Here is a 43,120-nt window from a genome sequence, read left to right on the forward strand (position 1 = left end):
CTCGTCCTTGAACTCAGGCGAAAACTTCCGCCGACGCTGAGACACTCAATTCTCCGATCCAGTCTCTCCCACCTTAGTGGGCCGACTGTCCGGAAGGCGCGGGGCACCTCACTTGCCCGAGGTGGTCGGGAATGTGTGGCCGGCGGCGATCGTGCAGACGTGTGTGGTGCATTTGCTGCGGAATACGTTCCGGCTCGCGTCGAAGCGGGACTGGGATGCGTTGAAGAGGGATGTGAAACCGATCTACACGGCACCGAACGCGGCTGCCGCGGCGGCCGCGTTGGATGAACTGGAGGAGGAGTGGGGCGGTGAGTATGGTGCGATGATTCGGCTGTGGCGCAACGTGTGGGAGGAGTTCATCCCGTTTTTGGACTATGATGTGGGGATCAGGCGTGTGTTGTGCTCCACGAACGCGATCGAGTCGTTGAATTCGCGGTATCGTCGTGCGGTGCGGGCACGTCGTCATGTCCCGACGGAACAAGCTGCGCTAAAGTGCTTGTATCTGGTGACCCGGAGTCTGGACCCGACCGGCACCGGGCAGGCCCGGTGGACGATGCGCTGGAAGCCCGCCTTGAACGCTTTCTCGATCACCTTCAGTGACCGCTGGTCGGGCGCTGAGACCTACTGACAACCACGGTCGGAAACACCGTTCGCGTTACAGTCCCGACGCGCAGTCTGTTGAGGTGAGGCTCAGACCCTCGCTTCGGCGATCTCTGCGGGCAGCGATGTCGTCCTGATCGGTAGTCGCCCGTAACACTTCGAGTCGTTCTGCGACTTGTTGAGGCGTTCGGCCGATTCGAGGGTGGGGTAGTGCGTGAGCGACGTTAGCGAGATGGAAAACGCGGTCGTGGAGGTTCCGGTCGCGCTGGCGGCTCCTGCGAGTGCCGTGATGGTGGTCGGTCCTGGCGTGGACGGGGAGGAGTCTGTTGCGGTCTGGCATGTGAGTCCTGAGGGGATGCCGGTCGGGGCGTGGATCTACTCATTGGAGAACCTGCTCGGCTCTCAGGTCGAAGCTCGGCGCCTCCTGACTTTGGTGGAGCGCAGGTCGATCACCGGGATCGTTCCGGGAGATGTGGACGAGGTTCTCGACCGAGTCACCAAGGTTGCTGGAATCGATGTGCAGAAGTGGTGGGCCGCGCAGCGCTTCTCGCCGCTTCAGTGTTTCGCGGACATCGTCGATCGACGGGCGGCGTATGACGAGGCGGTGTCGGTGGCGAAGCGTGAGCTCAAGAATGTGGCTGACGTGGAGTGGAGCCGTGACTTTGTAGCCGTGCGACCGATCGACTTTGATGATTTGCGGTCTCTGTCGAAAGTTCGTCCCGTGGTCGGGTCGACGGCGGTTGGTTCGGGTGCGTTGACCGTGGTCGGGGTGCTGCGATGGCTGGTTCGGCAGTGGTCTGAGACCGAAGGCATTAAGAGACGTCGCTATGTTCGAGAGGCTCACGGGGATGCCGAGCCGTTGCCGCCGTCCTGGCTCGCGTCGGTGCGGGCCGGCATGACGACCAGGCTCCCGCTGTGAGGTCGCTTCGTGGGTTTGCCGTTGTTGATACCGAGACGACGGGGATTCTGCCTGGCTTCCGTCATCGTGTGGCTGAGATCGCGGTCGTCCATGTCGATCTCGCCGGGGAGATCACTCACGAGTGGTCGACTTTGGTGAATCCGGACCGTGATCTTGGTCCGCAGGCTATTCACGGTATCCGCGCTGCTGAGGTGCGTCGTGCTCCGAAGTTCGAGCAGGTCGCCGGCGACCTGCTCGAACTCTTCCGTGGTCGTGTCGTGGTCGCGCACAACTTGCCATTCGATGCCATGCACCTGCACGCTGAATTCGCGCGTCTGGCGGTGGATCTGTCCGGGTATCTGTCAGGCGGTGTGTGCACGATGAGGCTCGCAGGTGCCGTGTTGCCTGGAATGCGACGGTCGCTTGTTGAGTGCTGCAAGGCGGTCGGCATCAATGGCGTGCGATTCCACACTGCGCTTGGGGACGCTGTCGCAGCCGCGCGGTTGTTCGGCTACTTGGTGGAAAGCGGCCCGGAGATGGCTTCGTCTCGGCTGCAGGGCCTGCCGAACGTCCATTGGGATCTACCCGACATGCCACACGGTCTAGTCAAGCCGGTGCGTCGCCAGGCGGCCGCTGCTGCTGAATCGCACTTTCTCGCCCGGCTGGTGGACCGCGTGCCACGGGAGGGTGAGCCCGCAGTCGACGCTTACCTTGCCGTGCTGGATGGAGCCTTACTCGACCGGCAGATCTCGGTATCGGAGGCTGACGCGCTGATCGAAGTCGCCCACGACTTCGGTCTGCACAAAGCGGAGGTCATCGAGGTGCACCATGCGTACCTGCGCGATCTCGCGCGAGTCGCATGGTCGGATGGGCACGTGTCCGTGGAAGAGCGACGAGACCTGGAGGCGGTAGCTGGCCTTCTCGGCCTCGATGCCGACGAGGTTGAGCTTGTTCTCCGTGAAGAACGGGCTGGGTCGGATGCGTGGCATCAGACCCAGGTCGCGGAAGTCAGTATCGGGGGGCTTGTCCTGCACGCTGGTGATCGGATCGTCCTGACAGGAGCCATGCGACGTCAGCGCAGCGAGCTCAAAGCGGAAGCGGAAGACCTCGGCCTCCAGGTGAACAGCTCCGTGAGCAGGAAGACCCGAGTCGTTGCCGCCGCGGATCCCGATTCGTTGTCCGGCAAGGCGAAAGACGCACGCCTTCTGGGAGTTCCCGTCGTGACCGAAGACGCTTTCGTTCGCGCTCTTGAAGCAATGAAGGTGTAACTGAGCTGCCCGTCAGCCGGATATCAACATTTTGTTGAAGGTTGTCGGATACTTCAATCAGTTAAACACTGATCGATCCAGTGGGCGACAGTTGGTAGAATGGCGAAATGCCAACTGCGGACCTGCGTATATTTCGTTGCGAAAGTGGATACGATGCCAATGGGGAACTTGTAGTAGTTCGTGCGAACCTGGACGCGCGCCGGTCGATCGGTGTGTGGGTTCCTAGTCTTCTGAAAGTCAACGCTTTGGCCGCACCACTGCGACGCAGGATGACTTACAGGGTCAAGCAACACGAACTCAACCTTGTCCTCAGCTTCTTAAGCATGTCCAACAGCAAAAGCAGTCGAGTGGGGGCGCGGGTCGCGGACCTGAAATCCGCCGCACGCCACATCGGGGCCTTTGTGACCGAATCGGTGGGAATGGGCATGCTGACCGCGACCGTGAGCGACCACTTCCGATGGTCGGGCAACCATGACGACCTTGAGCATTTCGACGCTCTGCCCGCGAGACTGGCAGGAGACTATCGTCGGCGGGGAGTGCGTCCAGACCTCTTGTTCCTCGACCCGACAACTGGCGTATCCAGGATGGCTGGAGAGGCGCGGGGGCGATCTACTCGACCCCCGAAGAAAATGCGACCGACTGCTGAGCAGCGGCGCCGGCTGAATCAGATGCTCGACTGGTCAGAGCGTCACAGCTACCATCCGGTGACGATGGCATGGACGTGCCTTGGCGGTCCGGCACTGGCGGTCGACCTGTTTGATATGACATTGCCTCCCCACGATCAGCGAAGGGCGCCCTCGGCGCCCGTACCTGAGCCGCCACTTGGCTCCCGAGCGCCCGAAGCAAGGGTGGAGGAACCCCCTCCTATCGCGACGGCTGGTGACGCCTCAGACGATGAGGCAGTTGCTACTCAGGGGGAGCAAATGAATGAGATGCTGTTTGACCGCTCGTCTCCTATGGTTGACGGAACCGACGAGTTAGGTTTCGCAGAGATGGACTTCAGGATGGGAATGCGCGCCTATGTTCCAAATTTTGTAGATTATCTATACGAAACCGCGCCAAAAGACGAGCGTCAAGTCCTCGACGATGAACCCGTTCGAGGTGGTTGGGTGAAGACCGACTTAGTCGGATCGTCGGAAACGCATCTGTTTCTCGGAGTTCTTCGCAGAGAACAGCTGGAGGAGCGCCAAGACATGCTGCGTCGACGCCGCCTGGAAAACGGATGGGCAGACGACATTCAGGTGGACGTCTTCGGTCGGCTTATCGTGGCTGTGGCGTTAGACAGTGCAACGACCCCATCTTGGGAGGAAGTGTCAACTCGATTGGAGTGACGCGCGGACCGTCCAGCGGAGCCTGGGAGTCACTCACAAGCTGAGTGCGCGCGCTACGGCTGGGCTAGAGGGTGGGGTTGTCCGGTCATTGCGGCGAGTGCGGTGGCGACGGTTTGGAGGTCGGCTTTGATGTAGGTGGTGGTGGCGGGGCCGGTGTTGTCGGTGTGGCCTGCGTAGGCGCGTGCGATGCCGTAGCCGTAGTGGCGTTCGACCCAGGTGAGGGTGGTGTGGCGGAGCCAGTGTGTGGAGATGCCTTGGTTGGTGATCCAGGGGAGTTGCTGGCCGAGTCGTTTCCAGAGGTGGTCGTCGCGGCGGGTGGTGAGTGCCCGGCCGTCGCGGTAGCGCAGGAGTTGCTCGCCTGGTTCGAGTGTGCCGCGGGCGGTGGCGTGGTCGGCGAGGCGGCTGGCGAGTAGTGGGCTGATGGGTTGCCAGCGGAGTGTGCCGCCTTCTTCTTTGAGGCGGACGAGGCATTGGGTGTCGAGGTCCGCTAGGCGGAGGCGAGGGCTCCGCCGCGGCGGCAGGCGGTTTCGGTGTGGAGGCGGAGCAGGAGTGCGTCGAGGACGGGGTCGTTGCCACTACAACGGGCGGCGGTGTTGATGTGGTCGAGTTCGGTGGCGGTGAGCGCGCGGCGTGGGCTGGGGAGTCGGCGGGGTTTGGCGACGCGGTGGGCGGGGCTTGCCGCGGCGGGGATGAGGTCGTCGGCGATGGCCCTGTTGAAGATCGCGCGGGCAGCGGCGACGACGTGTTCGCTGGCGTGGCGGCCGTTGCGGGTGTTGCGTCGGGTGCGGGCGTGGGTGGCGGCGTCGTGTTGCATTGCCTCGATGTCGGTGGCGGTGATCTGGTCGAGGCGCCGGTCGCCCCAGGCTGTGGCCATGCGTGTCCAGTAGTTGCCGTAGGTGCGGCTTGCTCCGGGGCCTGCGGCGGCGATGACCTGGGGGAGGTAGTCGGCGAGTGTGGGGATGCCGGGTGTCTCGGCTGGGTTGTCCTGGAGGTCTGCGAGGGTGACGCCCAGTTCGGCGAGTGTTTGGCGGGCGGCGAGGATCTGGGCGGGGTCAGGCGTCATGATCCAGCCCAGTTATCTCGCGGTAGTGGTCGGTCAGGAGGTGAGCGACGGTCGTGCCGGGGTGCACGATGAGCAGTTGTTCGTGGATCGAGGCGGCGAGGACGAGGGGCCGGTCGGGTTCGATACCGCACAGGTGGCGGGCCGCGGCGGGAAGGGTGAGAGCTCCGCGGGCATCGATGGCGTGCGGGCCGGAGGGTTCGGGTGCGATCACGATCAGCCCGTGCAGCGTGTCCAGTGAGAGTCGGCGGCCGGGGTGCCAGCCGAGTGCGCGGAGCAGGAGGCGTTCGTTGACGCGGCCGGTCCGGTCGATGCGGACGGCGCCGATCAGCAGGTCGGGGCCTGATTCCACCGGCAGGCGCGGCTCGGGCAGAGTCGGTAGCCGGGCAGGTTGGGGATGGCGCTGGGTGCTGTCGGGCACCAGTGCCGCTATCAACTGCTCCCGTGGCCGCACGGCTCGTGCGGTCCCGGGGACGCATTGTCCCACCATGCCATGGTGGTGCCCGGAATGATCGACACAAACCCGCGACGCCAGGATCACCCGTTCGTGAGGATTGGGCGAGGCTATTCGAACCTGAGCTAGAAGAAGCCTCTAATTGTTGCACTCGTCGGCGGCAGTCGTGCCACATGGTCCATGTGTCGATGGTTGCCGTGCATGTGTCATCAAGCCTCAAATTTGGCTGGATACACATCGAGCTTCTGTCACCCGCATGCTTCACAGGTGATAACACCAGTCTCAGGATTAGCCCTTGGACACGTCATGTGTCGTATTAGGAGGGCGACTGGTGCCATCCCGTCACTCGAGCGGCGGTCGTTTCCTCACATGCGCGACCGCCACGATCGATGTGGGGAGGTATCCGTGACAAGAGGACGTCGTCGCAAGACTCCGTTCAGGGCTTGGGGAGTGGTTCTCGCGGTCCTGGCATACTATTTTTATTCGGAACGGCTGTGGCAGCCTTTGCTTTTCGCAGTCGCAGCCTTGCTGCTCTACTTGACCGTAGTTCGGCTGACTCGTTGCAGGGTCGAGACGGTCAAGCATCGGCCGTGTCTCTGGCTTGTTCGGGGTATCGCCGGCACGTGCGACTTCCACGTCGGTTACAAGCGCGGGCTTCCTGTTCTTGTCCGCGGTAGGGGTTTTCTTGGGCTTCCGACCTTGATGTGGCCGCGTGACACCTTTGATCGTGGTGCCTTGCCAGAGCGGCAGCCAAGCTCGGCTGTCCGCGGTGCGGCCGCCATGTCTTCGAGGGCGGACAGGCCGGGTTACGACTGGGCGATGATGTCCATCGCCGGGGTGAGCATGTTCGTAGCGATCGCTGCGTTCATCAGAGACCTGATCGCCGGCTGAAGTAATCGGCGAATCGGGCTTGTCGCTGGGCTTCGCCCGCCAGATGCAGTGCTTGGTGGAGCCGGATCAGGCCGCATGGAGACGCCAAGTTGCCCTTCAGTCAGGCGAACGCTCGACGGTTGCTTGATGAACGTCGGACGGAGCGGTTAGTGCGGCCAGGCGTCTCCGATGATCGGAATGGTTGATCAAAGGGGAGCACGATGTTGGTGGGACGACGCGTGGACGGGGATTAACGTTAAGTATACTCGTGAGTTCGTCGCGCACATTTCCGGACATCGCTGGAAACAAGAGGAATCCGGAAACCCTGGCATTACGCAGCGGCCAGGCGGACAGGAACTGGACAAGGTCCAGTAATCACCTCCGGGACGCGGAGGTCGGGGATCGGCCAAGAAGTTGATGCGGTCGGCCTCGCATCCCCGCAACGGATTGTCACGTCAGGGGAGCAGGCGTATGGCGAGTACGGTTCCGTCCGGGTGAATTGATACCGGGCCGCCCCATGAGCTGTCCCAGGAATCGCTGGGCCAGGCGGAGCGGTGCTCGTAGATCTTGTGGCGGTACTGCGTCACTCGTCCGTGAGCCAGGAGATCGAATAATGCGGCACCTACGCCAGAGAAGGCTTCCACGCGAGTGCCGTTCAGTCGGAAGACGTGGTCGGTGCCGACGAAGCGTTTGCCGAGGAGGGTGTGGTTCGCGTCCTGCACGCTACCGGTGGCCGCGTGCGTGAAGCCGATGAAGTGCTTCCGTCCTTGGCGCTCGGTCAAGTACTGGGCGGTCTTTTCGCCATTGCCGGCGAAGGCTGTCAGTCCGGCGGCGGCCGTTCGTGCGAGCACGCGCCCGAACCATTCGTAGTGATCCGGTGTGATATGGAAGCCGGGGATCGAGGTACGGGCTTCGTCACCGTTGGAAGGGAGGTGGATTTGGGGGAAATGGTTGACGTCGCTGAGCTCGGCATCCAGGTCGCTACCCTCAGCGCTGGGATTGGCCAGCCATCCGCCGCTTCCTTCGGCGCAGAGGGCGTGCACGGTGACGTAGCCATCCAAGGGCAGCTCAGTGCTGAAGATCAGGCAGGGGGTCTCGTTCCATGGTCCGACGTGCACCGCCTCGACGTGAGCCGATGCAGACGCGAGTTGGACGTGGGCGTGTGCGGCGTTGCTGTGGTTGCCCTTGCAAGCGATCGGCAGTACTAGCGAAGGCGCTTCCGGCTTCCACAGCTCGGCGAAGAACTGCGGGCGGTACCGGTAGTTCTGTCGTTGTCCCTTGTCTCTGCTAGTCAAGGCCCAGCCTGCGCGCAGCGCCGTGTCCGCGGGCACGATGGAGACGACGCGATCCGGATATCGTTGCGCCAGGAGCCGCCTGGCCAGCGCCAGTGCGAAGCCGACTCCGAGTTCACTCGACTGAACGGCCTTGTAGTAGTCCGCCGTCTCCTTGCCCTCAGCGGATAGCTTCAGGAATGAACCTGTGTCGCCGGTCAGCGCCTGGCTGTACTTCAGTGCGCCCCAGTGCTCGGCGAGTCCGCGCGCGGCGCCTCGTCTGGCCAATGCGATGGCTCGGCCGAGTACATGCAGCACGTCCCACGGTGTCAGCTGCGAGGATCTGTCTCCCCATGCGCGTATCGGATGGAGTTCGGGCTTCCGCCGTAGGACTTCGTCGTCATCTTTGGCGCTGCTCTCCTCGTCCCGCTTCTTTGCGCGCCTTTCGTCGTCGTCGGCTGCGGCGGCGGCCACGGCGCCAACCAAACTGTAATCCGAACGGAGGGAGACGTTCGAGCGTTGCGCGAGATCCCTCAGCACGTGCTTCGCCGGCTTCAACATCATTTTCCTTATGCGCCCTCTACGTCGACCTGGTCGCACTGCCGCGTGATCAACACCGACACGCAACGATACGTTCTCGATCACGGGCGTGGTTCCGCTCAAGGAGTGAGGTATGTCGATGATCTTGGGGTGTAGTCGACGACCAGAGTTTGAACCTTGCCCAACCGCCGTGCCGGACGGAGCCTCCGTCTCGGGTCCGGAAGCGAAAACTGGTGATCGGCATCGCGTTCTGCGCGGTTCTCGTAGTGGGCATGGCTACGTTCATCGTCATTAGGGCCTTTGTCGCCGATGTGTCCGTCGAGCGGCCCCGAGCAGGTGAATCCAGCTACGAACTCGCGTTCGATAGGTCGCCGTCCGTCGGCGGCCGAGGTTCGACCGCTGGCTGGGGAAGAAGGTGTTGACCGACCACGGTCAGACCGTCTACGGAGCCTGTAGTTCGATCGCGAGAGAACCCACGTGCTGGCCGGATGGGTCGTGCGCGATCACGATCAGCCGTGCAACGTGTCCAGTGAGAGCCAGCCGCCGGGGTGCCAGCCGAGTGCGCGGAGCAGGAGGCGGTCGTTGACGCGGCCGGTCCAGTCGATGCGTACGGCACCGATCAGCAGGTCAGGGCCTGATTCCACCGCCAGGTGCGGTTCGGGCAAGGCCGGTTAGCCGGGCAGGTTGGGGATGGCGCTGGGTGCTGTGGGGCACCAGTGCCGCGATCAACTGCTCCCGGGTCCGCACGGCTCGTGCGATCCCGGGGACGCGTTGTCCCACCAAGCCATCGTCGTGCCTCCCACGGCTCCCGCAACCCCTGCGATGTCCGAATCACTCGTCCGTGTCGTAGAGGCAGTAGCTTTCATTCGTCCTCTCGGGATGCGGATCTCCGACCTTCGGCCGCGCACCGAGATTCTTCCAGGCCATGGTGAACAGGCTTGTGTTGAATATGAACGGTATACGGTCCTGTACCGCTCGTGCGGCCTGTGCTGGTCGGAGCAATCCGTGTCCGACGACGGGTCGTTTCTGTTCGCGGACAACTACGTAGCCTTTTCTGCCAGGACCTGCTTCGCGGCCCGTTCACCCGATGCGGCGGCGTCGGCGAGTGAGGGCATGTCGAGCTGGTAGTCGCCGGCCAGGTGGACGGGGCCGAGATTGCGGCGCAGCGTCGGCAGTGAGGTGCGTCCGCCGGGTGCCCAGAACGGCACGACCCGGTGGTGACGCCGGACGATTCCCTCGTCGAGTTTGCCTTCGAGCTCGGGGTAAAGCGAGAGAAGGTCCGCGGTGAATCGGGTGACGATCTCCTCGTCGGTGAGCTCGAACAGGCTGTCGGCCACGGCACCGCCCGCGAAGCAGGCCAGCGCGCCGCCCGGCTTCCGCGGGCCAGGACCGCGCAACGCCGCAGCGTGGTTGAACATCGCCTGGAACGAGAGCTGGGGCGTCGACACAGCGATGTAGTCGTCCCACCGCTGCGGGCCCTCCTCACAGGTGAAGAAGCCCACCACCACGTACCGGCCGTAGCGAATGTCGTCGAACGCTGTGCGGTACCCGGCCGGGAGACTCGGCAGGATCTTCACTGCCACGTCGCCGGGAACGGTGACGATCGCACGGCGGGCACGAATCCGCGCCGGCCCGTTCTCGTCCTCGTAGTCCACGACGACGCCGTCCTCGGTCCACTCGACCGACGTCACCGGCGAGTTCAGCCGCAGGCGATCGCCGAGGTCGGCCGCCAGGATGTCGGTGAGGGTCTGATTTCCCCCTTCCGGCAGGGAAAGGTTGGGAACCTTCGCCGGGTCGGTCAGGAGGATGCCCATCGACATGACGAACTGGGTCGCGGCGGTCTCCTCGGGTTCGCAGCCCATCCATTGCCCGGACCAGGACCGGACCATGTCCCGCGCGACCTCGGAGCCGATTCCTCGCAGTACGTATGATGCGGAGAGGGTGTCGAGCTTCGCGCGGACCCGTTTCGCCAGGCGGTTGTCGGGGTTCATCTGCAGGAACGGTGTCGCGGCGAGGATGCGGGCGCCGACGACCGCCAGTCCGACCCGGTCCATGAAGTTCATGCGGGAGCGGAACATCAGGGCGAGCGGATTCGAGGTGTCGACCTCTTTTCCGTGCAGCGCGAGGGCCACCTTCTTGCCCGCCAAGGTACCCATGCCGACCTGATGGCGTTCGAGGGCTTCGATCAGTGTTCCGGTGCCTTCGGTGAACTGGGTTCCGAGGTTGATCCAGTAGTCACCGCGGCGAACTGACTCCACGCGGCCGCCGGCCCGGCCGGAGGCTTCGAGTACGACGACGTCCCGGTCGGACAGGGTGGTCGCAGCCATCAATCCCGCCATTCCGGCACCGACCACGACGACTTCCGCCGTATGCTCGTGGAGGGATCCGGTCATGTGCTGCTCCGCTCCGGCGTCGACGTCAGCGCCGTGGCGATGGCTCGCACCAGGCGTCTCGTGGCCGTCTTGCTGCTCCGGCTGACCGCCGTGAAGGAGATGTAGCCGTGCATGAGCTCGCGCTCGTGGATCACCTCGGTGGGAACGTCGCTCGCCGTCAGCGCGGCCGCGTAAGCGAGTCCGTCGTCGCGGAGCGGGTCGAAACCGGCGACCGTCACGATGGCGCGGGGAAGCCCTGTCAGATCGCTTGCCAGCAGAGGGGAGACCCGCGGGTCGAGGTGGTCGGTCCCGTCGGGGAGGTAGTGCCCCATGAACCACGTGATCTGTTTGGCCGACAGCGCGGGGGATCCGGCGAACTCGTGCTGGGAGGGACGCCGCTGCGAGATGTCGGTGACCGGCTGGATGAGCACCTGCGCCGTCGGCTGGACGGCTTCGCCACGAAGCCGCTGGCAGAGCACGGCGGCGATGTTCCCTCCGGCGCTTTCACCGGCGACGACGATCCGGTGCGGGTCGATACCCCAGTCGGCCGCGTGCTCGGCGGCGTACCGCCACGCGGCGAGCGCGTCGTCGTGCGCCGCCGGGAACGAGTGCTCGGGTGCGAGTCGGTACTCGACGGACAGGACGTCGGTGCCCGTTCCCCGTGCGAGCATCCGCGCCGGGGCGGCGTAACCGGCGCGGCTCCCCAGTGCGAAACCGCCGCCGTGGAAGAAAAGGATCAAACCCCGGGAAGGGGTGCAGGTGCTGTAGCGGGTCGCCTGCAACCCCTCGCCGAGATCGACCTCCTGCTCGACCGCGCAAGGTGCGATCCGGTCGGCGAACAAGGCGGCGTCGTGTTCGGTCACTTCCCGGGCGGTTGTCACCGGAAGGTCGCTGTAGTCGTCGCCGGCTTCCGTGAGTCTCATCAGGAAGGCGACGTCGGCGGCCATCCGATCGCCTGCGCTGTTGACCGGCGGGCGGACCAGCAGCCTGAGGAGCGGGGCCGGGGTGCGGCTCAGGGAGATGACGAAGGCCCGCTGAAGGCGCTGGCCCAGCGTAAGGTACGCCGCGGTCATGAGTCAGCCGCCGCGCTCGTGAGGTCGGCGGCGGGTGTCCGGACGGAGAAACGGATGTTCCGGTCGACCAGCCGTCCCTTGAACAGCCGGTTGTCCTTCACGAACGTCGTGTGCATCCGCCACGGCAATTCGGTGCCCTGCCGGGGCAGTTCGGGCTTCGCCCGCTGCATGTAGCCCGCGGTGAGGTCGAGGAGATCCGTGGTGGCCAGTCCGTCCGGGGCGACCGGGACCGCGATGTCGTAGCCGTTCGTGTCCATGCGGCGGAGCACGTCGCCGACCAGGCGGCACACGTTGCCCAGCCGGAGGGTCCACGACGCTTTCGTGTAGCCGAGCATCATGGCCCAGTTCGGCATCCCGGAGATGAGGGCGCCGCGATAGAGGACGGCGTCGGACATCTTCACCGGACGACCGTCCACTGTGGGCTGGATGCCGCCCAGCATCTGCATGACGAGGCCGGTCGCGGTGACGATGAGATCGGCCTTCAACGTCTTGCCCGACTGCAGGAGGATGCCGTCCTCGGTGAAGCGGTCGATCCGGTCGGTGACCACCTCGGCGTCGCTGTCGCGGAGTGCCTTGAAGAACTCGCCGTCCGGCGTGACACAGAGGCGCTCGTCCCACGGGGCGTACGGCGGTTTGAAATGGGTGTCCACGTCGACGTCCGCCGGAAGCTCCTTGAGCGTCCACTTGCGCAGCGCCTTCCGCCCGAAGTCGGGGAACTTGCGCAGGGTGCTGACGAGCAGGAAGTCGATCCAGATGTTCTTGCGGCGCGTGGCCGCGTAGCCGAGCTTGGCCCCGAGCAGCTTGGTGAGCCTGAGGGCGATGCCGTCGACCCTCGGCTGGGAGGCGATGTAGCTGGGCGTGCGCTGGAGCATCGTCACGTGTGCCGCGGCGTCGTCTCCCATCAGCATGGCCGGGAGCATCGTCACCGCCGTCGCGCCGCTACCGATGATCACCACGCGTTTGCCGCTGTGGTCGTAGTCTTCGGGCCACTGCTGGGGATGCAGGATGTCTCCCCGGAAATCGTCGCGACCCTCGAAGTGGGGTGTGTACCCCTCTTCGTATCGGTAGTAGCCGGTGGCGCTGAAGACGAAGCGGGCCTTGATGGTCTTCGTGTGTTCGGTGCCGGCGTCGTCGGTCACGGTCACCTGTAGCGTCCACCGCGCCTCGTCGGTGGACCAGTCGGCGGAGGTCACCCGGTGCCGGAGCCGGAGGACCTCGTCCAGGCCGAACTCGCTCACCGTCTCGCCGAGGTATTCGCGGATCAATGGCGCTTCGGCGATCGCGCTCCGGTGCCGCCACGGCTTGAACTCGTAGGCGTAGGTGTGTAGGTCGGAGTCGGACCGGACGCCTGGATAGCGGAACAGGTCCCAGGTCCCGCCGATCGAGTCGCGGGACTCCAGCAGGATGACCTTCTTGTCGGGGAAGTCGGCCATCAGATGCCGGGCCGCACCGATACCGGAGATGCCGGCGCCGATGACGACGATGTCGGCGGACTCCGTCGCGTCTGTGTCCTTCATGCTGTACTTCCTTCTCGGTCTGCGGGTATGACACCGGTCCCGCGGGCACGGGTGGCGACGATGGGCTCGGCGAGGACTTCCGCTCTCCCCGTGTGGTCGAGGGCCCTGGCGATGACGCGCAGCTCGAAGTCGACCGTCCGGCTGCGGTTGCCCTTCGCCGCGAGGCGGGCCTCGACCTCGATGACGTCGCCGCCACGCACCGGCGCCAGGAATTCGACGGACGAGTAACCCGCGAAGAGGCTCTCGTGGCCGTCCGTGACGATCGCGAGATGCGTTCCGGCGTCGCCGAACAGCGCCAGCCCGAACGCTCCGTCGACGAGATTGCCGGCGTAGTGAGCCTCGGAGTAGGCGACATAGCGCTGATGGACGACTTTCATGAGATCTCCCGACCTAGTAGGTCATCCGATTAAGTCAGGTGATCGAGTGTGTGACAACTTTCATCTCTCGTCAAGGGGCGGTTCAGGTGCTCGCCCGAAAGGGGCTGTTGACAAGGCGCGACGGGGCGCTCATCATCTTCGTCAATTGATCGAGTCAAATGACTAACTCGCCAAGATCGAAAGGGCCGACTGATGGCCGAGATCATGACGTTCCCCGAGGCGCCCGTGAGGGAGGGCTCGACTTTCCCCATCACGATCGAAGACGACGCGAGTCCGGTCGTCCGGCTGATCGGGCGCACCTTGCGTGACTCAGCGCGGATCGGTCACGCGCGGGAGGTACTGGGCCGGTCCGGCGGCACCGTGGCGGTCCGCTCCCACGACACCCCGCAGGCCGCGACGATTTCCTTCGGCGGCAAAGCGATTACGGTGACCGGCGGAGTCGTGATCGAGCCGGACGCGACGGTCGTCGTCGATCTGCGGGCGCGCTTCGCTTCTGTGCGGGAGCCCGCCGGTGATGTCGTCCTGGCCACCAGCATCTTGCGCGCATTGAAGCCGCCGCTACCGCACTGGCGCGAGGCCGCCCGGCATTTCTGGGCGGTGACAAGGGAAATCCCAGGTATTCCCGACGTTTTGATCGTCGACGGCCCGGAGCGATGTCGGTTCGGCGACGGGGCGACCGAGTACCTGATGGCGGGACCGCCCGACGTTCTCGCCGGTGTCTTCAGCGGCGCGGACGATTTCGTCGCGTCCTTGGGAGCCGGTCTGCGGGTCAAGGGCACGTTGGCGCAGATGTCGGTCATGACGGCCGCGTCCTGGAGGGTTCGTTTCGATGTCTGATACACGCGCCGTGCGCCTCGAGGCGACGAATCACGACGGAAGCTTTCTGGGCAAGAACGTGTCGATGACGAAGTTCGCCTCGGGCAAGGAATCCGGCTTCGCCTTCGCCGACATCCTGTTCGCGATCGACCTGGGCAACGAGATCGTCCTCGGTGACGCTTTCCCGGACTGGCGCGGCAATCTCTACGACATCCAGATGGTCCCCGACCTGTCGACCCTCGTCGCGTGGAAGCCGGGCCTGGACGCGGTCATCGGCGACTACTGGCTGAAGGACGGCACACCGGTGCCGATCTGCCCGCGGAATCTCGTGCGGAAACTGGTGGCCCGGCTGGCGGTTCTCGGGTACACCGCGACGATCGCCGTGGAGATCGAAGCGACCCTGTTCGAGGAATCCGTTCAAGAGGCGCGAAAACTCGGGTACCGGGATCTGACGCCGTTGGGCGGTGGCACGGGAGCGACGTACCACTTGGCGAGGTCCAAGGACTGGATCGACTACATGGAAGCGGTCGTCGACCGCCTCGATGGCGTCGGTATCGCTTGGGAGGCGTGGACCGACGAGGCCGCCGCTGGGCAGACGGAGCTGAATCTGGCGCCGACGGATCCGATCACGCTGGCCGACTCCTGGGCACGGACCCGGCAGATCATGCGTGAGGTCGCGTTCGACCAAGGCCGCACCGTCACCTTCATGGCCAAGCCGACGGCGGGCTACGGACAAGGCGCCCACATCAACCTTTCGCTCCAGAGCGACGGAGTGAACCGGTTCTTCGCCGAAGACGGCCCGTCCCCGTTGATGCGGCACGCGGTCGGGGGACTGCTGGCCACGATGGAGGGCAACACTTCGCTCGCGTTGCCGCAGATCACCTCCTACCGGCGGCTGGTGGACTTCACCGGACCGCCCACCACCGTGAGCTGGGGCGTCAACAACAAGACGGCCGCGGTGCGCGCCATCATCGGGCACCCCAAGTACTCGCGCCTCGAGTACCGGCTTCCCGGCGCCGACGTCAATCCATACCTGGCACTGGCCGGGGTGTTGGCCGGAGTGCTGGCAGGCATCGAGCGGGAGATCGTTCCGCCGGAGCAGGTCACGGACATGGCGTGGTGCCTGCCCGAAGGCCACGGAGTGACCCGGATCCCGGACACCATCTCGAAGGCCGGTGCGGCCCTGCACGCCGATCCTCTGCTGCGTGAGTACCTCGGCGACGAGTTCGTGGACTTCTGGGTCGCGTCGCGGCGATGGGAGTGGATGGAGTTCCACACCAAAGGCGGCGATCCGTTTGCCGAACTCTCCCAGTGGGAGTCCACCCGCTACTTCGAGTTCCCGTGAGCGCGCGTCCGCTGATCGGCATCACCGGCAGGCGGTTCCGGCTGGAGCTGATCAAGGGAGCCGACGAACGGTACGGCGACCGTTGTCTCGACAGCTACATGTCGGACTTCGCGAGCCGGATCGCGGAGGCCGGCGGGCTTCCGGTGCACCTGTCCTACGACACCGACGTGACGAGCATCTGCCAGCAGCTGTCCGGAGTCGTGATCACCGGCGGGCAGGACGTCCATCCGGCGTTCTGGGGTGGCGACCCGGGAGTGGTCCGTGACGTCGATCCGAGACTGGACCCGATGGCCCACGACGAGGCCCGGGATGAATACGAGATCGCGCTCGCCCGGGCCGCTCTGGGGCGGGGGATTCCCGTGCTGGGCGTGTGCCGCGGCATGCAGGTGCTCAACGTCGCCCTCGGCGGGACACTCGTCCCCGATCTCCCACGGGGGCCGGTGAGTCACCTGTCGGCGGAGGCCGCGCCCTCCGATGGCACCGCTGATCACCTTGTGTCGTTCGAAAAAGGCTCGATCGCCGCCGGCCTGTTCGGCGAGCACGCGATGACCAACTCCTGGCACCACCAGGCCGTCGACCGCTGCGGCACCGGTCTGGTCGTGACCGGGCGGGCGAGTGACGGCGTGATCGAGTCGGTCGAGCTGCCGGGTGCACCGGTGCTCGGAGTCCAGTGGCATCCGGAGTGGATGAAGAGTGAGGACCCGGCGATGACGTGGATCGTGCAGGCCGCGGCGGAGAGGCAGAGGAGCTTGCCATGACCGCGAAAGTGACAGCCGGACAGGCGGGCGACGATCCCGCCGTCCCGACGGTGACCGAGTTGCTGGCGCATCGGGCGCGGGACTCCCCGGAACGGGAGTTCCTGCGGTTCGGCGAGTGGTCCTGGAGCTTCGCCGAGGTCGACGACTGGACCTCCAGGCTGGCCCATCGGCTGATCGAGGTCGACGGTGTCCAGCCTGGCGACCGGGTCGCGGTCATGCTCCCGAACGTCGTGCACTGGCCCGTGGTGTGGCTCGCCGTGCTGAAGGCGGGCGCGGTCGCCGTCCCGATCAACAGCTCCTACCGGCGGGCCGACCTCGCCTTCGTCCTGCGGGACTCGGGCGCGCGCGTCGTGTTCACCGACGCCGATCGCGTGGAGCTGATCGCCGGAGTCATCGCCGATGAGGACGAGCTCACCGGCGTCCGCGTCGTCGATGTCGCCGACGACGGGGCGGAGCCGTTTCCGGCGACACCTCCGGCGGCGCCGATCGACGGCGGGACGCTGGCGAACCTGCAGTACACGTCGGGCACGACCGGTTTCCCCAAGGCGTGCATGCTCACCCACGACTACTGGGTGCGGCTGGGCTGGATCTGCGCGTCGGCGACCGGACTCGGACCTGAAGACGTTCTTCTTACGGCGCAACCATTTTCCTACATGGATCCACAGTGGAACACCGCGCTGGCACTCACGGTCGGCGCCCCGCTGGTCGTACTGCCCCGGTTCTCGGCGTCGACCTTCATGGCCGACGTCCGACGGCACCGCGCGACCTTCTTCTACGTCCTCGGGTCCATGCCGACGCTGCTGTTCAAGCAACCGCCCGCCGCCGAAGACCGCGACAACGACCTCCGGCTCGTGTTCTGCTCCGGCATCCCGGCCGGTCTTCACGCCCAGCTGGAAGAGCGCTGGGGCGCCCCGTGGCGCGAGATCTACGGGATGACCGAGTCCGGGATCGACCTGTTCAGCCCCTTCGCCGACGCAGACGCGGTGGGAAGCGGGAGCCTGGGACGGCCAGTACCGACGAAACAGGTCCGCGTCGTCGACCCCGACGGCACCGAGGTGCCCGACGGCGAGGCCGGTGAGCTGATCATCGCGGGCACGCCGATGATGAACGGCTACTGGAACCGCCCTGAGGACACCGCCCGGGTGCTGCGGGACGGCTGGCTCCACACCGGCGATGTCGTCGTCCGCCACCCGGACGACGGAATCCGGCTGGTCGGCCGGATCAAGGACATGGTGCGACGCGGCGGCGAGAACGTCGCGAGCGTCGAGGTCGAAGCCGCACTGGAGCGGGACGACCTGGTGGTCTCGGCCGCCGTCGTCGCCGAACCCGACGAGACCCTCGGCGAGGAGGTCAAGGCTTTCGTCCAGCTGGCGGCGGGAGTACAGCCCGATCGTGCGACCGCCGAACGGATCGTCGAGCGGGCGGGCAAGGAACTCGCGCGCTTCAAGGTGCCGCGCTACCTCGAGTTCGTCACCGACTTCCCCCGCACTCCGTCCGAACGCATCGCCAAACCGGCCCTCAAGGCCCGAGCCGCGGACGACCCCGGCGTGATCTACGACCTCGGCGCGCGACGGGGATTCCTCGGCGTCGAAGTCGTCCGGGACGTCGCGGTGCTGACCCTCCGGCGCCCCGAGAAGCTCAACGCCCTGGACGTCGCCACCCGGCGCCGGCTGGCGAGCGTCATTCGCGAATTCGGTACGGGCGAGAGCGTGCGCGGGATCGTGCTCACCGGTGAGGGCCGAGCCTTCTCCGCGGGCGAAGACCTCCAGAGCGCTCCGTCCACGGACGCCGGGATGCGGGAAGCGTTCGCGAGTTTCCACGACATCACCAGGGCGATTCTGGAGACACGGGTGCCCGTGATCGCGGCCGTCAACGGAATCGCGGTCGGGGGAGCCTCGGAGATCACCCTGTGCTGCGACACCCGCATCGGCACCCCGCAAACCGAGTACTACCAACCGGAAAACGGCCGGGGCATCACGATCTCGAACGCCTCCAGCGTGCTGCTGAGGCGGCTCGTCGGGAACCACGCGATGCGCGTGGTGCTTGGCTCTCCGCGTGTCCGGGCCGACGAAGCCCTGCGGATCGGCCTTCTCGACGAGATCGTCGAGCCCGGAGCCCTGATCGGCCGCGCCATCGACACCGTCATCGAGTGGACACCCGAGGGGAACACGACGGCCCTGCACCTTGCGCTCCTGCGCCCGTCGGCAGAGGACGTCGAAGCGGCCTTCGCCCGTGAAGACCTCGCCGCGACCCAGGCATGGGAGAGCGGGGTTCTGACCGCGGGCATCCAGCGCTTTTTGTCCACTGACAAAGAATCCGTAGAGGAGACGTCGACATGATCGACACCGAGGCCGCGGTGCTGACAGCCGTCGGCGAACCGCTCGAACTGACCGTCATCCGGGTGGACGACCCGGAGCCGCACGAGGTGCGCGTCGCGGTCACGAACGTGGGGCTGTGCCACAGCGACCTGCACTACATGACCGGAACGGTGCCGACCGGCCTGCCGGTCGTCGTCGGGCACGAGGTGGCGGGCGTGGTCGAGGCGGTCGGTTCCCAGGTGTCCGGGCTGCGACCGGGCGACCGCGTCGTCGGCGCGCTGACGCCCTCCTGCGGCCGCTGCGCGAACTGTGAGGCGGGACGGTCGACCCAGTGCGGGCGGGTGGAGGAGATCCGCCGACGTCCTCGGCCCGCGTTCCAGACCACCGACGGCGAGCCGATCGAGCGGCTCGGCGACATCGGGGCGTTCTCCCGGCACGTCCTCATGCGCGAGAACTCGCTGGTGAAGCTCCCCGACGACGTTCCACTCCACGTCGGCTGCCTCCTGGCCTGCTGCGTGATCACCGGTGTCGGCGCCGTCTTCCGCGGCGCCCGCGTGCGACCGGGCAGCACGGTCGCGGTCATCGGGTGCGGCGGCGTCGGCTCGGCCATCATCCAAGGCGCCAGGCTCGCCGGAGCCTCGGCCATCGTCGCGATCGACCTGGACGACGCCCGGCTCAAGGCCGCGCGCGGCTACGGCGCCACCCACGTCATCAACGGCGGGGACGGCGATCCGGTCGCGGAACTCCATCGCCAGCTGGGCGGCGGAGTGGACTACGCCTTCGAAGCGGTCGGCTCGGCTCGCACCGCGGCGAGGGCGTTGGCCCTCGTGCGCCCGACGGGGACGGCGTGCCTGGTCGGGATCGCTCCCGGAGGCACCGAGCTCAGCATCCCCGCATCGGACTTCTTCTTCGAGGAGAAGCGACTCATCGGCTCTTACATGGGCTCGGGCCAGGCACGGCAGGACATCCTCCAGCTCGCCCGCCTGTACCAGCAGGGACGCCTGCTGCTCGACGAGATGGTCACGCGCGTCATCCCCTTCGGCGAGATCAACGAAGGCTTCGAGGCGATGAAATCCGGCGACGTGACCCGCATCGTCGTCGATCTCCAATCCTGACCGGCGAAGGAAACGTGAAGATGAGCAACGAGATTCCCCGGCCGGTGAACTACATCGCCGACACCTGGAGCGAAGCCGAGACGATCCCCGACGCGTGGAACGTCGACCCCAACACGCGCCAACCCGTCCACCGCTCCGTCACGACGGCACCCGACGACGTCGAACGCGCGCTGCGGCACGCGGAGCGCGTATACGACGTCGGCCGCTGGGACGAGGACGCCCGGCGCGAGCGCGCCGAGATGCTGGAGCGCGTCGCCGACATCGTCGAGAGCCGCACCGAAGACATCGCCCGCACGGACTCGCTGACCAGCGGCACACCGATCAGCGGCACGCGCAAGGTCGCGGCCTTCCTGCCCGCGAGGATCCGGGCATCGGCGGCGGATCTGGTGACCATCCCGCGTGTCACCGCGCTGGCGGCAGGCGGCCGGGACGTCCGCCTCTACAAGGTGCCGTGGGGGCCCGCCGCGATCCTCACACCGTGGAACGGTCCCAGTTTCATCCCCGCGGCCAAGATCGCGAGCGCGATAGCCGCAGGGTGTCCCGTCATTCTCAAACCCTCAGAGCACGCGCCCGGCAGCGCGCAGATCATCGTCGAGTCCTTCATTGAGGCGGGCCTGCCCAGCGGCGCGCTGCAACTCGTGCACGGTGCCGGAGACGTCGGCGCCAGGCTGACCACCGACCCCCGCGTCAAGATCGTCTCGTTCACCGGCGGGCCCGCCGCCGGGCGCGCCATCGCGCGGGCGGGAGCGGAGGACTTCAAGGTCTTGCAGCTGGAGCTCGGCGGGAACAATCCGGTACTCGTGCTCGACGATGCAGACCTCGACGTCACCGCGGACGGCATCCTCGACGGCATGACCAAGCTCAACGGTCAATGGTGTGAGGGACCGGGCAAGATCCTCGCGCACCACAGCCTGGTCGACCCTCTTCTCGAAGCATTGACCGAGCGGACCGCCAAGCTCGTCGTCGGCCATTCTCTCGACGAAGACGCCCAGATCGGGCCGATCTCCAACGCCCCGCACTTCGAGACCCTCAAGAGCAGGATCGAAGGGCTGCGCGACCTCGGAGCGACCCTCCACCAGCCTGCTCGGCTGCCCGAGCTCGATGGCTACTTCCTGTCGCCGACCATCGCCGTCGGTGCCGACCCCGCCCAGGCCACGGCCGAGCTGTTCGGTCCGCTCGTTTCGCTACACGCCGTGGACTCCGACGAAGAGGCGTTGCGGATCGCCAACGCCCACCCCTCAGGTCTCGATGCCTACGTGTTCGGCGCCGACACCGACCGCGCGATCGACGTCGGCTCCCGCATCCTGTCCGGCGAGGTGCGCGTCAACGGCGCCAAGATCGCCGACCTCGGTGACGACTCGGCTCAGAGTTTCTGGGGCCCGGCAGGCATGGGCGGCCACGGTCCGGCGGAGTCGGTGCGTGTCTTCTGCGGCGACAGGGTCGTCGGTGTCGATTCGCCCGACCTACCGTTGTGAGGGCGCCATGGGCGTGGAGCCGAGCCGGGCCGCGAGCCAGCTGTCGAGAACCGACGTGGTGAGCTCCATCTGCCCCAGCGCGGCGGTCCGATCCCCGTAGGTCAACCAATTCACGGCGAAACCGTCGGCCAAGGCGGCGATGACGAAAGCGATCTCGTCGATGACTTCCGGTTCTACCGGGTGGTCCGAGGCGGCGTCGCGAAGCCTGGCGCGTGCGGTCTCGAGGGCCTTGTCGTACACCGCGACACCGCGGCCTCCGTGCTGGCGCCGTGCCCAACTGATGAGTTCCATCGTCGCAGCGGTGAAGCTGGCCGACTCGAGATAGCACTCCATGACTCCGCGCAGGAGCCGTCGAGCAGTCTCCCGCACGTCGCTGGGGGAGTCGTTGTCTTCGAGCGCGTCGCGGTACCTGCCTGCCACGAACTCGTAGACATCGGCGAAGAGATCCTCTTTGGAGTCGTAGCAGTAGTGCAGCATCGCGAGGTTCGCCTGGGCCTCCTCGGCGATCCGCCTGGTCGTCGCGCCTTCGATGCCGTGGGTCGCGATGACCTCCACCGCGGCCTTGATGAAGTCGCTGCGCCGTTGGGCGGCGGAGATCCGTGGCACGAAGTCCTCCGGTGCACGTAGTTGGACGCTTGATTAAGTCAACGCCAGCCTAGCAGTGAAAGTTCTTAGTCAAGCGACTTGATCGTATGGCTAAGTCCGGCGTACCCTATGGGCCGGATCACAAATCCGCGCAGCGTCCCCAGGGCTTCGGCCGCCGGCCCGAAAACCGCCTTCAGCTCAGAGGCGAAGGCACGACTCGAAGGAATCAAGGACATGAAGGACCTGCTCTTCATGCTGGCCGATCTCTGGATGATCTTCGCCGGCTTCTTCTTCGGCTGGAAATTCATCCGGCGCTACGGCAACTACCTGCTCGGCCTGGAGTGGATGATCGTCGCCACGTCGGGCTCGAACTTCCTCCTCTGGGCGCTCCTGGGCGGAGACGAGGACAGCTTTCTGTACAGCATCGCGTACTTCTTCGACGCCTTCTCGCGCTCCGTCGGCATCACCCTCATCCTCGTCATGGGCCTGATGCGCGTGACGCACCGCTACAAGCCCTCTGTCGCGGTCGACGTCGGCGTGTTCGCGCTCGCCGCCGTCGCCGGGCTGTACCTCCAGCAGTTCCGCGCCGACAAGCTGCACCTCGGCCCGGCGACGTTCTACGTCGTGGTCAACGTGCTCACGACGATCTTCCTCGCCTACTTTGTTTGGCGGCTTTGGTGCATCGGCGCCAAAAAGCAGGCTCTCGGCACGGCGCTGGTCACCCTTGCGGGATCCGTCATCGCGATCACGTATGACTTCTTCCCGATCCCGGGCGACGACGCGCACCGAACGCTGTTCTACACCGCGGCGCTGGCGACCTGGGGATTCCAGATGTTCGTGTGCTTCTTCGCCTATCGGGCCCTGCACGACCACAACGTGGCGGCGGGTGTCGAGCCGTCGTCGCGCGAGCAGAGCGTGGCGAGGGCCTGAGCGATGAAGACCGACAACGTCGAGTACACCGCCTTCAGCGGTTGGGTCGATCCGCCTGAGGATGTCCTGCCTTCCCTGGCCGAGGACCTCGCCTGCGACGTCGCGGTCGTCGGCGGCGGCCTCGGCGGCATGTCGACGGCGCTGCGGCTGGCCGAACGCGGGCAGGATGTGGTGCTGCTGGAGGCCGAATTCTGCGGGCACGGCGCCAGTTCCCGCAACGCCGGGCAGCTGGCGGGTGCTCCGGGCGGAGATCTTCAGCTGCTGAATCTCCTCTATCGCAAGAAAATGCCCGGCATGATCCGCCTTGCCGAGCGTGCCGCGCACCACGTCGAGGGCCTGATCGAGAAGCACGACATCGACTGCGACTACGAACGGACAGGCAATGTCTTCGCGGCGACGTCCCGTGGCCAGCTGGGCCGCGTGCGCCGGGTGACCAAGATCCTTCGGCGCGTCGGCGCCGACGTGGAACTGGGCACGAGCGACGAGCTCGGAATCCCCCAGGGATTTCTCGGCGGTATGCGCGAAAAGGTCGGCGGGATCATGAATCCCGGCCGATTCACCTTGGGGCTGCGACGTGTCCTGCTCCGCACCTCCGCGCGAGTCTTCGAGCAGACGAAGGTCACCGACGTCACGCGCGACCGCGGCCAGATGGTCATCGCCACCCCTCGGGGTGAAGTGCGGGCGAACAAGGTGGTGCTGGCGACGAACGCGTACGCGGGGGAGTGGGACATCACGCCGCCGCGGCTTTCCGTGCCCATCTGGGTCATCGAGGTGGAGACCGAGCCCATCGACCCCGCCCGGTTGGCGGCGCTGGGGTGGAGCAGCCGCTCCGGACTCGTCACCCAGCACAACATCATGGAGAACTACCACCTGACACCGCGGAACACCATCGTCTTCGGCGTCCGGCGGCTCGAACGCGGCAGGACATATCCACTCCCGCCGAAGGAACCGGACCCGGCCCTCGTCGAAGAACTCGCCGAAGCCTTCGCGACCCGGTTCCCGGCGCTCTCCGACGTCGCGATCGATCGCGCGTGGGGAGGATGGATCGCGATCACGTCGTCCTGGCTGCCCGTCGCCGGGCAGATCGACGACGGCGTTTATTACTCGATCGCCTGCAACGGCCACGGTCTGGCTCAGGCCCCTTATGTCGGCTCCCTCATCGCCGACCTGATCGTCGACGGCGAGCGACACGAAGACCTGGCGGGATTGTGGCAAAAGAAGCCCAAGTTCCCGCGCCCGCTGATGATGAGTCCGTTGGGGCTTCGCGCCATCTGGACCGTCGACCGCTTCAACGATTTCGTGAATGGAAGCAGGCGTAACGCTCGACGAGGATCGGTGAGGACCTTGCGGAGAAACGCGTCATAAGGTCATCTCGGCAATCCCTTCCACAGGGAGACGTGCACGCGGTCGTGCTAAAACCCTTCACGGCGTGTGACGCCTTCCAGAGACTGACCTCGACCGATCGGCCCGGGACATCGGAGTCAGGCTGCCCACGACGACCTCGACTCGCTCGGCCACGAGCGGGCGGGTTGATGGAAGCAGCAGACAGGTCCCTTCTTGCGGAGGCTGGAGGAACTGCCCTCCGTAAGAGGGTTGCGAGGCGTCTCAGCCAGGGCCATGAGGCGGTCGATCGGCCTCAGGCATTCGATGCCTTGCTTTGGGTTCTCGTTCTGGCTTTGCCGAAATCGGCCGGCCGGTGTTCGAGGAACGCGGTGATCCCTTCCGATCCTTCCGCGGTATCGGCCAGTGCGGCGATCTGACGGGCTTCGTTGTCGAGATGCGGCTCCAGTGTCGTAGTCGGAGCTTCGCGGACGAGGCGGGCGGACGCGGCCAGCGCCTGCCGTGGCCCACGGGCCAGCGAGTGGGCCAACTTGCAGGCGTCATCGAGGGGGTTGTCGGTCACGCGGCTGACCAGGCCGTAGCGCTCGGCCGTGCCGGCGTCGAGTTGGCGGTTGGTGAGGATGAGGTCGGCGGCTCGGGCGGGTCCGAGGGTTCTGGTCAGGATCCAGGAGACGCCGCCGTCGGGTGAGAGCCCTGCCGCGGTGTAGGCGGTGCGGAAGCGGGCGTCGCTTCCGGCGATGACGATGTCCGCGGCGAGCGCGATGCCGAGACCGCCGCCTGCACACGCTCCTTGGACGGCGCTGATGACCGGCATCTTCAGCGTACGAAGGCCGCGAATGGCGGCGTGGGCGGCGTGGGCGACTTTTCCGACGAGGGCTCCCGGGGTCGTGGTGTCCGCGAAGGTGCGGAGATCGCCGCCGACGCAGAATGAGTCACCTTCGGCGTAGAGCACGGTGGCGCCGAGATCGGGCATGGCGGCCACGGTGCGGACAGCTTCCGCCAGCGCCGTGGCGAGCTCCAGGTCGATCGCGTTCTTCCGTTCGGGGACAGCGAGTCCGATGCGGGCGACACTGTCCCCGCAGTCGAGGCGCACGGGTTCGCGGCTCATGGATGTACCTCAGGGGGTGTCGTAGCGGGTGTGTGGTGGCGTGACGGGTGGGCGGACACGGCGCTAGCGCGGGGCCATGCGGATGGCTCCGTCGAGCCGGATCGTTTCGCCGTTGAGCATGGGGTTGGCGATGATGTGCTCGACAAGCGCGGCGTACTCGTCGGGATCGCCGAGCCGCGCGGGATGCGGCACCTGTGCGCCCAGTGAAGCTTTCGCCTCGTCGGGCAGGCCGGCCAGCAGGGGAGTGTCGAACAGCCCGGGTGCGACGGTCATGATCCGGACCTGTTTGGCGGCGAGGTCGCGGGCGATGGGCAGGGTCATACTCGCGATCCCGCCCTTGGACGCGGAGTACGCGGCCTGGCCGACCTGGCCGTCGAACGCGGCGACCGACGCGGTGCACACGATCACGCCACGTTCCTCGCCCACCGCGTCGTGGGCGAGGATGCGTTCGGCGGCGAGCCGGGTGATTGAACGTGCCGATCAGGTTGACCTCGATGACCTTGCGGAACTGAGCCAGCGGGAACGGGCCGTCCTTGCCGACGGTCTTGTAGGCGTTGCCGATTCCCGCGCAGTTGACGGCCACGCGCAGCGGGCCGAGCTGCTCGGCCACGTCCAGCGCGGCGGCGACCGCGGCCTCGTCGGTCACGTCGGCGGGTGCGAACCGTGCGGCGGCGCCCAGTTCCTGCGCGGCCTGCTCACCGGAAGACGAGGACAGGTCGAGCAGGACGACGTTCCCGCCCGCCTGCACGATGCGGCGTGCGGTGGCCAGGCCCAGCCCGGAGGCGCCGCCGGTGACGATCGCGACGGTTCCTGTGATGTCCATTGTGGATGTCCTTTGTGGTCTTCAGGCGAGAGCGCCGACTGCGGTGGACAAGCGGACGGGAAGCTCGCTGATCCCGTTGATGAAGTTGGATCGCGCGCGCACCGGTTCGCCGATCACCTCGATGGCAGGGAACCGGTCGAACAGGATCGGCAGCAGCGCCCGCGCCTCGAGGCGTGCCACGGCGTTGCCGAGGCAGAAGTGCGGGCCGGCGCCGAAGGACACGTGCGGGTTCTCGGTACGGGTGATGTCGAACCGGTCGGGGTCGGTGAAGACGTCCTCGTCCCGGTTCGCCGAGGCGTAGCAGAGCACCACCTTGTCACCCGCCCGGATCTGCTGTCCGCCTAGTTCGATGTCCTGCACCGCGGTGCGCCGGAACTGGGTGACCGGCGGGAAGTAGCGCAGGATCTCCTCGATCGCGGTCGGCAGCAGACCGGGGTCGGCCCGCAGCCGCCGCCATTGGTCGGGATGTTGTGACAGCGTCAGGATGGTGCCGTTGAACAGGTTCCTGGTCGTCTCGTTGCCGGCGATGACCAGCAGCTGGAAGAACCGGTCGAGGTCGTCGTCGGACAGCCGCTCGCCATCGACCTCGGCGTTGACCGCCAGGCTCCAGACATCGTCGGTCGGGTGCGACCGCTTCCGCTTGGTCAGCTCCGCGGCGTAGGCGAACAGTTCGATGAACGCCGAGACATACGACCTGGGATCGCCGACCTGCGGGTCGCCGAAGCCGACCATGCGGTTGGTCCAGTCGTAGAGCAGATGGCGGTCGCCGGGCGGGACACCGAGGATGTCCGCGAGCACGAGCAGCGGCATCTCGGCCGAGACGTTTTCGACGAAATCGAGTTCGCCGCCGTCACCGAGTTTGTCCACCACGTCGCGGGCGTGGCGGGTGATCGACTCCTGCATCCCCGCCACGACGCGCGGGGTGAACGCCTTGCTGACGATCCGGCGCAGTTTCGAATGCTCCGGCGGGTCGGTGTTGAGCATCGCGCGGCGCATGTCGCGCAGCTCCCGAGGGCTGCTGTCGCGGATGAACGTGCCACCCTCGTGGGAGCTGAACACATCGGTGCGTTTACCGGCCGCCACAACGTCGGCGTGGCGGGTGACGGCCCAGAGGCCGGGCCCGCCGTCGAAGCCGTCGACGGCCGGTTCCGGGCACCACACGACCGGGCTCTCACGGCGCAACCGGGCGAACAAGGCGTGCGGGAAGCCGTCCTGATACGTGTCAGGATTGCCCAGGTCGGGAAGTATCACGCCGCCTCCTCAAGTCGTGTGGCCGTGCAGGATGAGAGTATGACCGTACGGACGGTCAGTCAAGTGGTGCGGGTCTTCGCGAAGGCGAGGCCGTCGTCCCAGGAGGCTTCTCCGGTGATGAGCCGGCGGTATTTCATGATGTCCCGCGGCCGGTTCAGGGTGAGTGCCCCGGCGAGCCGGTCGCCTTCGCGGTAGAGCGCGGTGAACCCGGTGCCGTCGGTGCCGCCGTCGACGACACGGATTTCGTCGGTCGCGGGGATGCCGACGAACTGGAAGCGGCTGCCGTACCAGTCCGACCAGAAGTACGGCACGGTCGCGTACGGCCGGGCGTTGGCGGGGTCGAGTGCGTTGCGCGCCGCCAGGGCGCCCTGTTCGGCCGCACTGGTCCAGTGCTCCAGCCGCATGTGCCGGGAGAACGCCGGGTTGTGCCAGCGGGCCACGTCGCCCGCGGCGTAGACGCCGGGAGCTCCGGTGTGGAGTGTCTCGTCGCAGACCACGCCGTCGTCCAGCGTCAGGCCGGAACCGGTCAGCCACTGGGTGGCTGGGGACGCGCCCACTCCGACGACGACCATGTCCGCCTCGAGCACTGTGCCGTCGGAGAGCCGGACCCGCTCCACCGCGCCGTCGCCTTCGATCGCTGCCACACCAACGCCGCAACGCAGCTCGGTGCCGTTGCGGGCGTGCAGTGACGAGCATGCCGCACCCATCTGCGCGCCGACGGCCCGGACCAGGGGAGTGGGCTGGGCTTCCACGATGGTCACCGTGAGCCCGCGATCCCGCGCGCTGGAGGCGACCTCGGAGCCGATGAAGCCGGCCCCGACCACGACCAGGTTCGTGCCGGGAGTGAGGGCCGCGCGTACGGCGATCGCGTCGTCGAGGGTGCGCAGGGTGTACACGCCGCGCAGCGCGTCCCAGCCGGGGACGGTGCGGGCGCGGGCACCCGTCGCGATCACCAGCGCGTCGTACCCGTACTCCTCGTCACCGACGCCGACCGTCTTGTCCTGAGTGTCCACACCGGACGCCGACCGGCCGAGGACCAGCCGCACGCCGAGCTCGTCGCGCAGCACCTGCTCGTCGCGGAACATCGGCGGCGCGGTTTCTTCCTTTGCCAGGAAGGCTTTCGACAGCGGGGGCCGGTCGTAGGGCAGGTGCTCCTCGGCGCCGATGAGGGTGATCGGTCCGTTGAAGCCGGTCTTGCGGGCGGCCTCGACCGCGCGCAGCCCGGCCAGTGACGCGCCGACGACGACAAGGCCGCCCACTTCAGGGCTCCAGCCGCAACGCCTCGGTGGGACAACCCGACACCGCCGCCTCGACCTCCGCGAGCGCGTCCCCTTCGACGACCTCGTCGAGCAGGACGAGATCACCGTTGTCGTCGATCTCGAAATGGTCCGGTGCCAGCGATTCGCAGATTCCCAGGCCGGTGCAGCGGCCCCTGTCCAGCACGATCTTCATCGCGCGCTCCCCACGGTGTCGAGATTCAGGTTCTTGGCGATGATCTCGTTCATGACCTCGTTCGCGCCGCCGCCGATGCCGAGCAGGCGGGCGTCCCGGTAGTGACGCTCCACTTCGGACTCCCGCATGTAGCCCATGCCACCGAAGATCTGCAGCGCTTCGTTGACGACGTGATCACACGCGTACACGGCGGTGTTCTTCGCCATCGCGATGGCGACGCTCACCTGTTCGCCGTCGTTGTACCGGCGTGCGACGTCGTGGACGAAAGTGCGTGCCGCGGTGGTCTGGCGGGCCATTTCGGCGAGTTTGTGACGGATCACCTGCCGCTGCGCGAGCGGCAGCCCGAAGGTGACGCGCTGCCTGGCCCAGTCGAGGGACAGTTCGAGGCAGCGGGCCGCGGTGGCGCAGGCCTGCACCGCCATGATCAGGCGTTCACTGTCGAAGCGCTGCATGATCTGCCGGAACCCGGTGCCTTCCCCGCCGACGAGGTTGGCGACCGGCACACGCACGTCGACGTAGCTCAGTTCGGCGGTGTCGGAGCAGCGGCAGCCCATCTTGTCGAGTTTGCGGGTCACGGTGAACCCGGGCGTGGACGTCTCGACGATCAGCAGCGACACACCGCGGTGCCCGGCGTCTCCGGTGCGGACGGCGGTGGTGATGAAGTCGGCGCGGGTACCGGAGGTGATGTAGGTCTTGGCGCCGTTGACGATGTAGTGATCGCCGTCGCGCACCGCCCGGGTCGACAGTGCCGCGACGTCGGAGCCCATCCCGGGTTCGGTGACGCCGAGCCCGCAGATCTTCCGGCCCGCCAGCGCCGGGCGGACGAACCGGTCGATCTGGTCCGGGTCGCCGGCGGCGGCGATGTGCGGGGCACCGATGTTGTGCGTCATCAAGGCGCCGAGCAGCCCGGAACTGCCGCCGCGCAGGAGGATCTCCTCGGTGACGACCAGGACGTCGAGGAATTCGCCCGCCCCGCCGGCGGCTTCGGGGAAGCCGAGTTCCAGGAGGCCGAGTTCGGCGGCCTGTTCGTGCAGCCGGCGCGGGACTTCGCCGTCCTCTTCCCATTGCGGGAGGTGGGGGACGATCTCCCTTTCGGTGAAGTCGGCGACCATCTTGCGCAAGCTGATGCGCTCAGGAGTGGTCCACGGATCCATGGCCGTCCTTTCTCGTCTCTGCGGCGTCGCGGGCCCACGCGTAGTCGGCCTTGCCGTTGTCGTGCCGGTGGACCTTGTCGGTCCGGATGAAGTCCTTCGGGACCTTGTAGCCCGCGAGCCGTTCCCGGCAGCCCGCGGCAAGCTCGTCCGCGGTCGGTGGAACTTCGGTGGCGGAGTGGTAGAGCGCGACGACTTCCTGACCCCAGCGCTCGCTGGCGCGTCCCACGACCAGGGCGTCCGCGACGCCCGGCAAGGCCCGGAGCACCTGTTCGACTTCCTCGGCGAAGACCTTCTCGCCACCGGTGTTGATGGTGGTGGCCTCGCGGCCGAAGAACTCGATGCCGCCGTCGGCGAGCAGTCGCGCTCGGTCACCCGGCACCGAGTACCGCGTCCCGTCCACGGTGACGAAGGTGGCGGCGGTCTTGCTTTGGTCGCCGAGGTAGCCGCGGGGAATGTGGCCGCCCTGAGCCAGCCAGCCGATCTCGTCATCGCCGGGGGCGAGGACGCGGGTGCGGTCGTCGGCGAGCACGACGGCGTTGCCCTTGCCCGCGAACCGGTTGCCGGAGCCGCGTTTGGCGTGCAGTCCCGTTTCGGAGGAGCCGAGCATGTCCGTGATCCGTAGCTGTGGCAGCAGTTCCTTCAGCCTGGTCTTGAGTTCGTCGCGCAGGGCCGCTCCGCTGTTGACGAGCAGCCGCAGGTCCGGCAACGGCCGTGGTCGCTGTTCGAGCTCGGCCACCAGCGGAGCGCCGAAAGCGTCCCCGACGATGGCCAACGACGTGACTCGCCGGTGCTCGCAGGTCTCGAGCAGCGTGGCCGCGTCGAAGCGCTCGGGATGGGGCTGGATCACCACGGTGGCGCCGCCGAGCCATCCGCCGAGCGCGATACCGGCGCCGGCGCCGTGCATCAGCGGGGGAGCGGGCAGGACGCGGCCGCGGATCGCGAGAGCGCGGCGGACGGCGTGTTCGACGTCGGTGATGGCGGAGCCGTCGCGGTCGCGCACGCCCAGCGGCCCGGCGACCAGGTCGCCGACCCGCCAGATGACACCTTTGGGCATCCCGGTGGTGCCGCCGGTGTAGAGCAGGTGAGCGTCGGCAGGGCTCGCTTTCGGCGCTCCGTCGGCCGGGTCGGCCCCGGCGAGCGCGGTCTCGTAGTCGAGCGCGCCCCGCAGCAGCGGCCCGGGTGTTCCGTCGTCGACTTGCAGCAGAAGCGGCGAGTGGTCGAGCCGGGGAAGTACCTCCGCGAGCGCGGGGGCGAAGCGGGCCCCGTACAGCAGTGTGCTCGGGTGCGCGTCGCGCAGCAGATGCGCCAGTTCCTCGTGGGTGTAGCGGTAGTTGATGTTGAAGGGCGCCACGGACGCCTTGTGCGCGCCGAGCAGCCCTTCGAGGTACTCGGATCCGTTGTGCAGCAACACTCCGAGGTGGTCCTGCCCGGTCTCCCATGGCTCGACGTGGTCGGCGCGGCGGCCGAGGCCGTGGTCGCGCAGGACCGCGGCGAGTCTGCGGGTGCGGTCGGTCATCTCGCGCCAGGACACCACTCGCCCGGCGATCACACAGGGTTCGTCGCCGAGTTCGGCGGCGATGGCTTCGTGCAGGGACGCCAAGTCCAGTTCGGGCATCGGAATCACGCTCCCGCGGTGAAGATCGGATGGCTTTCACTGCCGTCGGCGTGCACGAACTCGGCGTGCAGGGGCATCCCTGCCGACGGTGTGGCGGTGTCCACCCGTGCGTGGAGCCAGGGGCCTTCGGTGAGTTCGACGATCCCGACGGTGTAGGGGACGAGGTCGGTGTAGGCCCGGTTGGACGCGCGGTGCACGACGGTCCAGGACACCAACGTCGCCGTTCCCGCCGCGCGAACCCAGCTCAGTTCGGTCCCGCCACAGCCCGGGCACACGGCGGCGTCCGGTGCCGATGCCCGCGTGCAGCGGTCGCAGTGTTTGATCAGCAGTTCGTCCCGTGCCGCGGCGTCGAAGAACGGGCCGCTCTTCGCGTCGCGGGTGATGGGAGGCCAGGCGTGTTCGGTCATCGGCCCGCTCCGCTCAGGATCAGGGTCGCGTGGTGTTCGAGGATGCCGCCGTTGCCGCTGACCATGATCACGTCCCGCCGGGCGGCTTGGCGTGCGCCGGCCTGTCCGCGGCCCTGGATCACGGCTTCGACGATGGGGGTGAACCCGGTCAGGTAGTAGGCCGACAGCTGGCCGCCGCCGGTGTTGCACGGCAGGGAACCGCCGGGGGCGAGCCGTCCGTCGGCGACGAACTTCCCGCCCTCGCCTTTCGGGCAGAAGCCGTAGTCCTCGAGCGTGACCAGGACGGTGTAGGTGTAGCAGTCGTACAGCTGCAGGAGGTCGACGTCGTCGACGGTGACCCCGGCCATGCGCAGCGCCCGCGGCCCGGACTCGGCGGCGCCCGTACGCAGGCCGAAGCGTGAGTCGCGGTGCATCACCCGTCCTGGATGTGCCTGACCCCAGCCGAGGACGCCGACCGGGGGCTGGACGAGGTCGCGGGCGCGGCCGGCGCTGGTGACGATGACCGCGGCGGCGCCGTTGGACACCAGGCAGCAGTCCAGCAGCCGCAGCGGATCCGCGATGACCGGCGACTCCTGGTGTTCGGCCAGCGTCAGCGGCGCGCGGTGCTGTGCGTCGGGGTTGTCCGCCGCCCACGCGCGCTGGGCCACGGCGATCGCGCCGAGCTGTTCGCTGGTTGTGCCATAGGTCTCGAAGTGCCTGCGCGCGGCCAAGGCGTAGAACAGGTTGGGGGTCACCGCCCCGATCCCGGCGTGATACCCGGCGAAACCCTTCGGCAGGGAACGGCCGGACCCGCCGAACCCGTCCCGTCCGGAACCCTGCGGTTTGAGCGGCGTATCGGCGAACACGCAGGCGACCGCGGTCGCCTCGCCACGCTCGATCGCCGCCGCGGCGTGGGCGATCATCACCGCCGGGCCGGCCCCCAGCGCGCTGATCTCGGCGAGCAGACGCAGGTCGGTCAACCCGAGGACTTTCTGCAGCGACAACCGCGGCGCTCCTCGCACCCCGGGCGTGACGAGCAGTCCGTCCACTTCGGACATCGCCAGCCCGGCGTCGGCGGCGGCCAGGCGTACGGCCTCGGCGGCCAGATCCGTCGCGCTGCGGTCATAGATCTTGCCGACGTCGGTGAGCCCGAGTCCGGCGATCGCCGCCCCACCCATGCGCGTCACCGGCTTTCCCAGCTGGGCTTGCGTTTCTCCGCGAACGCGCGTGGCCCTTCCCTGGCGTCGGCGGTCTTCATGATCATGACCGCCTCGGCGTCGGACAGCTCCCAAGCTGCGGGTTCCCAGTCCGAACCGAGCGCGAGCATCTGGTGGATGACACGTTTGCTGGCCTGCACCGCCAGTGGAGCGTTCGCCGCGATCACGTTCGCCAGCGCCAGCGCCTCGTCGAGCACCTTCTCCTGAGGAACGACCCGGTTGACCAGCCCCCAGTGCAACGCGGACTCGGCCGTGATCGGCGCGCCGGTGAGGGTGGCCTCCAGGGCGATCGCCAGCGGGACGCGCCGGGCCAGGCGCAACAGGCCACCGCCCGCGGCGATGATGCCGCGGGTGACCTCGGGCAGCCCGAGCTCGGCGGTTTCGCTCATCACCGCCAGGTCGCAGGCGAGCATGAGCTCCGTGCCGCCGCCGAACGCGTAACCGTTGACCGCGGCGATCACCGGCTTGTCCAGCCGGCGCTTGAGGAACCCGCCGAAGCCGCGTTCGCGCTGCTCCCGGGTGACGAGCGGACGCCCGGCCGCGACCTCCTTGAGGTCCGCTCCGGCGCTGAAGGCGCGGCCCGCGCCGGTCAGCACGCCGACACGCAGCTCGGGATCGGCGGCGAACTCGTCGACCGCGGCCTCGACCGCGACCGACATCGCGGCGTTGACGGCGTTCATCACGTGGGGCCGGTTCAAGGTGATGAGCGCGACGTGCCCTATCCGGCGCAGGGTCGCCGGGGGTTCGCCGGTGGGCAAGGGGTCTGCCATGTCTCCTCCGCAGCCTCGGTTCTCTAGATGACCGTACGGACGGTCAGTTAAAAAGGCAAGAGTGTGCCGCCGTCGTTTCGCGGTGACTCAGCCGTCCGCGCGCCGGGCGTACAGCTCGGCGATCTCGGACGCGTACTTCTGCGTGATGGGTTTGCGCCGGACCTTCATCGTCGGGGTGATCTCGTCGCCACCGGGTTCCCAGAACGCCGGGAGGAGGGCGAATTGCTTGATCTGCTCCGCTCGCGAGAGCTTCGCGTTCCCGGTGTCGACCGCGTCCTGGACGGCGTGCCGGATGCGCTCGTCCTTGACCAGGACGGCGGGGTCGGGCTCGAGGCCGAGTTTCTCGCCGAAGGCGGCGGCGACGTCGGGGTCCAGGGTGATCAGTGCGACGTTGTAGGGCTTGTTGTCGCCGATCACCATCATCGGGCCGATCAGCGGGGAGCCGGAGCCGATGGCGTTCTCGATGTTGGTGGGGGACATGTTCTTGCCGCCCGCGTTGATGATCAGTTCCTTCTTGCGATCGATGATCGTGATGTGGCCGTCGTCGGCGACGGACACGATGTCGCCGGTGTGCAACCAGCCTTCCGGGTCGATCGCCTCGGCGGTCCTGGCCGGGTCGTCGCGGTAGCCCTTCATCAGAAAGGGGCCACGCGCCAGTAGTTCGCCGTCCTCGGTCAGGCGGGTCTCGAGGCCGGGCAGGGGTGTGCCGACCGTTCCCGCTCGAGCCTGGGCGGGCGGCGCGCCGATGCCGAGGCCGCACTCCGACATGCCCCATGCCTCGCTGACGGGAAGTCCGAGACGTTCGAGGAAGGCGTAGACGTCGGGTGGGATCGCGGCGGCGCCGGACAGGGCCCAGCGAAGCTTGTCCAGGCCGAGTTGGGCGCGCACGGCGGCCAGGACCCGTGGTTCACCGGCCTGGAAACCCGCGGCGAGTCCGGGATCGGCTTGCAGCCGCATCTCCAGCCCCAGCTTGATCTTCTCCCAGATCCGCGGCACCCCCGCGAACGTCGTCGGCCGCGCGGCGGCCAACGCGGCAGGCAGTTGCCGCAGATCGGCGACAGGGGTGACAGCGACCCCGTAGCGCATGGCGAAGTAATGGTTGAGAAACCGGTCCGCGACGTGGGCGGCGGGCAGATACGAGATCCCCATGTCGTCGTCGCCCAGCGGGAAAGGCGAGCTGAAACTCTTCGCCAGCGCGAGCACGCCGCGGTGGGTGTGCTCGACACCCTTCGGAGGCCCGGTCGTCCCCGAGGTGTAGATCAGGCACAGCACGTCGTCCGGCTGGACCGAACGCCAGGAAGCCTCGAAGTCGAAGCCGGGGGAGGGCTCCAGGCGGTCGAGGTCACCGTCCTCGACGATCAGGAGATGTTCGACCGGGCCGCCTGCCGCACGGATCCGGTCGGCGAACTGCCGCTCGCAGATGACCACCCTCGTGCCGGCGTGGCCGAGCAGGTAACCGATCTGCTCCGGAGAGCTGGTGTTGTAGATCGAGAACGTCGTCGCGCCGAGATGAGAGGCGGCGGTCTCACTCAGATGGAATTCGGGGCGATTGGTCAACATCGTCGCGACGGTCTGTCCACGGTGGACACCCAACGCGGCGAGCCCGCCCGCGATGCGGCGTACCGCCTCGCCGTAGGCGCGCCAGGTGAGGTCCGGGCTGTCGTCCACAGTGTGCAGCGAGATGGCGTCCGGCTTGACCGAGACGGTGCGCTGGAGCGCCTCGGGGAAGGTCAGGGGCTCGGTCATGGCTCTCCTAGATCGGCGCGACGGCCGCCTTGTGTCGACGTTGACTTTGAGCAACTATGAGCCCGACCGCACGTACAGTCAATACATCGTCCGAGGTGTTCAGAGGGCTGCGACGTGCTCCGACCTCACCGCGCAACGAAGCGCGAGATGGGTGAGACACCATGGTTGCTCGTACCATTCCGGCGATATTCGCCGTCCTGCTCATGGCTTTCGCGGGCGTGCCCGCAATGGCGGCCGAAGACCCCGGCCCGCCGCTGTCGGCGCCGGAGGCCGCGATGGACGCGGCCGTCACGTGCACCGCCGACATCAAGGACGCCAGGGTCAACCCGGTGCTGCTGGTGCACGGCACCGGCGCGACACCGCAGGAATACTGGAGCTGGAACTACGAACGCGCCCTGCCCGCGCTCGGTGTGCCGGTCTGCACGGTGGCGTTGCCGGAACGGGCGCTGATCAGCGTTCCCATCGCCAACGAGTACCTCGTCCATGCCATCCGCCGCGTCCACGGCCTGAGCGGCCGTAAGGTTTCCGTCCTCGGTCACAGCCAGGGGGGCACGCACATCCTGTGGTCCCTGCGGTTCTGGCCCGACCTGCCGGACAAGGTCGACGACGTGGTCGCACTGTCCGGTGACTTCCACGGCACCGCCATCGGCAACCTCGTCTGCGCCGGCCCCTGCACGGCGATCTCCTGGCAGGCCCGGATCGGTTCGAACCTGCTGACCAGGATGACCCGTGATCCTCTTCCTGTCGGGCCGTCGTACACCACGGTCCAGACCGTATTCGACGAGATCGTCACCCCGGCGCCGCAAGCGGGCCGGCTCGACGGCGCGGCGAACTTCACCGTTCAGGACTTCTGCCCCGGCCGCCTCGCCGATCACGTCACGATGCTGGCCGACAACGTCGCCTGGCAGGTCGCCGTCGATGCCCTCACCCACGACGGTCCCGCTGTCGCGAGCCGTATCAGGGCCCAATGCTGGAAACCGTTCCTGTCCAACGTGGACCTGCTCGGTTTCGCCAACGCGATCCCCACGGTCGGCAGCGCTCTCGGCGGGATCCTGGGCCTGACCCAGCCGAAGCTGCCCGCCGAACCCGAACTGCCCGGCTATGCCCGACCGTAGCGGAAAACTTGACTGACCGCACGTACGGTCTGTAAACAGTATCCATGACCATCACCACCGGCACTGTGCGAGCGACCGCCGCCGTGCTCCGCGCACCGGACGGGCCGTTTTCTCTCGAGAACGTCGTCCTGGACGCCCCCGGACGCGGCGAGGTCGTCGTGCGGATCGCCGGAGTCGGGCTCTGCCATACCGACCTGCTGCCCCGCACGCCGGTCGTGAAGCCGCCGGTGATCGCCGGCCACGAGGCCGCCGGGGTGGTGGAGGCCGTCGGTGACGGCGTCGCCGACCCGCGGGTCGGCGACCACGTCGTGCTCTCCTTCGACTCCTGCGGCGACTGTGCGAACTGCCTGGCCGCCCAGCCGGCGTACTGCGAGTCGTTCTGGCCCCGAAACATGTCAGGCAAGCGTGCCGACCGCTCGACGGGTGCCCGCGACGCGGAGGGCAACTCCATCAAGGGCCGGTGGTTCGGCCAGTCCTCCTTCGCCACACACGCCGTCGTCGCGGCACGCAACACCATCAAGGTCGACCCGGCGCTGCCGCTGGACCTGCTCGGCCCGTTGGCCTGCGGTGTCCTGACCGGCGCCGGGTCGGTCTTCAACTCCCTCGACCTCAGCCCCGGAACCGGCCTGGCCGTGTTCGGCGCCGGAACCGTCGGGCTCTCCGCGATCATGGCCGCTCGCGTCGCCGGGGCGACGACCATCGTCGCGGTCGATCTCAACCCGGAACGGTTGCGGCTCGCCGAAGAACTGGGCGCCACCCACGTCGTCGACGCCACGACCCCGGACCTGACCCAGCACCTGCGGAAGCTCACCGGCGGCGGTCTCGAGTACACCCTGGACACCACCGGTGTCCCCGAGGTGATCACCACCGCGATCGACGTGCTCCGCCTGCGCGGAGTGTGCGGGCTGCTCGGAGTGCAGCGCGGGGCGCTCGCGATCAGGCCCGACCAGTTCGCGCTCGGCCGCACCGTCAAGGGAATCCTCGAAGGCGACGCCGTACCCAAGCTGCTGATCCCGCGACTCATCGCGCTGTGGCGACAGGGCCGGTTCCCGTTCGACAAGCTCATCACCACCTTCCCCCTGGACGAGATCAACGACGCGGAGGCCGCGATGCACGCCGGCTCCGTCGTGAAACCCGTCCTGCTGCCCACCCCGACCAAGGAGCTGTCATGACAGTCCAAGCCGAGGCCCTCTTCATCGACGGCGGCTGGACGCGGCCGTCCACCTCCGAACGGATCGCGGTCCATTCCGCGAGCACCGAGGAACTGCTCGGTCACGTCGCCGCCGGAGTGGAAGCCGACATCGACGCCGCCGTCGCCGCGGCCCGCCGCGCCTTCGACGACCCTCACGGCTGGTCTTCCTGGGAAGCATCGGCACGAGCCGACGTCCTTGACCGGTTCGCCGCCGAACTGTCGGCCCGCAGCGGCGAGATCGTGCGGCACGTGAGCAGCCAGAACGGCATGCCCATCCGCATCGGACGGCAGACCGAAGGGCTCGTCCCGGCCAATCTGCTGCGGTACTACGCGGGCCTGATCCGCGAGCAGCCACCGGAAGAGCTCCGGCCATCACTGGTCAGCGGCACGACCGCCGTCCGCAGGGAACCGATCGGAGTGGTCGGGGCGATCGTGCCCTGGAACTTCCCCCAGTCCCTGACCTTCTTCAAACTCGCCCCCGCGCTCGCCGCGGGGTGCACCGTGGTGCTCAAACCCTCCTCGGAGACGGTGCTCGACGCCCTGCTGATCGCCGACGCCGCGATCGCCGCAGGCCTCCCGCCCGGCGTGCTCAACATCGTGCCCGGCTCAGGCCGCGGAGCGGGCGCCCACCTGGTACGCCACCCCGGCGTGGACAAGATCGCCTTCACCGGCTCCACCGAAGCGGGCAGGTCGATCGCGGAAACCTGTGGCAAGCTGCTGCGGCCGGTGACCCTCGAACTGGGCGGCAAATCCGCCGGCATCATCCTCGACGACGCCGACCTCACGGTGAGCATGAAGGGCATGTTCAGCTCCTGCCTGCTCAACCAGGGGCAGAGCTGCTTCATCAGCACCCGCATCCTCGCCCCGCGCAGCCGCTACGACGAAGTGGTTGACGCCTTCACCGCGCTGGCCTCCTCCCTGCCCATCGGCGACCCGCTGGACAAGGCCACCGTGATCGGCCCGCTGGCCAGCCGGAAGCAACGCGACAGCGTCGAGGCCTACATCGCCACAGGCACGTCCGAAGGCGGCCGGATCACCACCGGAGGCCGCCGCCCCGCGGGCTTCGACCGCGGCTGGTACCTCGAGCCGACGATCTTCGCCGACGTCACCAACGACCACACCATCGCCAGGGAAGAGATCTTCGGCCCGGTGCTGGCGATCATCCCCTTCACCGACGACGAAGACGCCATCCACATCGCCAACGACTCCGACTACGGCCTCGGCGGCACCGTCTGGACGACCGACGTCGACCGCGGACACGCCCTCGCCCGCAAGGTCGCCACCGGCACCATCGGCGTCAACGGCTTCACCATGGACCCCGGCGCACCGTTCGGCGGCGTCAAAGCCAGCGGCCTCGGCCGCGAACTCGGACCGGAAGGCCTGACCGCGTACCAGCGCTACCAATCCATCTACCTGCCCTGAAGACCGGCCGGTCTTCTAGACTGGACCGGATCGACCGTCCGTACGGTGACCACGCGAGACACAGGGAGAACGCGGTGCCCCGACCAGTCGGCAGGCGAGCAGAGATCCTGGAGACGTTCGCTCGGCACGTCGCCGAACGCGGCTACGACCAGACCAACCTGGGCGACATCGCCGACGAACTCGGCATGTCCAAAGGAACCATCGTCCACCACTTCGGCACCAAGGCCCAGATGCTGCGCGAAGTGGAAGAGAACTACATGCGCCGCCAACTCCACGCGGTCCACGGAATGTGGGAGCGCCTGGAAAAACCGCAAGAGCGCGTGGCCGCGATCATCTACGCCTCGGTTCTCCTGCACGTCGTCGACCGCCACGCCACCGTCGCGACCCAGCGGGAGGTCGTGCAGCTGTCGGATGATCCAGCGATGCAGGAAGTCCGCAAACTACGCGGCGAGATGCAGCGCCTGACCGAAACCGAACTACAGCACGGCGTCGACGCCGGACTCTTCCGGAAAATCGACGCCCGGGTCGCCACCTTGCAGCTTTTCGGCTCTGTGCAATGGATGTGGGTCTGGTTCGACCCCAAGGGGACCCAGACCCCCGAAGAGGTAGGGGCGTCGATGGTCGACGTCTTCCTCGGTGGCCTGCTGCTGGACCGGTACGGGTTACAGCAAGTGGCGGATCCGAAGGGGACCGTGGTGACCGTGGTGCGGGAATGCCTCACAGCGGTGGGGGAGAGTCCAGAATAGCTCTCCGACACGACTCCTTGTGTGTCGGGGGGTCGGCAGTCGCTTCCCGATGATCGGTACGGTCTCGCCCTGCGCCATCGCGTGTCCGGTCGGATCGTGTACACGTGGTAGCCATCCGAACAGCACAGGACTCGGTCCAGTGGCGAAGCACGCCGGAGTGGGCGCGCACCCGCGGTCAACGCCGTGGTGACCTGAGTCAAGGAGACGGCTCGAGTCCGTATGAGAAGGGTGCAACGAGACAGCTGCGCCGACCGGACCGCCGCCTGGTCCCAGGCGTGTTGGACGAGCTATTCCACCGGTTCTGATAACGGACTCAGCCGGCAAACAAAAAGTCGTTCCCGCCGGGTCGAGATGACAAAAGGTAGTGATCCAGCGCTTCGGATCGGGTGTCAGCCTAGCGACGAAGCGTGCACTTCCGGTGAAGGTCGTGACGACGTGGTGCTGCCTGAATTGGGCCAGGGTCGTGCTGAGGGCCGCAGTTGACGATGGCTCGACAGAAGGTTCGGCAATCTCGTCAAGCAGGCGAATGATCGTGGGGTGGCGTCCTCTGCCTCCTCCGGTGAGCAAGCCCACGTTCTCAGTCGACTTAGCGAACGATGCGCTGTCCCAGCGCTGACTGCGTGCCAAGATGCGATCTCTTTGACCACCGGTACGAAATCCCCGCCTTGAAGGGTTCCGTCAAGAACGCCGCGTTGAGGGCTAGGCGGCGGCGGTGGTGTGGTCGGATTGGAGGGGCGAAGTCTCGGCCGTGGTGGTAGGCAGCGTCGAGGGCCACGAGCGCGGTTCGGGTTGCTCAAGGCGGTCACCGCGCCGTGCGCCGGCGCCGTTCGATCACGGTCGGCGCGGAGATCCACAGTTCACAGGGCATTTTGATCCGTGAGTTACCTATTGGAACCGCGCCGGGGATGCGAACTCACACGCCGCCATCGCGCGTTTCGCCCGGCGTCCGCGGCCGTGCACCTGCGCCGCCGTTTCCGAGCCTTGAAAAGGAAGAGACCTTCACTCGGTAGTGTTGAGTGAAGGTTCTCGCAACTGGTGAGATCTCACTAAAGCGGTGTCCGAGGACCGAGCCGCCCACTGCGCACACGTCCTCCACCAGCGAACACTGTTGGTTGTGGCGCCATGATGTGCGTTCGAATCCCTGGCGAGGCGCGTGCAGCATCCACTCGAAACCACATCCGCTGTGAACTGCGACCTTCCGCGACCGCCGGGATCGGCCGGCGTCGTCGCGGTCAGGGTGTTGATGCTCGATGACGACTTCCGTGCGGCGCAGGTTCGAGCCCCCGGCAGGGCTACATGCAGACGGTCCCGCGTCTGACCAGCGCTCTTCGACCGGAATGTTGGTGATTGAGCGCAGTTTCTCGGTTGATGACGTCGCCGCTACCTCCTCGCTGGTTCCGGGCCAGCACGTTGGCGTGGTGGACGGTGCCAAGTGAGGTCGGACAAGACTTTTCGAGACAGCCGCGGCGTCTCGGCGGTGTCAGGTCGTGTCGCATGGTGTCGGCCTGAGTCCAACCTCGCGGGCTCGTCTCGGGTTCTATCGCTGGGTGCAGATGCTGTGGCTCGCCGCGCAGCGGGACGGAGGGCGTGGTGAAGGCGGGGGACCAGCGTGATTCGGTTGCGTCGGCTGTGAGTGTGATGGTCGGGATCGTGGTCGGACTGACATTTCTTTTTGGGTTCGGCAATGTGTTCGCGCTCGCTCTCCGGCTCGGCGTGCCGGTGTGGGTAGCGCCCTTGGTTGCGCCTGCGGTGGACCTGACGGTTGTGGCGTTGCTCTTGGCGATCCGCCGCCTAGCGGCCCAGGGAGCGACTCCTGACGTTCTGCGTTCCGCGCGGCGGCTTCTTGTTCTCACGAGCGCGGCGACCTTGGCGTTGAACGTGGCCGAGCCTCTGATCGCTGGAGAGGTCGGCAAGGCCTTGTTCGACGCGGTGGGACCGCTATTGTTGATCGGTTGGTCCGAGGTCGGGCCGGGTTTGCTTCAGGCACTCGCTGACCTTCGGGAGCGCACACAGCCTCCTGCTGCTGGCGCGCCGATGACCACGGTGCGGGAGGTCTCACCGGAGGTATCAGGCTGGAACCTGGCCGGACTTGACGACGACCTGATTGAGCGCGCAAGGGAGATGGATGCTCGGCATCGGGAGCTGCGCCAGCGGCCGATCTCGGCCGAGGCGCTTCGCAAAGCCCTGGGCGTTGGAGCTGAGCGCTCCCGAATTCTGACCCGTGTCGTTCGCGCGGAATGGCGCGAGCCGTCGCAAGTCGCAGCGGAATCTGCTTCCTAGCCCTCAAGTCTTGCCCGTGCAGGGCGATCACCCCGAGTAGATCGGGGCTCCAGTTGCGCTCTTTCGCCAGGAGAAGGTTCCGGTGGCATGTGTAACCGAAACTGAAGGGTCGATGCTGGTCAGGCCGCTACCGCGACGCTGTAGCAGTTCTAGGTGCACTCGAAAGCCGCCTGCCTCGGCTAACACCAGGAGGGTTGGACTGTGGCGGGATCTCCGCAGGCAAACCGAAGCAGATTGGTCTGCGGGCGCGCTATCATCACAGGTCAGCAAGTGTGCTCCCCGCAGGTGCGGGGATGACCCGGTGCTACGCGACGCGATCAAGGCCGATCCGGACGTGCTCCCCGCAGGTGCAGGGATGGTCCGCTGTCGAAGCGGACGTAGGCCGACCGTTCCGTTGTGCTCCCTGCAGGTGCGGGGATGATCCGAAGCCTTGATCTAGCCTCGATCTTGCATGGGGTTCTGTGAGTTCGTCGGGATTGCTGCTGTGGTCGGGTTTTCGGTTGAAAGTCTTGCTGTGGGCAGGGTTGTG

36 protein-coding genes and 2 pseudogenes are annotated in these 43,120 nt (G+C 67.1%); 18 read left to right on the forward strand and 20 right to left on the reverse strand.

Annotation, left to right across the window (positions count from 1 at the left end; genetic code table 11):
- Positions 1–100: 100 nt before the first annotated feature.
- From AC0685_RS41145 to AC0685_RS41165, 5 genes and pseudogenes are all read left to right on the forward strand, one after another.
- Positions 101–628, forward strand: a pseudogene (locus AC0685_RS41145) (transposase); the annotation flags it as partial.
- Positions 629–814: 186 nt separating this feature from the next.
- The gene (locus AC0685_RS41150; protein ID WP_478230457.1) at positions 815–1,519 is read left to right on the forward strand and encodes a DUF6218 family protein; all 705 of its coding nucleotides are present in this window, start codon (positions 815–817) and stop codon (positions 1,517–1,519) included.
- Positions 1,516–2,766 carry a 3'-5' exonuclease gene (locus AC0685_RS41155; RefSeq protein WP_478230458.1) on the forward strand — a complete coding sequence of 417 codons (1,251 nt, stop codon included), beginning with the start codon at positions 1,516–1,518 and terminating at the stop codon, positions 2,764–2,766. The genes AC0685_RS41150 and AC0685_RS41155 overlap by 4 nt, the downstream gene beginning before the upstream one ends.
- A gap of 323 nt (positions 2,767–3,089) precedes the next feature.
- Positions 3,090–4,097 carry a hypothetical protein gene (locus AC0685_RS41160; RefSeq protein ID WP_478230459.1) on the forward strand — a complete coding sequence of 336 codons (1,008 nt, stop codon included), beginning with the start codon at positions 3,090–3,092 and terminating at the stop codon, positions 4,095–4,097.
- A gap of 254 nt (positions 4,098–4,351) precedes the next feature.
- Positions 4,352–4,510, forward strand: a complete 159-nt coding sequence (locus AC0685_RS41165) for a hypothetical protein (protein ID WP_478230460.1) — start codon at positions 4,352–4,354, stop codon at positions 4,508–4,510.
- Positions 4,511–4,584: 74 nt separating this feature from the next.
- Here the strand turns inward: AC0685_RS41165 and AC0685_RS41170 are convergent, their stop codons facing one another.
- The 8 genes from AC0685_RS41170 to AC0685_RS41205 form a co-directional block, all read right to left on the reverse strand.
- Positions 4,585–5,160 carry a hypothetical protein gene (locus AC0685_RS41170; protein WP_478230461.1) on the reverse strand — a complete coding sequence of 192 codons (576 nt, stop codon included), beginning with the start codon at positions 5,158–5,160 and terminating at the stop codon, positions 4,585–4,587.
- Positions 5,150–5,578, reverse strand: coding sequence for a hypothetical protein (locus AC0685_RS41175; protein WP_478230462.1), 429 nt, complete (start codon positions 5,576–5,578; stop codon positions 5,150–5,152). The genes AC0685_RS41170 and AC0685_RS41175 overlap by 11 nt, the downstream gene beginning before the upstream one ends.
- A 1,358-nt stretch (positions 5,579–6,936) precedes the next feature.
- A complete protein-coding gene (locus AC0685_RS41180; RefSeq protein WP_478230463.1) occupies positions 6,937–8,316 on the reverse strand; it encodes a hypothetical protein in 1,380 nt (459 codons plus the stop codon).
- A gap of 485 nt (positions 8,317–8,801) precedes the next feature.
- A complete protein-coding gene (locus tag AC0685_RS41185; RefSeq protein WP_478230464.1) occupies positions 8,802–8,957 on the reverse strand; it encodes a hypothetical protein in 156 nt (51 codons plus the stop codon).
- Between the two features lie 375 nt (positions 8,958–9,332).
- Entirely contained in the window at positions 9,333–10,685 is a 1,353-nt protein-coding gene (locus AC0685_RS41190; RefSeq protein WP_478230465.1) for a flavin monoamine oxidase family protein, read from the reverse strand.
- Positions 10,682–11,737, reverse strand: coding sequence for an alpha/beta hydrolase (locus AC0685_RS41195; RefSeq protein WP_478230466.1), 1,056 nt, complete (start codon positions 11,735–11,737; stop codon positions 10,682–10,684). Before AC0685_RS41195 ends, AC0685_RS41190 begins: the two co-directional genes overlap by 4 nt.
- On the reverse strand, positions 11,734–13,254 hold the full coding sequence (locus tag AC0685_RS41200) for a flavin-containing monooxygenase (protein WP_478230467.1): 1,521 nt from the start codon (positions 13,252–13,254) through the stop codon (positions 11,734–11,736). The genes AC0685_RS41195 and AC0685_RS41200 overlap by 4 nt, the downstream gene beginning before the upstream one ends.
- Positions 13,251–13,631, reverse strand: coding sequence for a hotdog domain-containing protein (locus AC0685_RS41205; RefSeq protein WP_478230468.1), 381 nt, complete (start codon positions 13,629–13,631; stop codon positions 13,251–13,253). Before AC0685_RS41205 ends, AC0685_RS41200 begins: the two co-directional genes overlap by 4 nt.
- 192 nt (positions 13,632–13,823) lie before the next feature.
- On the opposite strand from AC0685_RS41205, the gene AC0685_RS41210 reads away from it, so the two are divergent.
- From AC0685_RS41210 to AC0685_RS41235, 6 genes are read left to right on the forward strand one after another with little or no spacing between them, the layout of a single operon-like run.
- Complete coding sequence (locus AC0685_RS41210; protein ID WP_478230469.1) at positions 13,824–14,468, forward strand: hypothetical protein; 645 nt, start codon at positions 13,824–13,826, stop codon at positions 14,466–14,468.
- Complete coding sequence (locus AC0685_RS41215; RefSeq protein ID WP_478230470.1) at positions 14,461–15,792, forward strand: glutamine synthetase family protein; 1,332 nt, start codon at positions 14,461–14,463, stop codon at positions 15,790–15,792. Before AC0685_RS41210 ends, AC0685_RS41215 begins: the two co-directional genes overlap by 8 nt.
- Positions 15,789–16,550 carry a gamma-glutamyl-gamma-aminobutyrate hydrolase family protein gene (locus tag AC0685_RS41220; RefSeq protein ID WP_478230471.1) on the forward strand — a complete coding sequence of 254 codons (762 nt, stop codon included), beginning with the start codon at positions 15,789–15,791 and terminating at the stop codon, positions 16,548–16,550. The genes AC0685_RS41215 and AC0685_RS41220 overlap by 4 nt, the downstream gene beginning before the upstream one ends.
- On the forward strand, positions 16,547–18,889 hold the full coding sequence (locus AC0685_RS41225) for an AMP-binding protein (RefSeq protein ID WP_478230472.1): 2,343 nt from the start codon (positions 16,547–16,549) through the stop codon (positions 18,887–18,889). Before AC0685_RS41220 ends, AC0685_RS41225 begins: the two co-directional genes overlap by 4 nt.
- Positions 18,886–19,983 (forward strand): Zn-dependent alcohol dehydrogenase, encoded by a 1,098-nt coding sequence (locus AC0685_RS41230; RefSeq protein WP_478230473.1) that lies wholly within the window; start codon positions 18,886–18,888, stop codon positions 19,981–19,983. The genes AC0685_RS41225 and AC0685_RS41230 overlap by 4 nt, the downstream gene beginning before the upstream one ends.
- 20 nt (positions 19,984–20,003) lie before the next feature.
- Positions 20,004–21,458, forward strand: coding sequence for an aldehyde dehydrogenase family protein (locus AC0685_RS41235; RefSeq protein ID WP_478230474.1), 1,455 nt, complete (start codon positions 20,004–20,006; stop codon positions 21,456–21,458).
- Here AC0685_RS41235 and AC0685_RS41240 read toward each other — a convergent pair.
- Positions 21,447–22,064 (reverse strand): TetR/AcrR family transcriptional regulator, encoded by a 618-nt coding sequence (locus AC0685_RS41240; RefSeq protein WP_478230475.1) that lies wholly within the window; start codon positions 22,062–22,064, stop codon positions 21,447–21,449. The two genes, AC0685_RS41235 and AC0685_RS41240, sit on opposite strands and share 12 nt — an antisense overlap.
- Positions 22,065–22,277: 213 nt before the next feature.
- On the opposite strand from AC0685_RS41240, the gene AC0685_RS41245 reads away from it, so the two are divergent.
- Entirely contained in the window at positions 22,278–22,973 is a 696-nt protein-coding gene (locus AC0685_RS41245; protein WP_478230476.1) for a transporter, read from the forward strand.
- A gap of 3 nt (positions 22,974–22,976) precedes the next feature.
- On the forward strand, positions 22,977–24,338 hold the full coding sequence (locus AC0685_RS41250; protein ID WP_478230477.1) for an NAD(P)/FAD-dependent oxidoreductase: 1,362 nt from the start codon (positions 22,977–22,979) through the stop codon (positions 24,336–24,338).
- 271 nt (positions 24,339–24,609) lie between these two features.
- On the opposite strand, the gene AC0685_RS41255 is transcribed toward AC0685_RS41250, so the two are convergent.
- From AC0685_RS41255 to AC0685_RS41305, 11 genes and pseudogenes are all read right to left on the reverse strand, one after another.
- Positions 24,610–25,422: an enoyl-CoA hydratase/isomerase family protein gene (locus AC0685_RS41255; protein ID WP_478230478.1), complete on the reverse strand. Its 813-nt coding sequence runs from the start codon at positions 25,420–25,422 to the stop codon at positions 24,610–24,612.
- A gap of 63 nt (positions 25,423–25,485) precedes the next feature.
- Positions 25,486–26,245: pseudogene (locus tag AC0685_RS41260) on the reverse strand (SDR family NAD(P)-dependent oxidoreductase).
- A 21-nt stretch (positions 26,246–26,266) separates the two neighbouring features.
- Positions 26,267–27,496: a cytochrome P450 gene (locus AC0685_RS41265; RefSeq protein WP_478230479.1), complete on the reverse strand. Its 1,230-nt coding sequence runs from the start codon at positions 27,494–27,496 to the stop codon at positions 26,267–26,269.
- A 59-nt stretch (positions 27,497–27,555) separates the two neighbouring features.
- Entirely contained in the window at positions 27,556–28,755 is a 1,200-nt protein-coding gene (locus AC0685_RS41270; protein ID WP_478230480.1) for an NAD(P)/FAD-dependent oxidoreductase, read from the reverse strand.
- 1 nt (position 28,756) lies between these two features.
- Positions 28,757–28,948: a ferredoxin gene (locus AC0685_RS41275; protein ID WP_478230481.1), complete on the reverse strand. Its 192-nt coding sequence runs from the start codon at positions 28,946–28,948 to the stop codon at positions 28,757–28,759.
- Positions 28,945–30,102, reverse strand: coding sequence for an acyl-CoA dehydrogenase family protein (locus tag AC0685_RS41280; RefSeq protein WP_478230482.1), 1,158 nt, complete (start codon positions 30,100–30,102; stop codon positions 28,945–28,947). Before AC0685_RS41280 ends, AC0685_RS41275 begins: the two co-directional genes overlap by 4 nt.
- Complete coding sequence (locus AC0685_RS41285; RefSeq protein ID WP_478230483.1) at positions 30,080–31,717, reverse strand: AMP-binding protein; 1,638 nt, start codon at positions 31,715–31,717, stop codon at positions 30,080–30,082. Before AC0685_RS41285 ends, AC0685_RS41280 begins: the two co-directional genes overlap by 23 nt.
- Before the next feature lie 5 nt (positions 31,718–31,722).
- Positions 31,723–32,124 carry a Zn-ribbon domain-containing OB-fold protein gene (locus AC0685_RS41290; RefSeq protein WP_478230484.1) on the reverse strand — a complete coding sequence of 134 codons (402 nt, stop codon included), beginning with the start codon at positions 32,122–32,124 and terminating at the stop codon, positions 31,723–31,725.
- Entirely contained in the window at positions 32,121–33,281 is a 1,161-nt protein-coding gene (locus AC0685_RS41295; RefSeq protein ID WP_478230492.1) for a thiolase family protein, read from the reverse strand. The genes AC0685_RS41290 and AC0685_RS41295 overlap by 4 nt, the downstream gene beginning before the upstream one ends.
- Positions 33,282–33,286: 5 nt before the next feature.
- The gene (locus AC0685_RS41300) at positions 33,287–34,090 is read right to left on the reverse strand and encodes a crotonase/enoyl-CoA hydratase family protein (protein WP_478230485.1); all 804 of its coding nucleotides are present in this window, start codon (positions 34,088–34,090) and stop codon (positions 33,287–33,289) included.
- An 87-nt stretch (positions 34,091–34,177) separates the two neighbouring features.
- A complete protein-coding gene (locus AC0685_RS41305) occupies positions 34,178–35,836 on the reverse strand; it encodes an AMP-binding protein (protein WP_478230486.1) in 1,659 nt (552 codons plus the stop codon).
- A gap of 161 nt (positions 35,837–35,997) precedes the next feature.
- Here AC0685_RS41305 and AC0685_RS41310 point away from each other — a divergent pair, with 161 nt between their 5' ends.
- From AC0685_RS41310 to AC0685_RS41330, 5 genes are all read left to right on the forward strand, one after another.
- Complete coding sequence (locus AC0685_RS41310; protein WP_478230487.1) at positions 35,998–36,951, forward strand: esterase/lipase family protein; 954 nt, start codon at positions 35,998–36,000, stop codon at positions 36,949–36,951.
- 44 nt (positions 36,952–36,995) lie between these two features.
- Complete coding sequence (locus tag AC0685_RS41315; RefSeq protein ID WP_478230488.1) at positions 36,996–38,123, forward strand: NAD(P)-dependent alcohol dehydrogenase; 1,128 nt, start codon at positions 36,996–36,998, stop codon at positions 38,121–38,123.
- Positions 38,120–39,565 carry an aldehyde dehydrogenase gene (locus AC0685_RS41320; RefSeq protein WP_478230489.1) on the forward strand — a complete coding sequence of 482 codons (1,446 nt, stop codon included), beginning with the start codon at positions 38,120–38,122 and terminating at the stop codon, positions 39,563–39,565. The genes AC0685_RS41315 and AC0685_RS41320 overlap by 4 nt, the downstream gene beginning before the upstream one ends.
- 74 nt (positions 39,566–39,639) lie before the next feature.
- Positions 39,640–40,311, forward strand: a complete 672-nt coding sequence (locus AC0685_RS41325; RefSeq protein ID WP_478230490.1) for a TetR/AcrR family transcriptional regulator — start codon at positions 39,640–39,642, stop codon at positions 40,309–40,311.
- Between the two features lie 1,590 nt (positions 40,312–41,901).
- Positions 41,902–42,591, forward strand: coding sequence for a hypothetical protein (locus AC0685_RS41330; RefSeq protein WP_478230491.1), 690 nt, complete (start codon positions 41,902–41,904; stop codon positions 42,589–42,591).
- Positions 42,592–43,120: the final 529 nt, after the last annotated feature.

This window comes from Amycolatopsis sp. NPDC043889 (assembly GCF_056435645.1).

What these genes read in the sequence shown, in the direction of transcription:
- AC0685_RS41275 (WP_478230481.1), bottom strand. Translation starts at nt 28,948, where the DNA reads ATGAAGATCGTGCTGGACAGGGGCCGCTGCACCGGCCTGGGAATCTGC.
- AC0685_RS41250 (WP_478230477.1), top strand. Translation starts at nt 22,977, where the DNA reads ATGAAGACCGACAACGTCGAGTACACCGCCTTCAGCGGTTGGGTCGAT.
- AC0685_RS41280 (WP_478230482.1), bottom strand. Translation starts at nt 30,102, where the DNA reads ATGGATCCGTGGACCACTCCTGAGCGCATCAGCTTGCGCAAGATGGTC.
- AC0685_RS41305 (WP_478230486.1), bottom strand. Translation starts at nt 35,836, where the DNA reads ATGACCGAGCCCCTGACCTTCCCCGAGGCGCTCCAGCGCACCGTCTCG.
- AC0685_RS41255 (WP_478230478.1), bottom strand. Translation starts at nt 25,422, where the DNA reads ATGAGCCGCGAACCCGTGCGCCTCGACTGCGGGGACAGTGTCGCCCGC.
- AC0685_RS41300 (WP_478230485.1), bottom strand. Translation starts at nt 34,090, where the DNA reads ATGGCAGACCCCTTGCCCACCGGCGAACCCCCGGCGACCCTGCGCCGG.
- AC0685_RS41320 (WP_478230489.1), top strand. Translation starts at nt 38,120, where the DNA reads ATGACAGTCCAAGCCGAGGCCCTCTTCATCGACGGCGGCTGGACGCGG.
- AC0685_RS41310 (WP_478230487.1), top strand. Translation starts at nt 35,998, where the DNA reads ATGGTTGCTCGTACCATTCCGGCGATATTCGCCGTCCTGCTCATGGCT.
- AC0685_RS41230 (WP_478230473.1), top strand. Translation starts at nt 18,886, where the DNA reads ATGATCGACACCGAGGCCGCGGTGCTGACAGCCGTCGGCGAACCGCTC.
- AC0685_RS41180 (WP_478230463.1), bottom strand. Translation starts at nt 8,316, where the DNA reads ATGATGTTGAAGCCGGCGAAGCACGTGCTGAGGGATCTCGCGCAACGC.
- AC0685_RS41160 (WP_478230459.1), top strand. Translation starts at nt 3,090, where the DNA reads ATGTCCAACAGCAAAAGCAGTCGAGTGGGGGCGCGGGTCGCGGACCTG.
- AC0685_RS41195 (WP_478230466.1), bottom strand. Translation starts at nt 11,737, where the DNA reads ATGACCGCGGCGTACCTTACGCTGGGCCAGCGCCTTCAGCGGGCCTTC.
- AC0685_RS41245 (WP_478230476.1), top strand. Translation starts at nt 22,278, where the DNA reads ATGAAGGACCTGCTCTTCATGCTGGCCGATCTCTGGATGATCTTCGCC.
- AC0685_RS41200 (WP_478230467.1), bottom strand. Translation starts at nt 13,254, where the DNA reads ATGAAGGACACAGACGCGACGGAGTCCGCCGACATCGTCGTCATCGGC.
- AC0685_RS41235 (WP_478230474.1), top strand. Translation starts at nt 20,004, where the DNA reads ATGAGCAACGAGATTCCCCGGCCGGTGAACTACATCGCCGACACCTGG.
- AC0685_RS41210 (WP_478230469.1), top strand. Translation starts at nt 13,824, where the DNA reads ATGGCCGAGATCATGACGTTCCCCGAGGCGCCCGTGAGGGAGGGCTCG.
- AC0685_RS41170 (WP_478230461.1), bottom strand. Translation starts at nt 5,160, where the DNA reads ATGACGCCTGACCCCGCCCAGATCCTCGCCGCCCGCCAAACACTCGCC.
- AC0685_RS41285 (WP_478230483.1), bottom strand. Translation starts at nt 31,717, where the DNA reads ATGCCCGAACTGGACTTGGCGTCCCTGCACGAAGCCATCGCCGCCGAA.
- AC0685_RS41315 (WP_478230488.1), top strand. Translation starts at nt 36,996, where the DNA reads ATGACCATCACCACCGGCACTGTGCGAGCGACCGCCGCCGTGCTCCGC.
- AC0685_RS41295 (WP_478230492.1), bottom strand. Translation starts at nt 33,281, where the DNA reads ATGGGTGGGGCGGCGATCGCCGGACTCGGGCTCACCGACGTCGGCAAG.
- AC0685_RS41190 (WP_478230465.1), bottom strand. Translation starts at nt 10,685, where the DNA reads ATGACCGGATCCCTCCACGAGCATACGGCGGAAGTCGTCGTGGTCGGT.
- AC0685_RS41225 (WP_478230472.1), top strand. Translation starts at nt 16,547, where the DNA reads ATGACCGCGAAAGTGACAGCCGGACAGGCGGGCGACGATCCCGCCGTC.
- AC0685_RS41215 (WP_478230470.1), top strand. Translation starts at nt 14,461, where the DNA reads ATGTCTGATACACGCGCCGTGCGCCTCGAGGCGACGAATCACGACGGA.
- AC0685_RS41205 (WP_478230468.1), bottom strand. Translation starts at nt 13,631, where the DNA reads ATGAAAGTCGTCCATCAGCGCTATGTCGCCTACTCCGAGGCTCACTAC.
- AC0685_RS41290 (WP_478230484.1), bottom strand. Translation starts at nt 32,124, where the DNA reads ATGACCGAACACGCCTGGCCTCCCATCACCCGCGACGCGAAGAGCGGC.